We start from the raw sequence: 57,671 nt of genomic DNA on the forward strand, positions 1-57,671 counted from the left end.
TGCGGATCGGCCGCGAGCGCCTGCCGTGCGGCAGCGGCCGTTTGCATCAACACCGGGAGCAGCACACGCGCGTGGGTGCGCACAATCGCGCGCAACTCGGCGGGGAGCGTGAAGACCACATGGAAGTACGGCACCGGAAGGAGCTCCGTCTCCCGTGCGGTGAGCCAAGCGCGTGTACTGACGCCGTGACAGGAAGGGCAGCTGCGATGGCGACACGAGTGATACACGAAGTGCTCGTGGCCGCAGGCGTCACACGGCGTGACGTGTCCACCCATCGCGGCGGTCCGACACGCCGCGAGATCCTCGAGGACACGCCGGTGGCCCGCCGGCATCGTGGCGCCGAAGCGCGCCCCATACGCCGGCGCGAACTGTCGCACGGCCGCCGCGACGGTCATGGCTGCGCACCAGGCGCGTGACGACAACGCCGCCATCAGGGCATTCACCGTACGCTGCAGCACGTCGGTCACCTGCGGCGTGATGTGCGTGTAGATCGCCGTCGTCGCCGGGCTCTGATGTCCGAGCAGCTCTTGAATCGCCCGCAGATGCACGCCGCACGCCAAGAGATGCGTCGCAGACGAATGCCGCAGCGTATGAATGGACTCGTGCTTCGTGAGCGCACTCGCGCGCACCACGGCGGCGAAGGTCTTCTGCAGACTCGTCGCATGCAGCGCCCCCGTGGCCTCACGATTCGCAAACACCCACGGCCCGCGCGGGAGCCCACAGCGCGGTCGCGGCGCGGCCGTCCGCCAAGACACCCGCAGCAACTCGAGCGTCCGCTGTGGCAGCGGCACATAGCGATCCCGTCCGCCTTTCCCGGCGCGCGCGTGCACGACCATGCGCGCACTGTCGATATCACTGGTCAGGCGCTGGCAGCCTTCGGAGAGCCGAAGCCCGCACGAGTAGATCACGGTGAGGGCCATGCGGGCGCGCGGATCTTGTACCGATGCCAGCAACGTCCGCACTTCACCGGTCGACAGCACGACGGGCAAGACGTGCCGCTTCGCCGGTCGCACGAGATCAAAGACCGGCCACGCACGGTGCAACGTGACTTCGTACAAAAAGCGAATCCCGCTGCGGTACACGATCAGCGTGCTCCGCGAGACCTGGCGCGTCGTGACCAGCGCGAGGAAGAACGCCCTCAGCTCGTCTTCGGTGAGCGTGTCCAGCGTGTCGGGTAATCGCGCGAAATGCGTCGCCACGCGGACGACCGCGCCATGGTACGCCTGCTGCGTTTTCAGCGCGAATCCGCGCAACCGCATGTCGTCGCCCATCCGGTCGGTGAGCGTCTGCATCAGAACCTCCGTCTGCGGGAAAGAAGGACCTGCTCCCGCGACGTGACCGTCGCCCGCCGCACCGCAAAAGGACGGTCCCCCAAGGGGAACCGTCCTCAACAGCAACTACCGCGCAGCGGTTGAGTTCAACGCGCATTGCGGAGATACCGCCACGGCGCATAACGACGCCGCACGCGACATCCGTCCTACCCCGAATACTCTTCACGTAGCGACTGGCAACGCCTTGCGTGTCCGGACACCTGCCTCGGAGCCGGAGATGGCGCGGACGGCCGCATGGCTTCCTGCAGGGACACGCCTGACCGATCACCGCAGCATGGGCGTGTTGTCGCGCGATTCCCGTTGGAGACCGTGGTACAGGTGCCGTTCGATGCAGAGCGGTTGAGCCAGCGCGCGAGCGACCTGCCGGCGCACGTGATGATCTACACTACGCGCTCGCGCTCGCCTTGCATGCGGAGGTCACCACGCGTGTCGGTGCTGCGCGGTCTGCTCGAAGGCGTGCGCTGGCTCGGGGAGCCTGGCACCATCACCGCGCCGGCGGGACCGTCGGGGATCTCGCAGGCGCGGTCGTACCGTCCCTGACCCGCGACATGCTCTGCCTGGCGGATCGTGGCGGTGTTGGCTTCGATGCCGTGGCACCAGGCAGCGGCGACCTGGGCCGCGCTGGGTCCCCGGCCGCACGCACTCGACCCGGATACCCTCTCGTTTACCCCCGCGCGTCGCGCACCCGTCGCACGCCGCCGCATCTGGCTGCGCTCTCCCTCAGGACTTGGCGCGCCGACACCAGCGCTCCTGCACGAGCTCCGCGCGGAGCACGTCCGCTTCAGCTGCGGGCACATCGTGCCCTGTCGGGGCAAACACCCGAGAAGGAGCTACCCGCGCCGCCCCCGACGAAGACACCCAACTCGCCACGCCGCCGACCGCGTCTAGAGCCTTAAATGACGAGTATCGTGGCTACTTGCCACCGGCGGAGTTTGAAGCGCAGTATCACCTTTGCCATTCTGAGTTCGCCGAGCTGGTACTCAATGGTCCGCGCAGCTCGGCCTTGAGGAGAGGCGCGTTCACCGGGGCCGCTCATTGACGGCGGCAGCCGGCAGCCGGCCACCGACACACCGGTCAGAACCGCGCCGCGTCCAGCAGTTTCATGAAATTTCGCTTGGGCTTGTGGCGCACACGTACCGCCTCAAGGTAGGCTCGGAAACTGCCGTTGCTCGCCGACAGCGGCACCGCGCGCTTCATCACGCGCGCAATGACCTTGAGTTGTTTCACGGTGTCCTGGTACGCTTGGCTGTTTTTCTGCGCCAGCGTACGTTCTACCGAGGCCTGATACACCCGCACGGCATCCGCCGGGTGCGACGTTTCACGTAGCTCTGCCAGTCGCATCAGCATGTCATCGCGGCAACCGGAGGCCTCTGCTACCTGCCATGCCTCTTCTACATTTTCTTCCCACAGAAGAATCTCAATCAACAGGGTTCCGTCGCGCGGCAATGGCGCGTATCCCCGCGCCACGGCGCCGCTCCGCACACTGACATGCTTCCGCACTGCGGCAATTGCCCGGACCCGGAATGTGGACCACACGCCGGCGGCGTGTGCCACGGCATGGAGTGCGACATAATGCTCAAGACAGAGATGGTCGGTGAAATTGTGCCAGAGGAGCGCCAATGCCTCGTCGGCGCGCCCGTGCTGTTGATACTCTGCGGCCAGAAAGCTGCGAAGCCGGCGATCTGTCCGGTCAGGAAACGCGGCCATGCCTCGCTCGGCCCACATGATAGCGTCGCTGTGACGCTTGGCGCCGTGGTACAACTCCGCAATGCATAGGTAGCTGTACGCGTGCGACAGGTCGCGCGCTCTTATATCGGCAATGGCATCGATGTCTCCGGCTTGCGTTGCCAGCGCCTCCATGATGGCCGTGATCCGAGACCGATTGCCGGCAAAGCTCCGGTCATGGTGCCCGGCGTGCAGGGCGGGAGTCTTCGCCCACGCGGCGTCCGCCAAGGCGCGGTACACGCTCGACCCTTTCTTGCCAAACACGCGGGCATAGCGCGTGTGAGCACCAGAAAAAATGTCACACTCGCTCCGCATCTCCCATGCAAACAGACGTCGTGCCAGCGCTTCAGGATCCGGACGCGCTCGAATGCAGGCGGCCAGGTGCATGCGCTGCAGTCGTTCGAGAACCTCGCTGCCACCGCCATCGGAATCGTCAACGTGTTGGATGGCGCGCTCCATTAACTCCAGCGCATGTTCGACCAGTTCAATGACGGCATCGGGGTGTGCGATCGTGATCTCGGCGATCGCTGCGAGGACCTCTTCGATCTGTGAGAAATAGCCGCTGGCTTCTCGGTAGTGCACGTACTCGCCGGTTTCCATGGCCGCCGTTAGCGTGCGTCGCCAAGCATTGATGTTCACGCCGCCGGCAACAGACTTGGTGGTGCTGAGCAACAACTGCTGGTGCAATTGCTCGTCCTGCATCGCCCGCGTGATCAGCAAATTCACCAACGCGTCCAGTGGCAGGCTGGACAGATGCGCACGAATGTCCTTCATGGTTAACGGCCGGCCTGCGACCTTCTTGACCGCCGCGCGCTTACGGGGCGCACCGGCGCCTGTTGTGGCCGTCTCGCTCCCGTCGCCGATCGCTGAACGCTCCAGCCACGTCAGCCCCAGGGCTACGCAATGTTTGCAGCAGCTGCCGTCATCGCCCACTGGGCACGTGCACTCCCATGTCACGCGCGATCCGGCGAATCGCAAACCGGTGCGATAGCGCATGGTGCCATGCACCGTGGCAGAAATATGGCCGTCGTTGTCGGCAATATCGCCCACCCGACCATCGGCCGCGTAGCGCTGGCCGCGTTTGTAGGACTGGTCGTCGGCGAGTGCGCGCAGCTGCGGGCGGCTGAACGGCGCTTTAAACGAGCGGCGGGCTGGAGTCATGATGGCGTGGGTACGTGCAAGGTGAGCCAAGGCACACTGTCGGCGCGCCCACTCCGGTGGTCCATCACGGGCCTGTACCGGAATCAATGGGCTGCAAGCAGTGCACTGGACACTCCGCACGGTGCCGCGTTTGCGCAAGCACTCGCGCGTGTTGGTCGGAACTGATCACACAAAGCAAAAGAGAAAAGGAGAAAAGGAGAGAAGGAGAACACGTACCTCTGTGTTCTCCTTCTCTCTTTTTCTCTCTGTGATCAGTTCAGTGATACCGCCAATTCGGCGAATCACCCGCCGTAGTGCTTCCCAATCTTCCGCCCGTAATACCCGCCGACCGCGGTCAGCACGATGCTCCCCACGAACGCGGTGAATATGCCGAATGGTTCGCCGTCGGCCCAGCCCGCGTCAGCACGACGAGAAGCGATTTCGTCGAACGTCTCGGCGGCCGTCTTCGTATACTGCATAGTGCGTCCCGTTCGCACCGCACGGTGGCTGGCACTGTCGCACACGCGATGCAGCCTGCCGCTGAGCCTATGTCAGCAAGATTTCTTTGGAGGAAAGATGGTCCCTCGCTTCGTCGCGCCGCTCATGCTCGCGGCTTCACTGGTGCTCGGCCTCGCCGGCACTTCGGCCCTCCACGCGCAGGACACGGCTCCTGGCCGCGTCGTGGGTGTGGTATCCGACACTGCTTCCGGGCAGCCGCTCCAATCGGTGCAACTCTTCCTCTCGCGCGGGACCACGCGCCTCGAGGCGCGCACGAATCCTGATGGTCGCTTCACGTTTCCGACCGTACCGGCCGGTACGTATGGCCTCGAGGCGATCCGGCTCGGCTATCGCCGCATCGTGCGCGTCGGCATTGTGGTGACGGCAGGTGGCACGCTCACGTACGACGTGAAGATGAATGCGGCCGCGCTCAATCTGCAGGCGATGGTGACCACCGGCGTTGTGGACCCCACCGCGGGCACTCGCGTGCCGTTCTCCGTGGGTCGCGTGAGCGCAGAAGACGCGCCGGTGCCCGCGACGAACGCCCTTGAGACGATTCAGGGCAAGATCGCCGGCGTGAGTGTGATCCCGACCGGACAGGCCGGTAGCGGGACGAACATTCAGCTGCGGACGCCGACCTCGATCAGCAAGAGCACGTCACCACTGGTGGTGGTTGACGGTGTCATCCAGTCCGCATCGTTCGACGCGGCGAGCGCCGATCTCCAGTCAATGGACATCGAGAGCATCGAAGTCGTGAAGGGCGCGGCCGCGGCCTCACTGTACGGATCCCGCGCCGGGTCCGGTGTGATCCAGATTCGGACGCGCCGCGGTATCGGCCTGGCCGAAGGCACCACGAAGTTCACGCTGCGCACCGAATACGGCAACAACGAACTCGGTCGCAAGGTGAATTGGGCGCAGCAGCACTCGTTCCTGTCAAATGAGCAGGGCGACTTTCTGAACGTAGCGGGCCAGGTGGTTCCCCGCGAGCTGCGCGTGCCGGATCCCATTTACGCGCGCTTTCAGGACAACCCCTTCAAGGCGGGGACGTTCTACGATCAGGTGGATCGCTTCTTCAATCCAGGCGACTTCACGCGCAACTCGTTGAACATTGCGCAGAACGGTGGCAAGACCAACTGGTTCTTCTCGTACGTGAATCAGAAGGAAGACGGTGTAGTCCTCAATAGCGGCCGATACGATCAGAACGACTTCCGACTGAATCTCGATCATCGTCCGCGCAGTGATCTCAGCATTGGCGTTAGTGCGTACCATAGCCGCTCAACGCGCCTGAACCTGTACGACGATACGTTTTTCGACCTCATCAATCAGGCACCTGATGTAGACCTGCGTCAGCCTGATCCGGACGGCACGCCGTTCATCTTTCAGCCCGACTTCGAAGGACGCGAAGAGAACCCGCTGTACGTGCTGTCCACCGAAACCCGCAATCGGAATCGCGCCCGCACGCAGGGTGCCATGGAAGCGCGCTACGCGCCGCGGTCGTGGCTCACCGTGGACGGCAACCTCTCCTACGATCGCTCCGATCGCTCCACCGACTTCTTCCTCGATCAGGGTGTGAAGACGGAGGGCTTCGGCAATGGCGGCCCGGGTGAGATCTCGCGGTTCAATGGCGTGACCAACGCCTTGAACGCGTCGCTCTCCGCCAACCTGCTCAAGCGCGTTGGCAGCGTCACGCTGCGCAGCACGGTGCGCGGCCTGATGGAGCGCGAGACGAACGACCTCGTGAATGCGAGTGGCCAGATCTTCTCGACGCCAGGCGTGAACAGCCTGAATAACGCGACCGTCCGCTTCGTCAATTCGACGAGCGAGACGATCCGGACCAACTCGTTTTTCGTGAGTGCCGCCGCGGACTATCGCGGGAAGCTCATCGTAGACGGTCTCGCGCGCATGGACGGCAGTTCGCTATTCGGTCCCGAGGAGCAGGAGAACTGGTACTATCGCGGTTCCGCCGCGTACCGCCTTTCCGAAGAGACGTGGTTCCCGCTCAAGAACGTCTTCAACGAGTTCAAGCTGCGCGCGTCGCAGGGTACGGCCGGTGGCCGCCCCGACTTCAACGACCAGTACGAGACCTTCAACTTCATCGAAGGCGGCGGCCTGGTGAAGCAGAACCTCGGCAACAAGTTCCTGAAGCCCGAGTACTCGAAGGAGACCGAAATCGGCATCGACGCCATCGTGAAGAATCGCTACTCGATTCAGCTCTCGTATGCGCGGCAGGTGACCTCCGAGCAGCTCTTGCTGATTCCGTTGGCCGGCTACTTCGGCTACGCGAACCAGTGGCAGAACGCCGGCACCGTGACGGGCAATACGCTCGAAGGTACCATCGAAGCGCAGATCGTGCGCAAGCCGAATTTCACGTGGCGGGCCGGCCTCGTGGCCGATCGGTCGCGCAACAAGATCACGGAGTTCAATCGCCCCTGCTTCACCACCAACACGGTGGGTTTCCGGTGTGCGGGTGAGACGCTCGGCAACATGTACGGCTTCCGCTTTATCGGTGACGCCTCCGAGCTGCCGGCCGGCGCGCAGTCACGCGCGAGCGAATTCGCGCGCAACGACGAAGGCCTGCTCGTGTATGTCGGTGCCGGCAACGCGTACACCGATGGCGAGACCAAGCGCCTGTGGGGCACGCCGGCAGTGACGATCGGCAGCCAGTCATACCAGTGGGGAATGCCGGTCCGCGCCATCGACTCGACAGGCAACGCGGCCGTCACGCGTATCGGCGACGGCAATCCGGACTTGCGGTTCGGCGTGTCGAACACGATCGGCTGGCGCGGCGTGCAGTTGTTCATGTTGTGGGACGCCCAAGTTGGCGGCGACGTGTACAACCAGACCAATCAGCGCATGTACCAGTACCAGCGCAGTCGCGACGTGGACCAGGCGGGTAAGGCGCAAGAGCTCAAGAAGCCTATCGAGTACTATGTCTCGCTGTACGCCGCCAACGATCCCACGAGCTACTTCGTGGAAGACGCGAGCTTCGTGAAGCTGCGTGAGGTGTCGCTCAAGTACCGTCTGCCGAGCAGCTTCTCACGGGCCCTAGCACGTCTCGGCGCTGAACAGGCGTCGGTCTCGCTCATTGGTCGCAACCTGGTCACGCTCACCAGCTATAAGGGGTACGACCCCGAAGTCGGCAGTGTGCTCAGCCGCCTCGACAGCTTCTCGTATCCGCGCTATCGCACGGTCACGGGCAGCTTCGAAATCACCTTCTGATCGGCGAGCCTCAACTCATGAATTCGACTCTCAAGAAGATCGCTCTGCCGATTGGCCTCACCCTCCTCGCGGCGTCCTGTCAGGACCTCGATGTGGTGAACCCAAACCGGCCCGATGCCGAGCGCGCCACGGCGCAGCCGGTGACCACGGAATCCTTCGTTGCCACGTCGTTCCGCACGTGGTGGCCTGTTGCGGGCCACGATGACTATCCGTCGTGGGCGTTCAGCACGATGGCGCGCGAGATGACGTCCGGCTTCGCGGACTTCGGACAACTCGAGCTCTCTGCCGAGCCGCGTCAGTCGTGGAATAACAGTCCGGTGAACGCGCGTCGGCTGGTAAACGAGCAGCCGTGGTTTCAGTTGTACCGCACCATCTCCGCCGCGAACGACGTGGTGGGTGCTATCGATCGCGGACTGGTCATCGGGGATGCGCCGCGCACGGCACGGGCGAAGGCGATGGGCAAGTTCATGCAGGGTATCTCGTACGGCTATCTCGGTCTGTATTTCGACAAGGCCGCGTTGGTTGACGAGACCACCAAGCTGGATACGCTCACTGGTGTGGCGCCGACGTTCAGCGACTACAAGGTGGTCACGACCTTTGGCATCACGCAGCTCGACGTTGCGATCGCGACGGCGAACGCGCAACCCACGATGACGTTCCCGGTGGACGGGTGGCTGTATCAGGCGCTCACCAAGGACCAGTTCGTGCGACTCGCGAACGCGTTCGCCGCACGGCTGCTGGTGTACTCGGCCCGCACGCGTGAAGAGCGTGCCGCGGTGAACTGGGCGGAAGTGATTCGGCGCGTGGATGCGGGCATTCAGACGGACTTCGCTCCGTCGGCACAGCCCGATGTCTTCTTCGACGACTGGAAGCGTCTGCTGGCGCGCCTGCGCACGGCGGGACGTCCGTCGGACTTCGGCCGTCCGAGCTACTGGCTCGTGGGCCCGTCTGATTCGACGAACGGTTGGCGTAGCTGGGTGGCCACGCCAAACGACAGCCGGCAGCCGTTCCGCATCACCACGAAGGACCGCCGCATTCAGGGTCCGACGGGACCGACATCGGTAGGCAAGTACATGGGCTACAACCTGAACAACATCTTTCAGGCCGCCCGTGGGACGTACCGTTTCTCGCACTACTACTACAAGCGCAACGGTGTCGACCTCACGTACCAGTCCGGTCCGCAGGTCGCGATGACGGTGACGGAGATGGACCTGCTCAAGGCCGAGGCGCTCATTCGACTGGGTCGTGCGGCCGAAGCGGTGCCGCTGATCAACAAGTCGCGCATTGCGAGCGGCGAGTTGCCGGCTGTCACGATCGATGGTCCGCCGAACGAAGCCGGCTGTGTGCCGCGCAAGGAAAATGGCGACTGTGGCAGCTTGTGGGACGCCCTCCGCTACGAGAAGGGCATCGAAGGCGCTGGTGTGAGCGGTGTAGTGGCGTTTTTCGACGCCCGCGGCTGGCGCACGCTTCCGGAAGGCACGCCGATTCACTTCCCGATTCCGGGTCGTGAGTTGCAGACACTCCGATTACCGCTGTACACGTTCGGTGGCCCGGGCGGTTTGGCGAGTGCGCCGGCGCGTGATCCGGAGCGTTGCCCGGTCGCGTTGGCGCGGTGTGCGCCGTAAGGCGTGTGTGCCGTAAGGCGTGTGTGCCGTAGGCGGACGCCGCTGAACTGATCACACAGAGCAAAAGAGAAAAGGAGAACACAGAGGTACGTGTTCTCCTTTTCTCTTTTGCTCTTTTGCTCTGTGTGATCAGTTCAGCAGTGCCGCCAATGCAACGCCTCACCCGCCGTAGTGCTTCCCAATCTTCCGCCCGTAATACCCACCGACGGCGGTAAGCACGATGCTCACCACGAACGCGGTGAACATGCCGAACGGTTCGCCGCCGGCCCAGCCCGCGTAGCCACCGATCGTGGCGCCGATGAAGGCCAGCAAGCGTGTCACGAGATTATGCGCCGAGCAGCTGCGTGACAGTCGCTGTTACGTTGTCGGCGCTGATGCCGTACTTCTCGTACAGCGTGGGCGCCGGCGCACTGGCGCCAAAGGTGGAGATGCCGACAATCGCGCCCGTGTCGCCAACCCACTGGTACCACGACATCGGGTGCGCCGCTTCTACCGCCACGCGGGGCACACCGGCGGGCAGGACACTCGCGCGATACGACGCGTCTTGCTTGGCGAACAGTTCGAGGCTGGGACAGCTCACCACGCGCGCGTTCACACCCAGCGCGGACAGCTGCTCACGCGCCGCCAACGCGATTTCGACTTCCGAGCCGCTCGCCATCAGCACCACGTTCGGCACGCCATTCGTGTCGGCCACCACATAGGCCCCACGCGGCACGCCGGCACGTGCCCGAGCAGGCTGGCCAAAGTATGACAGCTTCTGACGTGAGAGCACGATCGCCGATGGGCCGGTGCGATGGGCGATCGCTACGCGCCACGCTTCACTCACTTCATCGGCATCGGCCGGACGCAGCACCATCAAGTTCGGAATGCAACGTAGCGCCGTGAGATGTTCAATGGGCTGGTGTGTGGGGCCATCTTCGCCGAGTCCGATGGAATCGTGCGTGAACACGTAGATCGCCTGCACGCCCATCAGGGCGGCCAGGCGAATGGCCGGACGCATGTAATCGCTGAACACGAGGAACGTGCCGCCGTACGGGATGATGCCGCCGTGCAGACCCATGCCGTTCATGATCGCGCCCATCGCGTGCTCGCGAATGCCGAAATGGAAGTTGCGACCGGCCGCTGCCGTGGGCGCGTAGTACGTCGCGCCCTTCACGTTGGTGAGGTTCGAGCCCGTGAGGTCGGCGCTGCCGCCAATCAACTCGGGCGCCGCCGCGGCGATGGCGTTGATGACGACACCACTCGCGGCGCGGCTGGCCACGTTGCCGCTCTTCGTATCAAACGCAGGGAACGCGGTGTCGAGCGCGTCGGTCAACCGACCGTCGTTGCGACGTAGCAGCTCGGCGGCGAGCTCGGGGTGCGCGGCCTGATACGCCGCCCACTTGGTTGTCCACTCCCGGTGCGACGCGGCACGCGTCGCGACACGCTCGGTCCAATGGGCGCGTGCCGCATCGGGCACGAAGAACGGCTCCGTACTCGGCCAGCCGTACGCGGCCTTGGTGAGCACGATCTCAGCGGCGCCCAACGGTTCACCGTGCGCCTTGGCGGTGTCCTGCTTGTGGGGCGAACCGAAACCGATGTGCGTTTTCGTGATGATCATCGTGGGACGCTGCGTGTCGGCCTTCGCGGCGGCGATGGCGGCGTCAATCGCCGCGAGATCGTTCACGTCATGCACCTGCAACACCTGCCAGCCGTACGCCGCGAAGCGCTGCTCGGCGTTGTCGCTGCACGAGAGATCGGTGCTGCCGTCGATCGTGATGCCGTTGTCGTCGAAGAAGCCGATCAGCTTGCCGAGCTTGAAGTGACCAGCATAGCTGGCCGCTTCGTGTGAGATGCCTTCCATGAGGCAGCCGTCGCCCGCCACGAAGTACGTGTAGTGATCGACGATATCATGACCGGGGCGGTTGAACGTGGCCGCGAGATGCGATTCGGCAATGGCGAAACCGACGGCGTTGGCGACGCCCTGGCCAAGCGGACCGGTGGTCGTTTCGATACCCGGCGTGTGGTGGACTTCGGGATGACCCGGCGTGAGGCTCTGCCACTGACGAAAGCGCTTGATCTCGGACAGCGGGAGGTCGTAGCCCGCCATGTGCAACGTGCCGTACAACAGCATAGATGCATGGCCCACCGACAGCACGAAGCGGTCGCGGTCGGCCCACAACGGTGCTGTTGGGTCGTGGCGCAGATGCCGCGTGTACAGCGCGTAGGCTAGCGGCGCGAGCGCCATTGGTGTGCCCGGGTGTCCGGACTCGGCGGCCTGCACCGCATCCATGGCGAGGGTGCGGATCGTATCGATCGCGAGACGCTCGGTCTCGGTTACGGCAGCAGCGGCGGGCAAATCGGACACGGACATGGCTCCGGAATTTCGGTCAAGTGAGGCGCTCCAGTGGAGTGGGCGCCACAGACCCGAAATCTAGCCGATTCCGGGGGCCGAAATCGGCCGGCGCAATCAGCGCACCAGATACCGTTCGCGGGTGAGATCGAGGTGGTGTGCGAAGTGTCCGGCCATCATCCAAGCCAACGCCCGCGCAGAGATTGGATGTCCGCTGGCGACACCGACTTGGCTCCACGCCTGGTCGTCGAGCGACTTCACCAGCGACAGCGTCGCGGCACGCACGGTCTGGATTTCGGTCAGAATGTCGTCAAGTGGACGGCCGGCGGTACGACTTTCCGGCACCCAGGCATCCTGATCGAACCCCGGGAGCGGCGTCATGTCGCCACGGGCAATGCGCATGAGGCGGTACGCGAACACCCGCTCGGTGTCGGACACGTGCACCAGCGACTCGCCCAGCGTCCACTTCCCCGGACCATAGGAATACTCGACCAGCGCGGGGTCGACGGCGTCGAGCAGCTCAACCAGGGTTATCGGCTGCGTCACCAGCAACGACCAGATATGATCTGTGCCCATCGCGGCGAGGGCGTTGGCCGTGGCGTCGATGTACGTGGAGGCGAACGGAGCGTGTTCCGTGGGCGCGGGTCGCGTGAGCTTCATGCGGAGGACTCCGGTGTGGTTGCGAGAAAACCAAGGGACTCGAGTACGACCTTCACCTGCGACGGATCAGGGACGGCGCCCTGCGCGAGGCGCGGCGAGCCACCACCACGACCACCAACTGCTTGCAGGGCAGTACGGAGTCGCTGTCCCGCGTCGATCCCCGTGTCTTCCGCGGTGGCCATTAGCACGCCACCAGTGACTCCATTGGATATCAACACCGCGCAGAACCCGAGGGCCACCAGTTGCTGCGCAAGTGGTTCAGATTCCTTCACCGCGCCGGTGGTGGACGCGACGATGCGTCGCACGCCGTCGCTGCCAGGGATGCACGCCGTCCACATCGCCGCCGCCTGATAGCGAGCCAGTTCGCCGGCCAGTCGTTTCCGCTCACGTTCGCCATCGGCGAGTCGTTGCAACTGCTGTTCCACAAGTCCCGGCAGATCGTGCGGTGCGGCCGACAGCGTGCGTGCCGACGTGCTGAGCAGCACGGCGTCGAGCCGCGCCCGGGATACGGCGCGATGGCCGCACACGAACTCGATGCGCGTGTTGCCCTTCGCCTTTTCGGCGCGACGCAGCAGCATCGCGCCGATCTCGCCGGTGAAGTCGACGTGCGTACCGCCGCAGGCACTGCGGTCGATGCCCTCGATCGTTACGATACGCAACTCGCCGTCGCGGTCGCTCGGCTTGCGGAGGTCCGAGGCCACGGCCGCGTCTTCGAAGGACACGCTGACGCGACGATTCTGCACGATCAGGGCATTGACGCGACGCTCGATAGTGGCGAGCAGCGTGGGGTCAAAGTCATCGCAGGCAACATCGACGGTGTTGGTGTCATCACCGAAGTGTACGCTCACCGTGGGCCAGCCGAATTCGTCGGTGAGTATGGCCGACAGGAGGTGTTGGCCGGTGTGCTGCTGCCGGTGGTCGAAGCGACGCGTGGTGTCGATTTGTCCCACCAGCATCGAGCCCACGGGGACGCCGATCGGGTCGACGAGGCAATGCACGATGCGCTCCTCATCGTCGATCACGTCGACCACCGCGATATCGCCCAAGATGCCCAGATCGTGCGGTTGCCCTCCCGAGGTGGGATAGAACGCGGTGCGGTCGAGGACCACGCGTTGTCCGTCGTGGGTGATCTCAAGCACGACGGCGGTAAAGCGGTCGAGGCGCGCATCGGTGTAATACAGGCGGTCGGTCATGCGGCGGCAGGTCCGTCGAGGGAAGCATCGTGCAACAAGAAGAGGCGTCGATGGTATCTTGCGCAATATGCTGATTCCGCCAACTCCCCGGATGTTCGGGCGTGTCGCCGCGACCGCGTCGCTGGCGATCCTCGCCGCGACGAGTACCGGCTGCAGCAGCAGCTTCTTCAAGGTGACGCCGGATTCAGGTATCGGGGCGCCGGTGGGCGGGGACACGCCACCGGCAACGCCCAAGACGGCACCGGAGGCGAAGGGACCGGTAGCGAAAGCAGCGCCGGCGAAGGGACCAGGGCTCACCAACGTGACAAGGGCCACCAAACCGGCACGGGGCGCGGCGACAACGCCGGCCGCAGTGGTGTCAGCTCCGGCGGTACCGGCGGTGGCCGACACGCAGCTCCCGGAGCCAGACCCCGCTCCCTCTGATTCTGCGGGCGTGGCCCGGCTGCATCAACTGATGCACGTGTGGCATCTGGTGTCCCTGTACCATCCCGCCGTGATCGAACGCGGCGCCCCGTGGGATTCGGCGTTCATCCGCGCGGCGACCGTCGTGCGCTCCGCGAACGACGCACAGCAGCTGGCTGCGGCGTATCGCCGCATGCTGTCGGTGCTGCAGGACCCGCTTACGCGCGTCGAGCTTGCAGGCGACGCTGGCGCCACGGGCACGGCGGAAAACGCGGCGATCGGCTACGTCATCGGCAGCGAGCGCACGCGTGACAGCGTGTTGATCGTGCGTGTGCCGTTGGGTGCTGCGCAACGCCGACTGTGGAGCGATAGTGCCGCCGCCGCGCTCAATCGGTTGCTGGCCGCTGCACCCAGACGTGTCGTGCTCGACGTGCGTGGCTCGCGGGACCGGCAAGACACGAACATTGGCCGCATCGACCGCATCGATGACGACCGAATAGATGCGGTCGTCGATCGGTTCGCGAGCAATGCGGGACTGGCGATGCAATTGAACAGCACGCTCACGGTAGCAAGTTCGGAACGGACACGCCGAGTTGGTGGCGCGCGCTATGCCGACGGGCAGTGGCAACCCGATGACGCATGGACGATGCGCACCGGACGCCCGGTGTTCGCCGGGGCGTCGTCGCCACGGCGCGTGATGGTGCTCGCGAATCGCGCCACGGTGCTTCCGCGCGCGCTGTTGTCACTGATCGCGAGTAGACGAGTCACGTTGCTTGCTGAAGAGGGTGTAGACGACACGCCGTTGGTCTCGAGCGTGGTGCTGCCGATGGGCGATCGCGTCGCGGTGCGCATTCGTACAGGTGAGCTGGTGCATGCCGACGGCAGTACCGGGCTTATCGCCGACTCCGTACTGCCACGTGCGGCTCAGCCGCTGGACAGCGCGCCGGTGTTACGCGCGGCGCTGTCGCTGCTGCGCACGAATGGCGCCGAGCGCGGTGGCGACCGCGCGTCGCGTACACCCGAGCGCCGTCTGCCAGCGGAGTTGCCGAGTTACTACGGTCGCGATCCGTATCCATTCATGGGCGCCCGACTGTTGGCTGCGGCGCAACTCTGGAGCGCTATTCGTGTGCGTCACGCACATCGCGACCTGTACGATGAGGATCTGGACGCGTTGCTTGAGCGCACGATTCCGAAGCTCGAGGCGGCGCGCGCGGCCACCGAGTACGCGGCAGCGCTGATGCCACTGGTCTCGGCACTCGACGACACGCCGTCGCATCTACAAGGCGCGTCGGCCGATTCCGTTCGCGGCATAGCGTCTGTTCCATTTCGCGTACGTTGGATCGAGGACCGCGCCATTATCACCGACGTGGTGCGCGACTCCGTCACGAAGGCCCTTGGCATCGAGACCGGCATGGAGGTCACGGCTGCCGATGGCTTTCCGATGCCGGCGTGGATCATTGACCATCGTACGGCGGTATCCGCGCCCAATCCGTGGTCTCGCCTTCGTGCACTTATGCCGCAGGTGGCACGTGGCCCGACTGGCGGCGCGTTGTTTCGTCTGCGCGATCTGACCAATCGCGAGCGGCAGTTGAACATTCCGCGCCGCACGGCGTACATGGCGCCGCTGGTGTTGCCAGAGCGGCCGAACATGAGTGTCGTGCGTACGTTCCCTAGCGACATCGTCTACCTCGATGTCGAGCGTCTGGCGCCTGATTCGATCGCGGCGATCCTCGCGCGCACGCGCGGTGCACGCGCCTGGCTGCTCGATCTGCGCGGTACGCTCGGCTCGGGCCATGCTGCCGCCATACTCGCGGCCGTGCGCAGCCTGCCCGAAGCGGTCACGGCGCGTGAAGTGCGGCGCTACGAGAGCGAGCCTTGTGCCATGACAACGCTTCGTGAGGCGCGACAATTGTGTTCGCAAACGCGTGAGACCCGTTCGCGGGTGAGTCGCGGGGACACGACCGGGCACTATGCCGGTCGAATTGTGGCCTTAATCGATGAACGGACCGACGGCAACATGGAGCGTTTGGCGCTCGCGCTCGATGCCGTAGCACGCGTGACGTTCATCGGCTCGTCCAGCGCGGGAGCTCCGGGCGAGGTGATGAACATTACGCTGCCGGGGCTGCTGCAGGTCGCGCTTCCCATCGTGGAGCTGCGCCGGTCAGATGACGGTCAGCTGCAGCGCGTGGGGATCACGCCAAGCGTGGAGGTGCGTCTTACGGTGCGCGGCGTTCGTAGCGGCTTCGATGATGTGATCGAGCGCGCGCAGCAGTGGCTGGTGCAGCAACTGGATCCATCGGCGCGTCGTCGCCGATGATCCGCGGTCGATAGCGCGTCGCCGTGCGTGACACCACGACACTCCCCATCGACGAGATCATCCCGTCGTTGCGCGCGGCGCTGGCGGCGCGCACGGTTGCGGTGCTCGAAGCGCCGCCAGGTGCCGGTAAGACCACGCGCGTGCCGATCGCGCTGGTGCACGAGCCATGGCTGGCGGGGGCGAAACTGGTGATGCTGGAGCCGCGGCGGCTCGCGGCCCGCGCGGCAGCAACGTACATGGCGTCGATCCTTGGCGAAGACGTGGGGCAGACGGTGGGCTATCGCGTGCGCGGTGAGACGCGCATCTCCAAGCGCACGAGAATTGAAGTCGTGACCGAGGGCGTGCTGGCGCGCATGCTGAGCAGCGATGCCGCACTCGAGGAGGTCGGTTTGGTGATCTTCGACGAGTTTCACGAACGGTCGCTGCACGCCGATCTGGGGTTGGCGCTGGTGCTCGAAACGCAGCGGCATCTGCGCGAGGAGCTGCGCGTCTTGGTGATGTCGGCGACGCTGGATGGTGTGGCGGTGTCGGCGCTGCTGGCCGACGAGGCCGGGCCAGCGCCGGTGTTGCGCAGCGAAGGCCGCCTGTTTCCCATCGAGACGCACTATCGTGCGCCGCGCCGAGACGAGCGGGTGGAGGCCACCACGGCACGCGTGATCCGCGAAGCACTCGAGGCCACGGCCGGTGATGTGCTGGTGTTCTTGCCGGGCGCCGGCGAACAGCGTCGTGTGGCGGAGCGTCTCACTGGCGACACAATGTCCGGTGTGCGGTTGCATACGCTCCATGGCAGCATGCCGCTGGGCGAACAGGATGCCGCCTTGGCGCCCGCGCCTCCTGGCACGAGAAAGGTGGTGCTGAGTACGAGTGTGGCCGAAACGAGTCTTACAGTGGCCGGCGTGCGTGTGGTGGTGGATTGCGGGTGGTCGCGCGTGCCGCGCTACGATGCCTCGGCGGGTCTGACACGACTCCACACAGTACGCGTGAGCCGTGCGTCGGCCGATCAGCGTCGCGGACGCGCCGGTCGCACGGCGCCCGGTGTGAGCTATCGGTTGTGGGATCAACATGAGGATCACATGCTGCTCCCCAGTACGCGTCCGGAAATCGTGGACGCCGATCTGTCGTCGCTGGCGCTCGAACTCGCCGACGCGGGGATCAGCGATCCGACCGCGTTGCGCTGGCTGGATCTGCCGCGGGCGGGTGCGTTTGCGCAGGCGCGCGCGTTGCTGGCGCAGCTTGGCGCGCTCGATGAAGCCGGTCGCATCACGTTGCACGGTCGTCGCATGGCGGCCTTGCCATCGCAGCCGCGATTGGCGCATCTGGCGCTTACGGCGGCCGAACGCAACGCCTTGCCGTTGGGGGCGGCGATCGCCGCGCTGCTGGAAGAGCGCGATATCGTACGCTACGACGGGTTGCCACCGCAATCGGACATGCGTCTGCGCACGGAACTGTTGCGGCGCGACGGGGCGCATGGGGCGCATGGGGCAGTGGGCGTGGCGGTGGATCGCGATGGCGTGCGCCGTGTGCGGCAAACGGCCGACGATCTCGCGCGTCGCGCCGCGGACGGTGGACACGGTGGCGCCCCTGTGCGCGCCTCCTGGGACGATGCCGATACGGGTTCGCTGCTGGCGCTGGCCTATCCCGATCGTGTCGCGCAGCGGCGCAGTGGTGCGGAGCCGCGCTACCTTTTGCGCAACGGGAGCGGGGCAGTTTTGGCGAAGCACGATGCGCTGCACGATGCACCGTATCTGGCGATCGCCGACCTCGAGGGCACGTCGCCCGAAGCGCGGATTATGCGGGCGGCGCCGATCACGCTCGAGGAGCTGCGTGAGGACTTCGGTGAGCAGTTCGTACGCGTGCGACTGGTGGAGTGGGATGAGCGCACGAAGGCGGTTCGCGCGCGCAAGCGCACGTTGTTGGGCGCGATCGTCATCGACGACGTGGTGTGGACCGACGCCGATGCCGCGGTCGTGCTGCACACGGTGCTGGACGCGATCCGTGCCCAGTTGCAGCGCAGCGGCATCGAGGCGCTACCTTTCTCGCCGACCGCTAAGCGATTGCAGGAGCGGATGGCGTTTATGCACGCGCACGACGCGAGCTGGCCGGATGTATCGGTCCCGGCGCTGTCGGCCTCGCTCGAGGACTGGGCAGGGCCATATTTGGACGGCGTGCGGACGTGGGCGCAGCTGGCATCGGTCGACTGGCTTGAGGCGCTGCAATCGCTGATGCCGTGGGCGCAGCGGTCGGCGCTGGAGCGCTTGGCGCCCACGCATGTCGAGGTGCCGAGTGGGTCGCGGATCGCGCTGGACTACAGCGACGCGATGGCGCCGGTGTTGGCAGTGAAGCTGCAGGAGGTATTCGGCTGGACGAGCACGCCCATGGTGATGGACGGCCGCGTGTCGCTCACCCTGCAGCTGTTGTCGCCGGCGCAGCGACCGGTGCAGGTCACCCGCGATCTCGCCGGATTCTGGCGCAGCTCGTACTTCGAGGTACGGAAGGAACTGCGCGGGCGCTATCCACGGCATCCTTGGCCGGAGGATCCGCTGACCGCGGAAGCGACCAAACGAGCAAAGCCGAGAGGGACGTGACCGACTGTTCGCATTTCCGAGACGAACAGCAAAAAGTGAGGGTTTGCCGCGGGTCGGCACCAATGATCGCTGATCAACAGCCACCAACAAATATTGGAGATAAAATCGAGCAGGCGAGGGCATTAGCGCTCGCGATCATCGGTGCATGGTTCGTGAAATCCGCGGCCGGGCTGTTCCACGACGACCAATGTACAATGGCCTTGCCGAGGATCGGCACCAATGATCGCTGATCAACGACAACCAACAATGCTTGCATGTGAAAGTATGCAGGCGAGGGCATTGGCTCGCGCGATCATCGGTGCATGGTTCGTGAAATCCGCGGCCGGGCTGTTCCACGACGACCAATGTACAATGGTCTTGCCGCGGATTGGCACCAATGATCGCTGATCAACGACAACCAGCAATGCTTGCATGTGAAAGTATGCAGGCGAGGGCACTGGCGCTCGCGATCATCCGTGCGTGGTTCGTGTAATCCGTGGTAGAGCTGTTTTCCAGCCACAAGCTCAACGTTCCGTCACGCGTGCAAGTGATCATGGCGGCGTAGAAATGGTGCGTACGCTCCGGTTTTGGTTCACCAAGTTGAACGGAACTCAACCCGGAGAACTCATGAGCGGATCGCAGAGTGGGACGCTGCTGCACCACGAACTCAGCAAGCAGATCATAGGCGCATTCTACGAGGTGTATAACCTCCTCGTGCGCGGACTATTGGAGGGGTGTTATCAGAACGCATTGTACATCGAACTGTGCGAGCGTGGGCTGCCGGTCGAACGGGAAGTGCCGTTCGACGTGCGCTACAAGGGGAGGGTCATCGGCGAGTATCGCGTCGATCTTCTTGTCGAGCGCAAGGTGATCGTAGAATGCAAGACGGCCGACACGCTCAAAGGTTATGACGAATCACAGCTGCTTCACTATCCAAGGGCGACCGGCACCGAGCTCGGGATGCTGATGTATTTCGGGTCTAAGCCGCTGTTCCGGAGGTTCGTGCACACCAACGGTCCGGCGGCTCCCCCCGAGGTGGACGAGGGGGACACCGCCAACTCCGGCCGTCTTACGCCAACGCCCCGGGAATCAGCTGGACAAACTGCTTCATTTCGTCCGGCGTTCCGATGCTGATGCGGCACCAATCGCCGTATGGCTGAAATGCCCGTCCCACGCGGTAGCCGCTGGCGAGGAAGTGCTTCTGCAGCTGCTCGACTGGGCGTCCGGCGTGGAAGAACACGAAGTTCGTCTGCGACGGCGCGATGCGCCGGCCGGCCTTGGTCAGCGCCGCGGTGAGCACGGCGCGGCCTTCCCGGTTCTTGGCCTTCACGAACTCCTGGTACTCCGTGTCCTCTACCGACGCCAGGGCCGCCCGCATGCCGAACGTGTTCGGGTTGCCGGTCGAGAACTGCGCCATCTTCTTGATGACGTCCGGATGCGCGATCGCGAATCCGATGCGGAGTCCGGCGAGGGAGTGAATCTTGGACGCCGTCCGCGACACGATGATGTTGTGGCCGGCCGTCACGAGATCCGTCATCGACCGATAGCTCGGATCGTCCACGAAGTCGTGATACGCTTCGTCGACCACCACGAGGCATTTCTTCGCGGTGCTGATCACGAAGTCGCGCATCGTCAGTTGATTGTCGAGCACTGCCGTTGGATTGTTCGGGTTGCACACGAACACCAGCTTCGTGTTGGCGCCGATCTTCGCGTTCATCGCGGCGAAGTCATGATGCAGGTCCGCGTTGAGCGGCACCTTGTGCACGGTGACACCCATCGACGTGGCGTAATCCGGGAGCTGCTCGAACGTGGGCCACGGCAGCACCATGTCACCACCGTGCATCCCCGTGGCCAAGGCGGCCAGTGAAAGCACTTCGCTCGACCCTTGGGTGACCAACACCTGCTCGGGCTTCACCCCCACGTGCGTCGCATACGCCTCCGTGAGCTCCTTCATGACCGGCGGATCGTAGTGCGGATGCTCGCCCCACCCACTCATGATGGCGTCTTTGGCCTTGGGCGACATGCCGAACGGATTCTCGTTGAAGCAGAGACGAATCGGGCCGGCGGCGCGACGCTGCGTCGTGATATCGCGTTCGAGCTGATTGAGGACCTCGCCGTATGACGCACCGCCGAGTGCGCGCGAGGCTTCGAGCGCGGGCAGGAGTCCGGGGAGCGCCACGCTGGCCCCGACACCGATACCGGTCTTGATGAGCCATTGACGACGGGACACGGTGTCGGACATACGAACCTCGCGTGGTGCTGGTGGTTGAAGCGTGCGGCGCGGCGCGGGTCGCTCGCGACGTGGGGTTACGATACGGCGTGAACTATGTTTCCGCGATGTCCGCTGTCCGATGGCTCGTTACTTCCCTGTCGTTCGCCGCCATGCTGGGGGTGTCGGCATGGGTGGTTTCCTCGCGTTGGCCGGCGGGCGGCATGCCCTGGCTGGCCTGGCCGGTGCACGCGGCGGCGCTGGCTACCGTGACGGCCGAAATTGTCACGCGGGCGCTCAAGATCCAGGTGTCGGCGCGCGCCTGTGGAATCCCGCTGCGATTCGGCACCGCCGTGCGGGTCTGTCTGGCCGGTGACTTCGCCGCCGCCATTACGCCGGCCCGCGCAGGGGCGGAGCCCTCGCGCTTTCTGGTGCTGGCTGAAAGTGGAACCGGCGCCGCCGCGCGTGTGCTGATCCTGTTCCTCGAGCTGTTTCTTGAGATGTGGTCGCTGGTGCTGGTCTGCAGCGTGCTGGCTGTGCTGTTCGTTGGGCGCGGGGCGTCTGTTGCGGGGCTCCTCGGTCTGGTTGGCGGCTACAGCAGCTTCGTGCTCGGGGTCGGTGCGGCCGGACTGGTGCTTTCGAAACGGAATGCCCACGGGCCGCCGCCGGCGTGGGCGCGTCGCGTGGGATTGCACGCCGGACGGTGGCGCGCGGTACAGCGTACGTTGCGAGCGCTCCGAGGATCGGTGCAGTCGCTGCGTCGCGCCAAGCCGGGTCTGATGCTGCTGGCCTTCGCGGGCTCGGTGCTGCACGTGCTGTTCAAAGTCGCCACCCTGCCGATCCTGGTGTTCCTGGGCGATCCGTCGTTCCCGCTCACAATGGACGCACTGGCACCTCTGATGCTCTGGCCGTTGGCGCTCTTTTACGGCGGGGTGGTGGTACCGGCACCCGGCGGCGGCGGTTTTGTCGAGGGTGCCTTTGCCGCCACGCTCAGTTCGGCGATCCCTGCCGGTATCTTTGCCGCATCGCTGCTCTGGTGGCGCTTTTACACCTTCTATCTCTATCTCCTCGTTGGCGGGGCGGCGGCGGGCGATGCAGCCCTGCGCGCCCTGCGGCGTCCGACTTGACGCGATGACCTCCACGAACCGCCCGATCTCCACGAATGACGCCGACGCCGCGGATGCCCCCAGGCGCGACGGATCCTCAGCCACCGCTACGGCCACCGCCACCAAATGGCAGCTGATCGCCGGATTTTTGGTGATCTACATCGTTTGGGGGTCGACCTACTTGGCAATCCACTGGGGAGTAGAAACGATCCCGCCGTTCGGTATGGGTGCGGTTCGGTTTTTAGTTGCTGGCTCTATGTTGTACGCATGGTGCCGCTTTCGTGGCGCTAAAAAGCCGTCGGCAAGGCACTGGAAAGCGTCGGCCATTGTTGGCGCGCTGTTGCTCTTTGTGGGCAACGGCGCCGTCGCGTGGGCCAGTCAGCGCGTACCGTCAGGACTGACTTCTGTCCTCGTGGCCACGGTGCCGCTGTGGCTCGTACTCAGTGAACTCTGGCAAGGCAAGCGCCCCGACGTCCTCAAAGTTGTCGGGGTCCTCATTGGCCTCGCCGGTGTCGCCCTGCTTGTCGTGCCCACCGGCGGCGCCACTGCCACCGTTGACCCTCTCGGCGCCGTCGTCCTCGCCCTCGGCTCCCTGTCCTGGACTATCGGCTCGCTCTACTCGCGCACCGCCCGGCAAACCGCCTCGCCGGCGCTCGCGATCGCCATGCAGATGCTCGTTGGCGGGTCGCTGCTGCTCCTGTTGTCGCTTGGGCTCGGAGAGTGGACCCCGGAACTGCATGTCACCGCGCGATCGGCGGCCTCGCTGCTCTATCTGATCGTGTTCGGGTCACTGATTGGCTTCAGCACCTACATGTGGCTCCTCAAGGTGGCGAGCCCAGCGGCAGTGGGGACGTATGCTTACGTCAATCCGGCAGTCGCGGTATTGCTGGGCGTCCTACTGGCCGGTGAGCGGCTTCCCGCGCGCGCGGTCGCCGCGATGGCGGTCATCCTCGGCGGCGTCGCGATGGTCAGCATCGCCGGGGGTGGCGCCCGACGTATGGTCACGGCAGTCTGGCGCGCGCGCGCCTGAATCCTGAACCAGCAGTGCCTCGTACGGCACAGCGTACCCTCTTCTCCGGAGCTGCCTGTGCGCACCCACATCAAAATCGTCGGCATCGTCAACCTGCTCTATAGCGCGATCGGCGTGCTGGCCGCGGCGGGCGTGCTGCTCGGCGGCGTCTTCAGCTCGCTGGCCACGCTCAATCCCATCGTGCTGATCGTCGGTACGGTCACCAGTGCAATGATTGCCATCGTGATCGGCGCCATCAGTGTTTTCGGACTCATTGCGGGCTTTGCGCTGCTGAATCACCAGCAGTGGGCCCGCTACGTCATCCTGGTCGTTTCCGCGTTACGCCTGTTCCGCTGGCCGTGGGGGACGTTGTTCGGCGGCTACTCGATCTGGGTATTGATGCACGATGACACGCGTCAGCTGTTCGCAATGCGGTCGTAGGTCGCGGGTGTGGAGCACGGCCGACGCTCAGCAGTAGCAGGGGTCGGTAGAACTCCGCTGGCGAGATGGTGGGAAGCGCGGTAGCGTGCGGGAGTGAACGATGTCGCGGTGCCTATGCACCACATCGGCAGTGCAGCAGGACTGCGAGCCTCCCGCCCGCCCGCTTGAATCGCATGACCCTCGCGACCGCCGTTCTCTCAGCAATCCGTACGCCGCCCCGCGTGGTGCTGCCGCACCTGTCACGGGCGCAGCGCGCGTCACTGGCGGCGCTTGCCCGGTGCGTCCTGCGAGGGGCGCCGCCTAGCACCGAGACGGCAGACGAGTTCGTAGCGCGATGTGATGCGCGACTCGAGCTGCTCCCCGCGCATCGCCGTGCGCAGATGGGGTTGGCCCTCGATGTACTCGCGGCGCGCACGTCCGCGCTTTTGGCAATCGGCAAACCGACGCGCTTTGCCGCCCAGACCGCCGCCGATCAGACACGCTGCTTCGAGCGCTGGCTCAACTCACCGCTCGCCCCGCTGCGTTCGGCATCGCATTCGGTGCGTCGACTGCTCTTGGCGGTGCATTACGCGCGTCCGGAGGTCAGCCAGGCGATCGGCTATGCCGGGCCGATGCATCTGCGAGCGCCGCGCGTGTCGTGGGAAGGTTCCATGTCTGGCGTCAGTCGAGTCGACGAACCGGTGGCGCGCGGCCAGGTACATCTGCCCTCGCGTATCGCGCCCGCCCCGCTGCCACGGGGGGTTATTCCCGCTGTCGCCATGCGCGCCGACGGGCATCGCACCGCAGACGTGGTGGTGATCGGCACCGGTGCCGGCGGTGCCGTGACCGCCGCCCGATTGGCCGAAGCCGGCTTCGACGTGATCATGCTGGAGTCGGGCGCCTATCGTACGCGGGCCGATTTCGATGAACGCGAGGCCGAGCTGACGGAGCAGCTGTATGCCGACGGCGCGCTGCGGACCACCGATGATGCATCGGTGGCGTTGGTGCAGGGCAACACGGTGGGCGGATCGACCACGGTGAACTGGATGATCATGCTGCGCACTCCGGAATTTGTGCTCGATCAATGGGCGACGGAGTCGGGCGTGTATGGCATGACGCCGCGGGAGATGGGCGCCGTATTCGAGCGCGTGGAGCGCGAGGTGCACGCCAGCGCTGTCCCGGCAGACGCGCATTCGGCCAACAATCGCATTCTGCTGGACGGTGCGCGGTCATTGGGATGGAAGGTGTCCACGGCGCAAATCAATGCCGTCAACTGCGTGCGCTGCGGCTTCTGCGGCGTGGGCTGTCGGCATGACGCCAAGCAATCCACACTGGTGACGTACGTGCCGCGCGCGCTCGTTGCTGGTGCGACGCTATACGCCGATACGCACGTCGATCGCCTCGAGGTGCGCGAGCGAGACACCGGGGCGGGCACGCCGCCGCTCAAGCGCGTGCATGCCACGGTGCGCGATCCGTACTCCGGGCGTCCGGCACGTGCGCTCACTATCGATGCCCCAATCGTCGTCGTGGCCGGTGGGGCCATCGGCACCCCGGCGCTGCTGCAGCGCTCGGGACTTGGTGGTGGCGGGGTCGGTCAGTGGTTGCGCCTGCACCCCACGACGGCGGTCTGGGGGCGCTACGACCGCGAGATCGTGGCCAGTACCGGCATTTCGCTCAGCACCATGTGCGACGAGCATCTGCGTTGGCGCGGCACCGACTTCGGCTTCTGGATCGAGACGCCGCCGATGCACCCGTCGTTCACGGCGGCGGCGATGCCCGGGTTTGGCCAGTCGCACGGCGCGTTGATGTCGTCGTTCAATCAACTCGGCGTCCTGATTGGCCTCACCCGCGACGGGGCCGAGCGCACGCGATCGAGCGGTCGCGTGCGGGTCAATCGTCGCGGTGAGACGTCGATCGAGTATGCCTTGACACCGGAAGACCAGCGTCGGGTGCGGGCGTCACTGTCGGCCACGGCGGAGCTGCATTTTGCGGCCGGCGCCCAGGAGGTGGGCACCATGCACTCCACGCCAATTGTGGTGCGTTCGGCGGCCGACGTGGGCCGGTTGGAGGAGGGGTCCGTCGGTCCGAATCGTATCGGGCTCTTCTCGGCCCACGTGAATGGCACCTGTCGTATGGGGACCGATCCGACCACGTCGGGGGCAACGCCGGAGGGCGAGCGGCACGGCGTGCGAGGGCTGTACATTTCCGATGGGTCGCTGCTTCCCACGTCCCTCGGCGTGAACCCGCAGGAAACGATCATGGCGATCGCGACTGTGCTCGCCGAGCGCATGGCGATGCGACACGCGAGTGTGACCCGCACTTAGTCGTGCGGGTGAACGCTCCACCGCCGTCTCCGTCCTCCGACAACCAACGCCCGCATGAGTAAGGGAGAGAAGAAACGCCGCCGCGCCCTCGATGCCTATTCGACGCTGCAGCGCGCTGCCTCGATGGCGGCCGCGCAGGTCGAGCAAGCGGTGCATCCATTCGGGCTTTCAGCGTCGCAGTTCGGTGTGTTGGAAACACTGCAGTCGCGTGGGCCCGTACACCAGCAGGAGCTGGCCGAGGCACTGGGGCGCAGCAAGGCGCAGATGACCGCGATCATCGACGCGCTCGAAGCGCGCGGCTGGGTGCGTCGTGAGCGGCACGCGACCGACCGGCGTTTCATCTCGGTGTATCTCACGGACGACGGGCGCGAGGTGCTGGTGAGCACCGCGCCCGCCCGCAGTGATGCGATTGTGGGGATCATGCGCGAACTGAGCGGTGAGCAGCGGGCGCGACTGGCGCGGCTATGCCGGCGATTACTGCGGGTGCTCGATCCCGATCAGGCGAATGAGCCACCCGACGATGCACACGTGGACGCGCCGGCGGATGCACGCCAGGATGCGCCGGACGACGAACCCGATGATGATTCCGACGACGAGCTGGATACCCCGGCCGTCGATACCACGTTTCCCTCTCCGACGTAATCGATGGCCGGACGCCACTTCCTTCAGATCCCGGGACCCACACCGGTTCCCGACCGACTACTCCGCGTCATGCACCGAGCGATGGAAGATCATCGCTCGTCGGCATTTCCGGCGCTCACGCGATCGATCCTTTCGCGACTGCCGCAGGTTGTGCATCAGACGAAGGGCGAGCCATTTGTCTTCCCCGCCACGGGCACGGCGATGTGGGAAGCGGCACTTGTGAACACGGTGAATCCTGGCGGGCGACTGCTGGCAGTGCGTTTCGGACAGTTTTCGCACCTGTTCATCCAGACCGCGCGCGCCCTGGGCTATCAGGTGGATGTGATCGAAGAGCCATGGGGCGACGTGGCCGATCCGGCGCGGATTGAAGCGGCGTTGGCCGCCGATACGGCGCACGAGATTCAGGGCGTGCTGCTGGTGCACAATGAAACGGCCACTGGTGTTACGAGCGACGTGGCGGCGGTGCGCGCGGCGATTGATCGTGCGAAACATCCGGCGCTGTTGTTGGTGGACGGCGTGAGTTCGATCGCCAGTCTCGACTTCCAGTTCGATGCGTGGGGAGTGGACTGTGCAATTACCGGCACGCAGAAGGGTTTCATGCTTCCCGCGGGACTTGGCATTCTCTACCTGAGCGAGAAGGCGCTGGCGCGCGTCGAGGCTTGCCTGATGCCGCGCGCCTATTTCGATTTGCGACCGATGCGTACGAATAACGCGCAAGGCTTCTTCCCGAGCACGCCGGCGTTGTCGTTGCTGTTCGGTCTCGACGAAGCGCTCACGATGTTGCTTGAGGAAGGGATGGACGCCGTGGCCGAGCGGCACCGGTTCCTGGCCAACGGGGTGCGGGCTGCGGTCAACGCCTGGGGACTGCGTCAGTGTGCGAAGCGCCCGGAGATTGCGTCGAACTCGCTCACCGCGGTGATGGTACCCGACGGGCATGATGCACGTCGCGTCATCGAGCTCGCGTTCACGCGCTACGACATTTCGCTGGGTTCGGGATTGAACGAGGTGGCCGGTAAGGTGTTTCGCATCGGTCACCTCGGTGACACGAACAGCCTCACGCTGGCGGGGGCGTTGTCGGGCGTCGAGATGGCGCTGTGCGATGCCGGGATTCCGATCACGCTCGGCAGCGGCGTGGGTGCTGCCCTGCAGCAGTGGCGCGTGTCCGCGTGAGCGCGCTCTCGACGGATACGAAAAGCATCCGCGTGGTGGTCACGCGCAAAATGCCGGCCGCGGTGGAAGCGGAGATTGCGGCACGCTACGATGCCCTGTTCAACAAGACGGACGTGGCGCTGGCGCCGGATCAGCTCAAGCAGGTACTGCAGCAGGCGGACATCGTGATGACTACGGTCACCGACCGTTGGAGCGAAGAATTCTTCAACACGCCAGGGATCCGCACGCGTCTCCTCTGCAACGTAGGTGTGGGCGTGAATCACATCAACGTCGCGGCCGCGAAGCGAGCGGGGATCACAATCAGCAATACCCCCGATGTTGTGACCGATGACACGGCGGACATTGCGATCGCGCTGATCCTGATGACGATGCGCCGTCTGGGTGAGGGCGAGCGTCACGTCCGCAGCGGCGCGTGGGGCGGACTGCGTCCGACGTTCATGCTGGGGCGCACGTTGCGTGGAAAGACGCTGGGGATCGTGGGCTACGGGCGCATCGGCCGCGCGGTGGCGCGTCAGGCAGCGGCCGCGTTCGACATGAAGATCATCTATCATGCGCCGCGTGATCCGCGCATCGATGATCCGGCCACGGCCGGACCGGCTGGTGCTGAGCGCATGGAGTCGCTGGACGCGCTGCTGGCACGGGCCGATGTGGTCTCGCTGCATTGCCCGGCCACCCCGGAAACGCGCCATCTCATGAACGCCCGCACGCTCGCGCTGATGCCCGCGCACGCGTATCTCGTGAACACCGCGCGCGGTGATGTGGTCGACGAAGCCGCGCTTACCGCGGTCTTGAAAGAGCGGAAAATCGCCGGCGCCGGTCTCGACGTGTACGAATTCGAGCCCAGCGTGACCCCCGAACTCAAGGAACTCGAGAACGTCGTACTGATACCGCATCTCGGTAGCGCGACGATCGAGACGCGCACCAACATGGGCATGCGCGCCCTCCGCAATCTCGACCAGTTCGTCTCCACCGAAACCGTAACCGACCTCGTGTAGCCTGCGCAGGCAGGAATACGCGTCACCCTTCCCAGCTTAGCTTGCCACCACACCAGTCCTGAGGCCCCGGTACTTCCGGTCGCCCGAGCACGTTCCTGACTAAACGGCTTCCCGGCCCCTCACACGTTCGCCACCGTGGTTCATGCTGGGCTCTCCGACGAGCTACACCCCACACCGCCGGTTCCTCGGGTGGTGGGTTCACTGTTGCACTTCACGGAGATTCGTTCTCGGTTCCTACCGCATCCGCACGATGTGATCGTCTGTCTGCCGCCGGAATACGAGCTGAACAGCGACCGTCGGTACCCGGTGCTGTATCTGCACGACGGGCAGAATGTGTTCGACGATCTCGCGATGTCGCCCTTTGGTGTGCAGTGGGGCATCGACACGACGGCGCGCGCGCTCATGCACGCGCAGGTCATCGAGCCGATGATCATCGTCGCGATCGGCAATGCGGGGCGCGATCGGATCGACGAGTACACCCCCACGCGCGACAACGCACACGACGCTGGCGGCTTGGCCGATCGGTATGGACAGATGCTGGTGTACGAGCTCAAGCCGTGGGTGGATCACAACTGGCGAACGCGTCGCGGCGCGCGCGACACCGGACTGGCGGGCAGCTCACTGGGCGGATTGCTCACGCTGCATCTCGGGCTGACGCACTCGGCGGTGTTCGGAAAGCTCGGATTACTGTCGCCGAGTGTGTGGTGGGATGACCGGTGGATCGTGCGTCAATTGGTGGCCAACAATGGCCTGCGTCCCGAGCTCAAGATCTGGCTCGACGTGGGAACGGGGGAGTCGCGTATGCTGAAAGGAACGCGATTGCTGTATCGCATGTTGTTGCGAAAGGGGTGGCAGCCCGGGCACGACCTGCTGTACATGGAAGCGGATGGCGCGCTACATGATGAGCGGGCGTGGGGCGAGCGCTCCGGTCTCTTCCTGCGCTTTCTTTTTCCGGCGACATCGACGTCGATCGACGCGATCGCAATGTCGATGTCCTCGGGGATGTCATGAGTACGGTAATCGGCGACAACTTCACGCGGTTCACGCCAAAGGCGTTCACGTTCCTGCGTGGTATCGCGAAGAACAATCGCAAGGAATGGTTCGAGGAGCATCGCCCTGACTTCGAACGCGACATCAAGCGGCCGCTGGCGCTGCTGGTGGAAGAGGTCGACGTGCATCTTGCCACGATTGCGCCGGAAATCGTGGGGTCGCCGAAGAAGTCGGTGTTCCGCATTCACCGCGATGTGCGTTTTTCGAAGAACAAAGCACCGTACAAAACGCACGCCGCCTGCTGGTTCTTTCATCGCGATGCGGGGCGCGGCGTGGGCACCGAAGCGGTGCACGGCGGTGCGGGATTCTACTTTCACATCGAGCCCGGCAAGTCGTTCTGCGGGGGCGGCATTTGGATGCCACCGCGGTCGGCGGTGAACAAGATCCGCCAAGCCCTTACCGACGACCTCGAAGGATTTGAGGAGATCGTGAAGGGGCGCACCTTTCGCCGCCGCTTCGGCGATCTGGACACTGACGGCATGCTGACGCGCTTGCCACGGGGATTCGCTGCCGACCATCCCGCGGAGCCTTGGCTGCGGTATCAGTCGTACACGGCGTGGACGGAGCTCACCCCCGATGACGTGACGAGCCCGAAGCTGCCGCAGACGCTGGCGAAGCATTTTGCGGTGATGACGCCGTTCATCCGGTGGGTGAATGGGGCGTTGGGGCTGGGGCAGGCGACGAGTCGATAGTTCGCAGGTTTCTCCCCGCCGGTACCGCCCAGCCCCGGCAATCGTGAGATTCCCTGTCCATGTCGAAAACCCTCAAGCTCGCCCTGGATATCCTGATCGGCGCCGTCGCGCCGGTGGTAATCCTGAAGTACGGCACCGCCCCGCTCGGGACGCTCAACGCGTACTTGCTGTCGGCGTTCGTACCGGTGGTGTGGGTGATGCTCGACCTGTTCGTGATCACGCGTCGGTTCAACTTCATCACCACCTTCGTCGGTTTGTCGGCGGTGATGCGTGGGGCCTTGGCGTTCTGGTACGTGGATGGCGCGCTGTTCGCGTTCAAGGACAGCACCAGCTATTTGCTGTCGTTCGTCGTGTTCGGCGTGACGGCGTTCGTGGGCATTCCCGTCACGCGCTCGATCGCGCTGCAGGGGCTGGGGCCCGATTCGCCCGAGCGCGAGCTGCAGCTGGATCGGCTGCTCGACGAACCGACTGTACGGAAAGTGATGAAGCGCGCCGGGTTGCTGATCGGTGTGACCAATCTCGGCGCCGGCGCAGTGAACTATGTGATCAACTTCCGTATGGTGGTCGCCCCGTTCAATACGCCGGCGTTCAATGATCAGGTCGCGAACGTGAACGCGATCACGCGGCTCGTGCTGGTGCTCCCCGACATGATTGCGATCTTCTTCGCCTTCTCGATGATGTACAAGGCGATGTACGCGCTGCTGCCGGCCGACGAAGGGGCCGGTCCCGATGCCGGCGAGTTCTGGACGCTGCTGGCGCGCCGGGAAGACGCGCTGGCGCTGGTGAGCGGTGAGTCCAGCGGTAACGCGCTCAGAGCCGCGCTCAGTGCCGACGATGCCCAGCACCGGGCGGCGCGTCAGGCGCGGGAAGAGTTCGGCCTGAGCTGAGGCGAGCTGCGGCGGCGGTAGAACGCGGCGTCGTCGCCGAGACACAGATTTATTCACCCGTTCGGATGGCACGCCTTTCGCCGTTTTGCGACCGCTCGGTGACCGTTCGGTGACACAAGCGTGAGGGAATTGTCGCCTCGCCCCCCGTATGTCCGGCGTCCGATACGATCACGATGTCGATCGTTTCATTCGCTACGCATTACACACATCGAGGACGCAGGACGCATGCGCATTCCTTCCAACTTCGCTTCCCGGACGCTCGCCGCGTCGTGCAGCCTGTTCGTGGCGGCGTGCCGTGACGACGCCGGTACCGACATCAAGCCCCTTGCGCCCATCGCGCTCAAGAATCAGTCGGTCACACCGGTGTTGGCGCAGTCACTGATCTCCGGCGTCGAGATCTACAGCCTGATCGGCAGTGATGATCAGCTCCCCGGTTCGCCAAGCTACGTGTTCGGCGGGTCGGCCGATGGGGCTGGATTCACGCGCAACACTGACGGCAGCTTCACGGTGCTGGTGAATCACGAAGACAACTTCGCGGTATCACGCGTGAAGTTCGATGCCACCCTCAAGCCGATCTCCGGTGACTACATCGTGAACTCGACGGCGGGTCGCTATCGACTCTGCTCGGCCACGTTGGCGACGCCGGAAACGCACGGCTTCGGCCCGCTCTTCCTCACCAACGGCGAAAGCAACGAAGAGTCGGAGATTCTCGCGGTCGATCCGTCGGCTCCGGCCAACACACCCCGCTACCTCGCCGGCCTCGGTCGATGGAACTCGGAGCAGTCGCTCCCACTGCCCACGATTGCCTATCCGAATCGCACGGTCATTCTGATCGGCGACGACGATTCCAGCGCCGAAGGCGGTCAACTTGCCATGTACGTATCGAATACCGTCGGCGATCTCGACAACGGCAATTTGTATGTGCTGGCGCGTACCGACAACAATACGCGTGAGCGCGACATGGTCGTCGGCCAAAGCTATCCCGTCCAGTTCCGGCAGATCGCGAACCAAAAGACATTGACCGGCCGACAGATCAATCTGGCCACCGTCACGGTCAACGCGATGCGCTTCGCTCGCGTGGAAGATGTCGACTATCGGAAGGGTTCCGCGGCCAACAGCCGCGAGATCTACTTCACGGTCACGGGTCAGAACAACGCCGGCGTGAACGCCGACTACAGCCGCAGCAAGTACGGTCGCGTGTACCGCGTGAAGCTCGACGAGCGCAGCCCGCTCAGCGGCACGCTCGAACTGGTTCTGGACGGTGACGATCGCAACGGTCCCGCCAAGCTGTTCCAGAACCCCGACAACATTTACGTTGGCACGAACTATGTGTATGCGCAGGAAGATGACAACGGCTACGGCGACGAGACGCACGACGGCTACATCTACCAGTACAACATCGCGACCAAGGAAGTTCGTCCGGTGATCGAACTCGATCATCGTCGCACGGCGACCGATGCGGCCATCTACAATGCCGTCGGTGGACGTCCAGCGGGTAAGGCCGGCTGGGAGTACGGTGCCATGGTCGATGTCTCGACTGAGTTGGGTCAGGAGAACACGTTCATGCTATCGTTGCAGCCGCACTCGTGGCGTGCCGCAAAGTATCAGGGTGTGGATGGTGGTACCGTGCGCCCCACTGAGAATCAGGCCAGCCAGTTGGTGCTCGTGAAGGGGCTGCCGCGCTAATGCTCACTGCTGCTCTCGAGTAGCGTACGGCGTATGCGAATTCAGATGGTGATCGCGGCGAGCCTTCTCTCGCTCGCCGCGTGTCGCAACCCAACGCCCGCCGCCGACACGAGCGGCGGAACCACGAGCGGCGGAACCACGAACGGCGGAACCACGAACGGCGGAACCACGAACGGCGATCCGCGTGCTATGCAAACGGCGGCTATCTGGCGGGCCGAGATGGATACGCTGGTTGCGCGCGTCGACACGCTCGACCGCATTGTGCTCGCTCTCGACACCGATGCCGATGTCGAACGTGCGCGGGCGGCATTCATCTCCGCGCGCATGGCATTCAAGCGCGTTGAGCTCGCCTTGGAGTACTACGCCCCAACGACGTCACGCGATCTCAATGGCGCGGCGCTGCCACACGTGGAGGAGGAGGAAGGGCCCGACATCGTGACGCCGCCAACCGGATTTCAGGTGGTGGAGGAGATCCTGTTCGGTGAGGCGCCGATGCTGGAGCGTGCGGAGTTGCGACAGGAAGTACGTGCCCTGCAGCAGATTCTTACGCGCGCGCGCACCATGATCGGCGCACAACGTGTGACTGACGATCGCGTGTGGGATGCGACCAAACTCGAAGTGGCCCGCATCACTACGCTCGGCATTACCGGGTTCGATTCACCGGTTGCCGGACAGTCCTTGGCTGAAGCCGAGGCCACACTCGAGGGGATTGCGCAGACGCTGCGCCCGTACCGCAACACCGTAGGGCGTTGGGATACCGTGGACTCGCTGCTGACCGGCGCCCGGGGGGTGCTGCTGGCAGGGACCGATCGCGATTCCTTCGATCATCTCGCGTTCATCGTTCGCTTCGCCAATCCGCTCGCGCGTGCGCTGCACGCGCAGCGCGCGGCCCTCGGCATTGGCGTGCCCGACGAGCGCCGCGCGTTCCGCAAAGACGCGGCCACCCTGTTCGATGCCGAGGCGTTCGACCCGCTCGCGTTCGCACCACTCGATGTCCGAGCGGAGTCCGAGGTCCGCCTCGCCCTGGGTCGAACGCTCTTTCGGGATGCGCGCCTCTCGGGTGACCGTTCGCTCGCCTGCAGTAGCTGCCACATCCCCGAGCGGGCGTTCACGGATGGATTGAAGGCCAGCCCAGGCCGTCGGGGGCAGCCGCTTCCACGCAACACGCCGACAGTGATCAACATCGGCCTGCAGGTCGGCTCGTTCAGCGACCTGCGCACGACCTACCTCGAGGATCAGGTCACCGAGGTCGTGCAGAGCCCCAATGAGATGCATGCGCGTCTCGCCGACGTCGCGGCGCTGCTGCGAGCGGACACGGCAATGGCCACGCGGTTTCGTGTGGCCTTCCCGAGCCCGCCCGGCGGTCGCGACTCACTCGTAACGGCGGCGCGCATCCGGCGCGCGTTGGCGGCCTATCTCCGCGGTCTGAACGCGATGGCGTCGCCGGTGGATCGCGCCCTCCGTGGTGACACCGCCGCCTTGAGCGCCGATGAGCGCGCGGGCTTCAACGTGTTCGTGGGCAAGGGAAAGTGCGCGACCTGTCACTTCCTACCGCTGACGAATGGGACCGTGCCACCGATGTTCCAAAAGACGGAGGTGGAGGTGCTCGGTGTGCCGATACGCGCCGTGACGTCCGGCGGTCGTGTCGATCCCGATGTGGGTCGCTATCGGATCGCGATTGCCGCTCCCAACAAGTATGCCTTCCGAACGCCGACGCTGCGGAACGTCAGCCTGACGGCGCCATACATGCACAATGGCGCATACCCCACGCTGGAGTCGGTGCTCGACTTTTACGATCGCGGTGGAGGAGCAGGGATCGGCGTCGAGCTGGATCATCAGACGCTCCCCTCGACGCCACTCAAGCTCACCGCGCCGGAGAAGCGGTCGCTGGTCCGGTTCCTCCGAGCACTGACCGACACCACGGGGACGCAGCGGCGATAGCAGCGGTCGTCGGTCTCAACCATACGGCAAACGGTGAAGCCGACACTGGCGCACGGACCGCCGAGAACCCAGACTCCACAGGTCGACATTCTCATGCCGGGTCTCGTATGGCTACGCTGATCGCCCCCGAAACCGCCGCGGCCAGTACGCGCGCCTTTCCTGCTCAGACCGGTCGCCCTTGGGGACGGCCGCGTCGTGCGCGTCATGATATTGGTCACCATGAGCTGACCGGTCAGTTCCGTATCGATCTGCGCGATCAGGCCCCCGACCTGTTCAACGACGTCAGCGCGATGGATTGGTCGAGGCTGACGTGGCGCGATGTGGGCCGACCGTATCGCACCGAGAAGTGGTCGAGTGCGTGGAAGAGCTACGAGCAGGAGCACCAGCACCCGCTGCCCATCAGCGACGGCTGGCGTCTGTTCAATACGGCGTTTCATCAGTTCTTCCTGACCGACGTGCCCGAAGCGCAGCAACAGGCCAAGGCGCAGTTCGGTGAAGCGCTGTCGCGTATGGAACTGCATGACGCGAAGGAGGCGCTGCAGGACATCACCTACCTTGCCGTCTGGAACAAGATCATGCGCGTGGAAGACGCGGTGTGGGATCCCCGCGGCAAGCGTGCGCTGTTCGCCGGACTCGACGTGAAGAAGCCGCGCATTCTGTTTCTTGGGGCCGCCGATGGCTACGAGGCGATGCAGCTGGCGGCGATGTATCCGGGCGGCGAGATCGTGCTGGTGGACTACGATGCCTTCTGCGCCACCGAGCGCTTCGGCAAGTTTCCCCTCGACTATCCGTTTCTGGGCGTCGACCCGACCACTGGACATCAGCGCGTGTGGTATCGCGACGAGATGCCGATCCATTTTGAGGTCGCCGACATTCGCGATCTACAATACGGACGGGAGTTCGATGTTGTGGTGTCGATTGGGCTGCTGGAACACTTCCCGGATTCACACAAGGCCGAGTGCCTCGAGATGCACCGGCGATTCCTCAAGCCGGGCGGCAAGGTGGTCATGACCACGCCGCGCAATCAGTTCAAGTCGCGAGTGTTCTACCATCTCATGGCCGACTGGATGAATCACGGCTATCGCGAACTGATGGACGTGCGGCAGATGGGGTTGTATTGCCACGAGAACGGCTTTGACATTCAGCGGGCCGGCGTGATCAAGGCGCACAATGGGTTAGTGATGACGCTCCGGTAGCGGAGATCGCTCATGCAGTTTGCAGGTCCACTCTGATCATCGGGAAACGTGTGACTTTTTTCTCTCGCTCGCGGCGTCACGTCGCATCACATCACGTTGCCTCGCGTCGCCTGCCGCCATTCGCGGTACTCGTGCTGCTGGCGCCGTCCATCGCGCCTCGTACGGTGCAGGCGCAGTACCGGCAGCCGCCGCCACCGATCGCACAAATTCTCGATCAGCCGGCGACACCGCTGGTGCAGATGAGTCCCGATCGTCAGCGGCTCTTGCTTCTGGAACGTCCGGCCCTGCCACCGATCAGTGAAGTCGCCGCGTTCGAGTATCGATTGGCGGGTTTGCGCTTCGATCCGAAGACCAGTGGCCCCACGCGTGGCCAGAGTTATACGGGACTGTCGCTGCAGTCGGTCACGGGCGGCGCGGCGCGCAAGATTCAGGCGTCGATTCCTGCCGGTAGCAGCATCGAAAACGTGTCGTGGTCTGCCGACGGACAAAAGATTGCGTTCACCGTGACCAACGACGATGCGATTACGCTGTGGATCGCCGATGTCGCGACGGCCCAGGCAAAACCGCTCACGTCGCAACGTCTCACGGCCATTCTCGGTAGTCCCTGTTCGTGGGTGTCGACGGTGTCACTCGCCTGCACGTTCGTGCCAGCACTTCGTGGCGCGGCCCCGGCCATGACAGCCGCGCCGGAAGGCCCGATCGTTCAAGAGGCGCTCACCGGTCGGAGCGATCGCGCCGCCACGTATCAGGATCTGCTCAAGAGTCCGTTCGACGAGGCGATCTTTGCGCACTACGGCACGGCGCAGCTCGCACTCGTGTCGCTCGATGGCACGATCAAGACACTCGGTGCGCCCGGCCTACGCACCGATGTGAGCGCGTCGCCGGATGGCCGCTTCCTGCTGGTGAGCACGCTGTCGCGACCTTTCTCGTATACGGTACCACTCAACTACTTCCCGACGCGCACCGAAGTGTGGTCGATGGACGGTGCCGTCGTGAAGTCGATCGTGAGCCGTCCGCTCATCGAGCGCGTGCCGTGGGGCGGCAACGGCGCACTGGCCGGTATTCGCAATGTGCAGTGGCGTCGCGATGTGAATGCGACGTTGGCGTGGATCGAAGCGCTCGATGGCGGCGACAGCGATTCGAAGGCGGACAAGCGCGACCGCATCGCGCTGTTGGAGGCGCCGTTCACCGGTACGCCGAGAACGCTGCTCGAAACCAGCTGGCGCGCCGGCGCCATCACATGGAGTACGCCCGGACTCGCCATCGCGCGCGAAAACGAAGGCAAGACGCGCCAGTCGCGCGCGTGGATCATCGATCCGTCGGGGGCCAAGGCGCCGCGGTTGCTTTGGGAACGCTCCAGCGAGGATCGCTACGCCGATCCTGGTGATTTCCTGACCATGCGCGACGCGCGCGGACAGACGGTGCTGCTGACGACGCCCGACAAGAACGTCGCGTTCCTCAGCGGTTTGGGCGCCGGTTCAGCAGGCGATCGTCCGTTCGTGGACCGCTTCGACCTTATCACGGCACGGAAAACGCGGCTGTTCCAGAGCGCCGCGCCGTACTACGAGCAGCCCATTGGTATGCTTGATGCCAACGGCACCGTTGCGCTGACCCGCCGCGAGTCGAAGGCCGACGCACCCAACTACTTCGTGCGCGATCTCGTGCGCACGATCGCACCGCGTCCGCTCACGCAGTTCACCGATCCGGCTCCGGTGTTCGCTGGTGTCACCAGTCAGCTGATCACCTACACGCGTCCCGATGGTGTGAAGCTATCGGCCACGATCTATCTGCCGGCCGGTTACGACAGGGCAAAGGATGGCCCGTTGCCTTTCTTCCTGTGGGCGTATCCGCTGGAGTTCCGCTCGCGTGAAGCGGCGTCGCAGGTGGTGGGCTCGCCGTATCGCTTCGTGCGGCCGAGCGGCGCGTCGCATCTCTTCATGCTGACGCAGGGCTACGGCGTGATGGACAACCCGACCATGCCGATCGTCGGCGTGGACGGCAAGGAGCCGAACGACACGTACGTGGAGCAGCTCACGGCCAGTGCGAAGGCCGCCGTCGATACGATTGTGGCGATGGGCGTCGCGGACCGCGATCGCATCGGTGTTGGCGGGCACTCGTATGGCGCGTTCATGACGGCGAACCTACTGGCACATACGCGACTGTTCCGCGCTGGCGTTGCGGAAAGCGGCGCCTACAATCGCACGCTCACGCCGTTCGGCTTCCAAGGGGAGGAGCGCACCTACTGGGATGCGCCGGAGCTGTACGGTGCGATGTCACCGTTTACCTACGCGAACAAGATCAAGGATCCGATCCTGCTGGTGCACGGCATGGCCGACAACAACACCGGCACGTATCCCATCCAAAGTGAACGGATGTATCACGCGCTCAAGGGCAACGGGGCAACCACGCGATACGTGCAGCTTCCCGGTGAAGCACACGGCTATCGCGCGCGCGAAAGCGTGGGACAGGCGCTCGCCGAGATGACAGCGTGGCTCGACCAGTATGTGAAGACGAAGAAGCGCACGACGATGTGATGATGGGCGACACGCAGATTCGTGAATTGCGCGCGCAATCCAATCAGGCGATTGCCGCGCATGACGCCGACCGTACGGTAGCGTTCATGGCGCCGGACATCGTGGTCGGCGTAGCCGGCGGCCCCACACTCCATGGGCGTGCGGCTTCGCGCGCGGCCTTCGCTGAACAGTTTGCCGATCGTGCGTTCGTGACCTACGTGCGCACGATCGAGCGGGTCACGCAGACGGAGCCGCTGCGCGCCACTGAACGCGGTCGCTGGGTCGGCCGGTGGCGCCTCACATCAGGCATGCACGAGCAGGGTGGCAGTTACACCGCCCAGTGGCACTTCAGCGAAATGGGCTGGTTGATTTACTCGGAGACATTCGTTGAAGCGTAGGGTGCGCTGAGTCGGCCTTATTGCTTCATGGCTGGTTTGGCGGTGGCGATCCCGCCGCTCTTGAGATAGTCCACCGCAAGATTGGCCATGGCGCGCACACCGGTGGGCAACGCGGCTTCGTCGGCGAAGAACAACGGCGAATGATTCGCCGCCTGCGATTTCTGATCCATGCCCATGGGGGCCACCCCGAGGAAGTAGAACAATCCCGGAATGTCTTTGGTGAAGGCGGGGAAGTCTTCGGAGCCCGTGACCGGGTTGATAGTCTTGAAACCGCCGTCGCCCGCCGTACGCTGCAGCGTGGGCGTCATCTTCTCCAGCAGTGACGCGTCGTTCTGCGTGATGAGTCCACCGATGGAAAGACTCACCCGTGCCGTCGCGCCGCCGGAGTGTGCGATGTCTTCCACCGTGCGCTTCACGCGCGTGTGAATGTCCTTCCGCATATCGGGGTCGAAGGTGCGGATCGTGCCGATCATCACCACGCTGTCGGGAATGATGTTGCCGCGATTGCCGCCCTGAATCATGCCGATGGTGATCACGGCCGGGGCTGACGTGACGTCGATCTGCCGGCTCGCAACGGTTTGCAGGCCCATCACGATCTGCGCCGCAATCACGATTGGATCGACGCCCGACCAGGGTGCGGAGCCATGCGTCTGTCTCCCCTTCACGACGATGTCGATCTGGTCGGCGGCCGCCATGAAACCACCGGCGCGCGTGCTGAGCGATCCGAGCGCTGAGGGCCATACGTGCAGGCCAAAGATTGCCGACGGACGCGGGTTCTCGAGTGCCCCGTCGTTCACCATCGCCTGTGCACCGCCCAATCCTTCCTCAGCCGGTTGGAAGATGAACTTCACCGTGCCGGGAATGCGGTCCTTCATCCCGGCGAGCACTTCGGCCGTGCCCATCATGATCGCGACGTGATTGTCGTGCCCACAGGCGTGCATCACGCCGACCTCTTGGCCGTTGTACATCGTGCGAACTTTGCTTTTGAACGGCAGGTCCACGAGCTCCGTGACCGGAAGCGCATCCATGTCGGCGCGCAGCGCGACCACCGGTCCCGGCTTGCCCCCGCGCAGCACGCCGACCACGCCTGTCTTGCCGACATTCGCTGTCACCTCGAGGCCAAGCGCGCGCAGGTGCCTCTCAACGAGGGCTGCGGTGCGCACTTCCTGATTCGACAGCTCGGGATGCTCGTGGATGTCGCGACGCCACGATACTACTTTGGGCATCACGGCCGTCAGGCGCGTTTCGATCTCGGCTGTGAGCGGATCGGCCGCTTTGCCTTGCGCAAAAACCGGTGAAGCGGCAGCCGACAACACGAGCGCGGCAGCGGCAAGCGAATGGCAGTGGGTGCGGAGCGTCATAGAGGCAAGTCCGGAGTGAAGGATGTTCAGGATTCAGTGACGATAGCGTCGGCTTCGATTTCCACTAGATATTCGGCGCCCACAAGCCGTGCCTCGACCAAAGTGTTCGCCGGCAAAATGTGGCCGAAGCGCTCACCGTGGGCGCGGGCGACCGCCTCCCAGTGCGCCACATTGGACACAAACACGCGAGTGCGTACCACGTCTTCGAGCGTGCCGCCAAGCGACTGGATAGCGCCGGTGATCTTGTCGATGGCGAAGTGCGCTTGCGCGGCTGCATCGGTGCCGCCGATCAGGCGATCGCCATGCGTGGAAGTCGTGCCCGACACGGTGATCTGAGAGCCTTTGCGCACGGCGCGACTGTACCCCGCCATAGGCTCCCACACCGTTCCGCTGAGTGCGAGCGTACGTCCATTCACCCCAGGGCGCGTGGCGAATGGCGCCGGGAACTGCGACACATGATGGCTGAGGTCTCCGCTGGCCGTGAGATAGGGCGGGTAGCGGTATTCGTGACCACAGTCGCCGGGGATCGCGGTGAGCGCCGACTGTGCCTCGGCGAGCGCACGATGATCGTCGTGGTCCATCGTGAAGGAGAACAGCTTCGCCGTATCGGCCACATGCGTCGACTGCCCTAAACGCGCGCCGATGATCACGCCCGCCACGCCGGGCTGATCAAGCACCCAGCGACTGGCCACGCCGGCAATCGATATGCCGTGTTTGGCGGCGATACCCTGCGCCGCACGCAACAATTCCTGGAATGGCGCCCAGCCACCGGCCGCGCGAATGAACCGGCCATACTTGAGCAGCGACCAAGTGCTCAGCGACTCCCAGTCGGGCTCTGTTGCGCCGAGCCATCGCTCGCTCAGAAATCCACCCAACAATGTGCCATAACACAACAGCCCCACACCGTTCGCCAGCGCATACGGCGCGAGCGTGGCGGTGAAGCGCGTGTCGAGCAGCGATCCACTGACCTGATTCGTCGCAATGCGAATGCCGCTGGCGATGGCCACCCGCAAGTGTGCGGTGTCCACGTTGGTGAGACCGATTGCGCCGATACGTCCGGCGTCGCGTTCGGCCTCCAGATACCACAAGGCATCGAGCCATCGCGGATCGGCGAAGGTCCAGGCGTGAAACTGGAGTACATCGATACGGTCGGTGCGTAGTCGTGCGCACGCCCGGTCGATGGCGGCGCGCACATCGCGTTCGATGACGGGTCCGGGCTCCGGCACCCACTTGGTGAGGCACTGTACTGCGACATCACCCTGTATCTGCTGCCGGAAAATGCCGGCCACCTCTTCGGCCGATCCGTAGTGATCGGCCATATCGAATGTGGTAAACCCGCGCTCGACGTACTCGCTCATCGCGTGTGCAGCCGCATCGCGATCAAACACGCGGCCGTCGCGTTCCATGTCGGCCAATTGCCACAGGCCGGTCAGGACGCGGGATATCTCGAGACCGGGTGCCAGCGTATAGCGGGGAATCGTCGTCATCGGGGTGCTCAGTCGCCGTTTCAGCGAGTGGATTATTCGGGAGGAAGCTCGGCGGTGATCGCGCGCAGGTCGCCACCGCGGCGGGCGAGGGCACGGGTTTCGCGCCAATAGATCGCGCTGCCGATCACCATCACGATGACCCATACCGGCGTAGAGCGTGCATACCACACGGACACCGTGGCATGGAGATCGCGCCACGTGTGGACCACCAGCAGCACGGACAGCAGCACCACGGCGGTGCTTGCCACTACGACCTGGAGCGGGCGCGACGGCAGCACACGCATGGCCATGGCGAGCGATGGATTGCGGGCCGGCAGTCGCAGGACCGAGAGCGCCATGAAGATGAAGTTCACCAGCATGGCGGTCACCAGGATGTCCACGCCCAGAAAGAAATCACCAGCGAGGTGGCTCCCGAAGATGCCGACGGTGGCGAGAATCGCCGAGACGAACAACGCCACGTGCGGCGTGCCGTAACGCGTGTGCACCGCAGCGAGCTCCTGCGGAAACACGCCGTCCTCCGCCCAGGCGAAGCACAAGCGTGACACGCCGAGCAGCATGCCCGGCAAGTCGTTAATGAGCGACACGGCCGCGCCCGACACCATGATGATGGCCACGACGGGGGACGTGAGTGCGGATAGCAATCCGGGCGCCGTGACATCGCGCACGCGACTCTCTGCCGCGACGTGCCACCAAGGGACCGCATGATATACGGCGGCCGTGAAGAGGAAGTAGAACGTGCCCACCATCGCGATCGTGAGGCCGATCGCAAGCGGAATGGAACGCGACGGGTTCTTCGCTTCACCGCCGGCCTGGGCGATAGCGTCGAAGCCGATGAAGCTGGAAAAGAGAATGGCGGCGGCCGGTGGCACGACGGCCCAGAACGACGCGCGCGCCGGTTCCGGCGGCAGCGCGCGCTGCTGTGCCTCGAGCAACGCTACGTATTCGCTGGCCGAGTGCGAGAATCCCGTGACGATAACGAGACCACCGCACACGAACATTAGCAGCATGAGCGGGAGCAGCGTGTTCGCTACCGCGCGAACACCGCGCAGGTTGACGAACACGAACGTCCACAAGAACAGCAGTGCGAGCCCCAGTCGTAGCGGGCGTTGGTCGAGCATGGCGGCCACCCCCGTCCACTGTGCGGCGGCAGCGATATCGCGCAGAAACGGTGGGATCACGTACGACACCACGCCGATCGCGATGCAGAGTCCGAACCACTGCGAGAAGCTGGCGAGGAAGCCGGCGTACGGCCCGATCGCGCGACTGGCGTAGACATACGAACCACCGGCGCGAGGCATCGCGCTGCCTAGCATGGCGTAGCAAAGCGCCGCCAGCACGGCGGGAATGGCCGCAAGGGCGTACGCCACCAACACCCAGTCGCCGATGCCCGGAACGGTGCGTTGCAAGGCGAACGGCACGATGTTGATACCGGCACCGACCATCGAGCAGATGCCGGTGGAGGCGAGGGCGAGTACGCCGAGCTCGCGACGAAGCCCGGTCGACCGAGGCGTCCCGGGGACCATCACCGAGGGGACGTCAGTGCGCGACCGCCACGGAAGGCGCGTACGCCGACCTCGGTGTCGTTGAGCAGGAGCAAGGCGTCCGGTCGTCCGTACTGTCGCATAAGGTCGTGCATGAGAGGGGCGTCGTCATCCCACGGATAGCCGAACACCACGTCGAAATCGTCGAGGGCGCGGCCAAGCTGCAGGTAGCCCGAGGGTCCGTTGCCGATGGTGTTGGAGTCGTGGCCGCCACCGAGCCGCTTGTAGCCGGTGGGGAGAAAGCTACCGGTCACGAACTGCGCTCGTGAGTCGAAGCGCGCCGCGAGCGCGCGTGCGGTCGTGACCAGCGCGGTATCAAGTTCGATGCCGTACGACTCGAAACCCATCAGGTCGGCCATAACGGTAATGACGCCAGTCGCCGAACCCCATTCGAGGAAGCGTGCTCCAGGGACGCGGTGGGCCAATAAGGCCGCCCGGACCGCATCGTAGTCGGCGGCCACGAATGAATGGAAGTCACGGTCGCGCCCGTGGTGCTCGAAGTGCTCCCAGAGGCTCCACCCTTCGGCGCAGATGGCGTCGAGATGCGCGTGCAGCGCACTATCGTCGTGCGAGTGCAGCGTGGTGGCCGGCTAGGTCGATCGCGCGGGCGTGTCGCCGTTCACGGCGTGGGTCCGCACGGTTTGCATGATGCGGACCATGTCGGCCTCGCAGCGGTTGCGTTCTTCTGGCGTCCACAGGTCGACATTGGCCGCGGCACGGATGGAAGCGAGCATCTCGTCCACCAACTCGCGTAACCGCGGGTTGTGGCGACGCTCCGGTCCATCCCGATGGGAACTTGTCTGGGCATTACTCATCGCGGTAATGTTGCGTGAAATCGCGGCGTTCGTAAGACCGGGCCACGGGTGCGCACGTGCGATATCCGCGCGGAAGCTGTATGGGGGCGAACGGGTGGGCCACTTTGGGAAGCGGCGCTCCGATACCGGCAGGGGTAAAGGCCCAGTTCGCTTCACCATCCGGAGCACCGCTTCCGGCAGCCCATACCCGTTTGCCCCAGAAGCTTCCCTGTAGCCCCCCACGTTTGCACCCGCGGCCGGTCAGTCGTGGAGCACCCGCACGGCCGGCGTCTCCAGATCGTCGTACTGCCCAGTTTTGGCGCTCCATACGAACGCCCACACCGCGCCTCCGACAATGATCAGGGCCAGCGGCAATACGATATAGATGACGCTCATGAGACCGACTCCGTGGTGGTGGATCGAGCAAAGGTGGTGCTGTACCAAGAGCCCAGCACGACGGTGATCGAACTCGTGGGCATGAGGATCGCGGCGAGAAGCGGGGTGAGCAGACCGAACACGGCCAGGCTGGCGCCGACGAGATTGTATCCGATGGAGAGGGCGATATTGCGGCGAATCACACGCAACGTGCGCCGCGACCCCTCGGTGAGTTCCACCAGCGCGCCGAGTCCTGGGCGCGTGAGATAGATGTCGGCGGTGGCGAGACACGCTTCCGCGCCGCCGTGCACGCCGATGCCTACGTGGGCGGCGGCGATGGCCGCGGCATCGTTCACGCCGTCGCCCACCATGACCACCGTGCGTCCTGAGGTGGCCTTCAGTTGTTCAACAAACGCCAGCTTCCCTTCGGGCGAGACTGCGCCGATGGAGTCTTGCACTTCAAAGGCAAGCGCCCGGCCCACCGACGCAACCACGTCCTGGGTATCACCGCTCAGCATCACGGTCCGCCATCCGCGTCCACGCAACTGCTGAAGCGAGTCGAGCGCGTCATCGCGTACCCGGTCGCCAAGACCAGCTATAGCAACGACCACGCCATCAATCGCGATGTGGACCGGGGTCAGTGTGCGATCGAGGTCATTTATCACACGATGCAGTGATTCATCGATGTCGATGGTCGATTCGCGTACGAATCGCGGCGACCCGATGCGCACCTCGTGGCCATGGACAGTGCCTTGAAGACCGCCACCCGCGATATGGCGTGATGAGGACACTGCCGCCAATGGCAGGTCAGGCCAGGCACGACGAAAGCCATCGGCCAGCGGATGCGATGATCCGTCTTCCAGCGCGAGGACCAACGGCTTCACCCAATCCGGACCATGCCAGACGGTGAGTGCCGTGCGTCCCTCGGTGATGGTGCCCGTTTTATCGAGTACGAGAATGCCCGGGGTTGCCAGCAGCTCGAGCGCGTCGCCGCCCTTGATGAGCATGCCGCGACGAGCTGCACGCGCGACGGCTACGGTGATCGCGAGCGGTGTGGCCAACGCGAGCGCACAGGGGCAGGTGACGATCAGCAGCGCGATCGCGTCATCGAGCGCATGCGCCGCCGATCGCTGCGACTTGACGACGAACGTCGTCACCGCCATCACGAGCACGATCGCGGTGAAGCGCCCGGCCATACGATTCGCCAGCTGTACGACGGGCGCGCGTCGCTTCGCACTCTCCTCCACCTGTCGCATCAGCGTCGCGATCCGGCTCGCTTCGCCGGCCTGCTCTACGTGCACGCGTAGCGGCGATTCCATGTTCAACGTACCGGCGTACACCATCTGACCCACCGTCACTGATGCCGGACGTGATTCACCGGTGAGCAACGCCGCATTCACGCTCGAGTGCCCACCCATCACCACGCCGTCGGCGGGGAAGGACTCGCCCGCGCGCACATCCAGCAACATACCCGGCAGCAGCGCTTCACTCGGGATGTCGCGCACCGCATCGTTTTCGATGATGCGCGCTGTGGTCGGCGCGATGGCATGCAGCTCTTCGGCGGCGTCGATGGCCATGCGCTGTCCGCGCTGCTGCAGAAAACGCCCCACGAGCAGGGCAAAAATCAGCAACGCCAGTCCGTCGAAGTAAATCGGTCCGGAATCGGAGATCGTATTCATCGCGCCACGAATGAACCCGGCGGCGAGCGCGATCGCGATCGGCAGATCCATGTGCAACGCGCGCGCGCGCACCGACACCCAGGCGCCGGTGAAGAATACGCGACCCGGCCAGACGAACGCCGGTATTGTGATCGCAAAACTCACCCACCGGAAGAAGCGCGTGAGTCCGGCGTCCATCGGGTCGAGTTCGCCGGCATACAGCGCGAGCGCAGCCAGCATCACGTTGATCGCAATGGCGCCGGCAATGCCGATGCGTACGAGCATGGCGCGATCTTCGCGTTTGCGCATTGCAGCGCGCGCGACGCCGCGAAACGGGTGCGGCGGATAGCCCAACGCGTCGAGCGACTGCGCAATGCGAGACAGCGACACCGAGGTGATGTCCCATTCGATCACCGCCAAGGACCGTCTCACATCGAGCTCGGCTCGCAACACTCCGGGCACCAGCAGCGGCACGCGCTCCACCAGCCACACACAGGAGGCGCAATGCACACCCTCGAGATAGAGCTCGGTGCGAGAGAGGCCGTTGGGAAGCGCGGTCACGTAGAGATTTGCGAAAGCCGGATGATCGAACTCGTCGAAGCTGCGCCCAGATGCCCGTACGGGCGCTTCGCGCCGTTCAGCGAAGCCGTAGTAGGAATCGAGACCGTGCGCGTGCAGCATGCCGAACGCTGTCTGGCAGCCGTGGCAGCAGAACTGTCGCGCAGCATCGTCTTCCCGCAAACCCTCGGGCACCGGCAGACCACAGTGCGTGCACCGCAGATCGGTGGCACCGGGTGCCGGACGGGCAGCGGTACTCACGGCGGTACTCACGGCGGTACTCACGGCAATACTCACGGTAGCGCTCCGTGGTGGGCGTCGGCCGCCTGAGCCGACGGCGCGTCGGCGCCGATGGTGGCCGCTCCGGCGTGGTGCATCGAAAAGCGTCCGGAGATCGAGAGCAGTCCCATCACGAGCACCAACGCGGCGCTGAGCAGCGGGAGCCGTTGGCGGAGGGGACCGAACAACCGTTGGGCACCGAGTCCAACGGCCAGCAAAGCGGGGACGGTACCGAGCCAGAAAAGTGCCATGGTGAGCACGCCGGCGCGGACGCTCCCCGAGCCCCCGGCAGTCGCCACAAAGACATAGAGCCAGCCGCAGGGGAGCATCGTGGTCAACAGCCCCGTGAGCCACGCGCGCGTGGCCATCGGCTGCTCGCGCACTGCGTGCAGCACCTGACCCATGGCACGCTGCCACGCCTCCGGCGCGCGCCGGACGCCCAGCCGCCGGACGCCCAGCCGCCGGACGCCCATACGCCGGACGCCCAGCCGCACGCCCCGCTGGGCCGCCATGGCGCTGAGCGCCCATCCAATCATCAGAACACCGGCCACGACCGCTGCCGCGTGCTGCAGGCCGGCCATGGCGCCCAACGAGGACACACCGGCACCGATCGCGCCGGCAATCGCACCAAGGGTGAGGTACGACGTGAGACGTCCCACGTTGTACATCGCATGCGCACGCAGTGCCGCGGCGTCGGTGCCACTGGCGGAGCCGGTGTAGAAGCACACAAAGCCCCCGCACATGCCGGCGCAGTGTACGCTCCCCACCAGGCTCGCCAGTAGAATGCCCGATGCCGTGCCGATCATCACTCGGGTCCGCTTCTCGCAGTCGGGGCGGCGCGCACGATAGCGCGCACGGCGGTTATGCGTAGGCTCGACGTGAAGTGCGACGTGTCACGCGTGGCGTTCACGCGCACTTCCCATTCGCCGGGCGTGTTGATCGGCAGCGTGGCCGTGTACACGCCGGCGCCTTCGTCGGTGAGCGTGGCCGTGGTCAGGTCGTTGGCACGCGCGTTGAACAGCACGGTCGCTTCGACTGTAGCGCCGAGCAACGGCAACGCCTGCTCGTCACGCAGCACCAGGCGCAGCCGCGTGGGTTTCCCTTGCACGATCGAGTCCGCGAACGCGTGCACACCCCAGCCGAGATCGAGATTGCGGTGGCTCTGCGCCATCGTGGAGTCGTAGAACACCGCCTTCCTGTAGTAGTCTGGCTCGACCGAGAATGAGGGATCGTTGTTCGCAATCCGCATCATCACGAGGTTCGCGGCAACCGTTGCCCCGAGAATCGCGGTAATGCCGATGGGCCAGCCCATGCCCGCTTTCATGGAAATTTACCGGTTGAAGCGTTGCCGACCGGGCCGAGGAGTCGATAGTCCACCGACTCCTGATAGCGACCGCCATCGGTGACACTGAGTGTGATCATACGCTCACCGTTGGCGAAGGCACGGCGCGGGAGGAGCACGAACAGACTCGTCGTGCGCGTGGCGCCGGCGTCGACGCGGAGCGGATTCTCCGGCGCCACGACGGTGATCTCGTCGGAGCGCATGCCCGCTGGAGTGAGTCCGTCGAGTGTGATGGTGTACGCCGTGGCCGCCCCGCGACGATTGGTGATCTTGATACGAATCTGGTTCGAAACACGTCCGTCGGCCTCTTCGGTGAACGGGCCGTCGAGTCCGCCGCGCAGCACGGTGAGATCGGCCGACTCCTTCAACAACAGGGCGGCAATGAGTGTACCGATCAGGAGGCTGAGTACCACAGGATAGAGAATCGTACGCATGCGCCACAACTGCCGCGGCATGCCGGCGATGGCGTCCTGTGACGAGAAGCGAATCAGTCCGGTGGGCTTGCCGACTCTCGTCATGATGTCGTCGCAGGCATCGATGCACTGCGTGCAGTGCACGCACTCCATCTGCAGGCCGTGACGAATGTCGATGCCGGTGGGGCACGTCTGCACGCACGCCCCACAATCGATGCAATCGCCCGCGTGCGGATCACGGGTTTTGCCGGCGTGCTCACGTGGTTCGCCACGGATGAAGTCGTACGCCACGATCACCGATTGGCGATCGATCAGCGCCGCCTGCCAGCGGCCGTACGGGCACACGATGAGACAGGTCTGTTCACGGAAGTACGTGAAGTTGAACCACACCAATCCGGTGAACAGCACGACAAAGAAGAATGCCGTCGGATGCGCCGACGGAGGGCTGGACATCCAGCCATACAGCTGATCAGTGCCGACAAAGAAGGCGAGCAGCGTATGCGACACGAACAGCGCCATCGCGAAGAAGGTGAGGTACTTCGCGATGCGCCGTGGCGTGAACCACGAGCCCCGTTTGTCGAGATGGCGCGAGCCCGTGTAGCCGCCGTCGAACCAGCGTCCGATCGGACGGAACAGGAACTCGAGATACACGGTCTGTGGACAGGCCCAGCCACACCACGCGCGCCCGAAGAGCGCCGTAACGAGAAAAATGCCGATCACCCCGCTGCCCATCACGAGCATGAACAGCAATGTATCGGTCGGCAGGAAGGTGTAGCCCATTAACGTGAACTGACGGCGCGGCAGGTCCATCAGGAACACGGGCTTGCCGAATACGCGCAGGTGCGGTGCGGCGAAGAACGCGGCCATCAGCAGATAAGCGACAACCTGTCGCTTCTTCCACCACGCGCCATGCGAGGGCTTCGGGCGGATCCAACGACGCGAACCGTCTTCGTTGAGCGTGGGGAGCACGCGTCCAGAGGGGGTGTTCGCCCGAGTAGAACTGCCAATGCCCGATGGTGCGGTTGGGCTCACGGAGTAACCGGTATTCCTTGTGGTGCCTTCGGGTTTGCCGGATTCGATCCCTGCAGCGACGCGACATAAGCCACGACCTGTTCGAGCTGCTTCGGCTTCAACAGCTTGCTCCACGCGGGCATGCCTTTCTCGAGTACACCGTTGGTGATGGTCTTGTAGATGTCGGTGATCTGTCCACCGTGCATCCACGCATTGTCGGCGAGATTGGGGCCGATGAGCCCGCCGCCATCCATGCGATGACACGAGGCGCAGTACGTGGTGAACGTCTCGCCGCCTTCGTGCACCTCCTCCTTGTCGTTCACCATCGCCAGCAGTTTGTCGGCGGACACGTCACTGGTGGGTGCGGGGTGCGCCGCTGCGAACGCCTTCATGTCGTCTTCGTAGTCCGCGATACGACCCTTGCCGTTACCCACGGGACCGATGTTGAAGAGGTAGATCACCGAGAAGATGATCGTGCCGGCAAAGGTCATCAGCCACCAGCGCGGCATCGGATTGTCGTACTCCTGGATGCCGTCGTACGAGTGTTCGATGAGCCGGTCATTCGTCGACTTGAAGTCTTTGTTCTCCTTGTCGTCCTTCTTCTCCGTGCTGTCGTCGGTCGACATCGGTCAGCCCTCCTTCGTGCGGGGCGTGATCACACAGTCGTCTTCGAGCGGTAGCAGCGAGGCTTCATACAGCTCGCGGCTCCGTGACGGAAGAAACGTGCGGATGGTGATGGCGATGAACACGCCGAGGAAGAGGACCAGCGCGATCTCGGCGTAGTTTGAGAGATCGGCGTAGCTCATGATGTCGGAGAGTTTCATGGCGCCCCCTTGGCGGCAGTGTGCTGCACCTTGATATCACGACCGAGGCGCTGCATGTAGGCGACGATCGCCACGATCTGCTTGTCCTCGAGTCCCCGCGGTCCGCCCTGTTCCACGATCGCCGCCGCCATCGTCTTCGCCTGCTCACGGGCCATCGCGGGCGCCCTGTTCAGCGCGTCGCCGTAAGGCACGCCGACCATCGCCATCGCATCGACCCGCGATTGGATCTGCTCGAAGTCGATCGTCTTGGTCAGGAAGTGCGCGTAGGCTGGCATGATCGATTTCGCCGTGACCGCTCGTGGATTCTCAAAGTGGCGCACGTGCCAGAGGTCGGGATACTTCCCGCCCTCACGGGCCAGATCGGGACCGATGCGGCGCGATCCCCACAGGAACGGATGCTCGTACACCGACTCGCCCGGCTTCGAGTACTCACCGAAACGCTCGGTCTCGTAGCGAAAGGGACGTATCATCTGCGAGTGGCAGTTGAAACAGCCCTCGGCGATGTACATGTCGCGACCGGCCAGTTCGAGCGGCGTGTACGGCTTCACCGACGCGATCGTGGGTACGTTCGACTTGATCAGGAAGGTAGGAAGAATCTCGAACAGCGAAGCGACCACCACGGCCAGAATGGTGAGCGCGGTGAAGAGCATCGGCGCGCGTTCCCACGCGCGGTGCCACTGCACCTGGTTGAAGCGCGCCCAGCGACCCGTGGCGGGCACGGCCGGGTTGTCGTCCACGTACGTCGGCGACAGTGGCGCCGCCTCGATCACGGGCACGTCGTAGCGCGCCGGACGGCGCATCCACGTCATGATGATGTTCCACGCGAAGATGAACATGCCGACGATGAAGAACGAACCGCCGACCACACGCAGCCAATACATCGGGAGCAGCTTGATCACGGTCTCCACGAAATCGGGATACGCGAGGCGTCCCGTTTCGTCGAACGCGCGCCACATGAGGCCTTGGGTCACGCCGGCGCTATAAATCGCGACGACGTAGAGTACGATGCCCACGGAGCCGATCCAGAAATGCAGCTCCATCCCCTTCTTGCTGTAGATCTCCGTTTGGAACAGACGCGGCAGCAGCCAGTACACCATGCCGAACGTCATGAAACCGTTCCAGCCCAGCGCGCCCGTGTGCACGTGGGCGATGATCCAGTCGGTATAATGGGCCAGCGCGCTGACGCTCTTGATCGAGAGCATCGGGCCCTCGAAGGTCGACATCCCGTACGCGGTGATGCCGACCACGAAGAACTTGAGGATCGGATCCGTGGCGACCTTGTGCCAAGCACCGCGCAACGTGAGCAGGCCGTTGATCATGCCGCCCCACGACGGAGCCCAGAGCATGACGGAGAAGAGCATGCCGACGGTGCTCGCCCACTCGGGGAGCGCCGTGTAGTGCAGATGGTGCGGACCGGCCCAGATGTACATGAACACCAGCGACCAGAAGTGCAGGATGGACAGCTTGTAGCTGAACACCGGCCCTTCGGCGGCCTTGGGCATGAAGTAGTACATCAGGCCGAGAAACGGTGTGGTCAGAAAAAAGGCCACGGCGTTGTGTCCGTACCACCATTGCATGAAGGCGTCCTGCACACCGGCGTAGATGCTGTAGCTCTTGAACAGCCCGGCCGGCATGGACAGGTTGTTGAAGATGTGGAGAATGGCGACCGTGACAATTGACGCGATGTAGAACCACAACGCGACGTAGAGGTGCCGCTCACGACGCCGGATCAGCGTGCCGAAGAAGTTCACCGCGAACGCAACCCAGACAACCGCGATCGCGATGTCGATCGGCCACTCGAGTTCGGCGTATTCCTTCGCCTGCGTGAAGCCCAGCGGCAGCGTGATCGCCGCGCTCACGATGATGGCCTGCCACCCCCAGAAGTGGAACTTGCTGAGCCCATCGGAGAACATGCGCGCCTTCAGTAGCCGCTGCGTGGAGTAGTAGCAGCCTGTGAAGAACGCGTTGCCGGCGAAGGCAAAAATCACCGCATTCGTGTGCAACGGACGCAAGCGCCCGAACGACAGCCACTCGACGTTGAAATTGAACATGGGACTGGCGAGCTGCAGCGCGATCAGGAGGCCGACAAGCATGCCCACCACGCCCCAAATAAGCGTGGCGAACAAAAACTTGCGTACGATGTCGTCATCGTACGAGAACCGGTCGAGCGTCGCGGCCGACACGCGCGGCGTAGCCGGCAGGGCGACTACGCTGGGTGCGGAAGTCATCGAGTTTCTCTGGCGATACGTGGAAGGGGGGGCATGAGAGGAGAGTCTAGGCCGTGGCACACCCCGCGCCCGTCAGGCGCATCACCGGATCACGTCGGGGATTCCCCGATGGTGGGCAACGCCATAGGCGGGCGAGACCGGATGGTCTCGCCCGCCTATGGTATCTCCCTCGCGCTCCGGCCTGCTCACGCCACTCGACTTACGCCACTCGGCGGACCGACGGTCGACCCGACCGGCGCGCCGACGCGCCATCAACCACGAACCGCTCGCTCTGGGCCCGCTGAGCCCGCGCCTGCGCGCTCAATTCCTGCGCCGCGCTGGCCGACTCCTCGGCGTTGGCCGCCGCATGCTGTACCGTGCCATTGAGTGCTGTCACGGCATCGCGGATCTGGCGGATGCCCTCTTGCTGCGAGCTCGTCGCCTGCCCGATCGACTCCATAATCGCGTTCACGCTGCTGATGCGCGTCGAAACCTCGCGCAGCTGGGTGTCCACCTGAGTCGAAATCGACACACCGCCTTCCACCCGCTGCACCGCCTGATCGATCAGTGCGGCCGTAGTGCGCGCGGCGTCGGCACAGCGCAGGGCGAGCGCCCGAACCTCGTCGGCTACCACCGCGAAGCCCCGACCGGCGTCACCGGCGCGCGCCGCTTCCACCGACGCGTTCAATGCCAACAGGTTCGTTTGGAAAGCGATTTCATCGATCGTCTTCACGATCTTGGCTGTTTCGCGCGCCGCCGTACGAGTTTCGTCCATCGCCGTCATGAGGCGCTGCACTTCAGTCACACCGGCACCGGCCGCCGTGCTGGCGTCGGCGGTGGCCGAGCGGGCCTGTCCGACATCCGCCGCGTTCGACTGGCTGAGCGAAGCCAATTCGGTCAGACTGGTGCTGACCTCTTCCAACGAAGCAGCCTGCGCCGACGTCAGCTGGGCCAGATTGTCGGAACCATTCGCGATCTCGCCCGACGCTCCGTCGATCTGCTCCGACGCCGATCGAAGCTCCCCGATTGCATCCCGTAACTGCTCGAGAGCGCCGTCCATCGCCGCCGCCGTCACGTCGTACGTCTTGCCGAATCCGCCCCCGACCACGCTTGTCAGGTCGCCGTCACGCATGGCGACGATGGCCGGCGTGAGCGTGTCGAGGAAGCGCTGGGTGTTCGCCTGATCCTGCTCGTTGAGCACGCGGAGCGCTTCCACGGTCCGTGACGCGTCGACCATACGGGTCGCCATCGACTGGAACGCCCCGTGAAGCTGCACCTGCTCGTCGAAGCGCATCGCCCGACGTTCTTGCACGGCCAACCCAAGTTCGGCGGCCCCATGATCGAGCGACCGGACGGCCGCGATCACCGTACGCACCGCCGCGGCCACACCATCTCCAACCGGCTCGCGGTCCACGCGCCCTTCGCCCAACGACTCGAGCGACTCGAACACGTCTTGCGTGGTCGATGCCTCGCGATGCAACTGCAGCGACATCCACACCAGGATCGCACTTTCGAACACTACGAACAGTGCATGCACGACCACGATGGCATGACCGCCGACGGTGTGATTTAGCAGAAAGACGCCCGCCCCCATCGTCTGGAGTACGTGAACGCCGACGTGGTGCACGGCAATCGTGACCGCCGCCGCCACCACGACGCGCCAGTCGCGGTACACCAACAGGAACGCGAGTGAGGCGAACACGTGGAAGTGCGCCTCGATCATTCCGTGGGCCTGATGGATGAAGACCGCGGAGTAGGCCATGAAGCCCACTCCAATAGCCATGCGCGTGAGCGCCGAGCCCGCGGCCGATCGCGACAGCCAGAAGGCGCCGAGCGAGATCGGCAGGGCGAAGGCGAAGGATGTGGTCCAGGTGCCGTGAATCGTCGCCAGGAACAGCGAGATCGGAAAATGGGCGAGGAGGACCAAACCCAGCAGGCGGTCGGCGGCGACACGGCTGCGGCCGAGCACGGTATCAGCAAGAGAGGACGACATCGCAACGAGTCGATGGAGCCAAGGCTCCGATCAGGGGTACCGGCGAGACGGTGACATCGTCGTCGAACCGCTTCATCGCGTGGATATCCCGTTCGGCACGCCACTTCAAGTGGGCGCAACCGTTCCCTGTCCAGTATCGACGGGGACGCGCGATTCTTCATCGCTCCATCTGGTAAATGTCTCCGTTGCGTCAGTCGCCGTCGCCTGCCAGTCGCCTGCCACCCAATTCGCTATACTTCTCCATATATGAGCCAACAAGCGGACGTTTCTCTCCCGCCAAACCGGCGCGCCTTCCTTCTCGCTGCCGCCCAGCTCGGCGTCGCGTCGCTCGCCACCGTACTCGGCGCTCGGGTGCTCGAGGCCGAGCCAGCGCCCAAGCGAGTGGTGACCGGCACCGCCCTGCCGCCGATGACGGTCTATAAAGACCCGAACTGCGGCTGTTGCACCGAATGGGTGAACCATGCGCGGAAGGCCGGGTTCGTGGTCACCGTGCGTGACACCGCCGACATGGATAGCGTGAAGGCGTCCTTTGGAGTGCCCTCGGCCCTGCAATCCTGCCATACGGCGCGAGTCGGGGCCTACGCGATCGAAGGACACGTGCCCGCCGACGTCATCCAGAAGCTGCTGCGCGAGCAGCCGGTCGCGCGCGGACTGGCGGTACCGGGGATGCCGATGGGTTCGCCGGGTATGGAGCAGGGATCACAGAAGGACGCCTACGACGTGGTGCTGTTCGACAAGGCCGGCAAGACGCGGGTATACGCGTCGCGTTGATGGACACTGCCGCCGTGGAACGCTCGGCGTGGCCCCTGCGGGTCATGCACGCGCACGACGATGACGTGGCCGAGATTGTGGCCCTCAACAACATGTTTGCCCCCGACGGTCTCACGCTTCATCGGAGCGAAGCGTTTGTGGTGAGCCACCTGCAGGACTATCAGGTGGTCCGGGGCGCCGACGGCAAGCTGCTGGGTCAGGTCGCGCTCGACGAGTATTCGCCGTCGCTCGTCGAAATCGTGTCGCTCGCGGTGGCCCCCGATGCGCAGGGTCACGGCCTCGGTCAGCGGCTGATTACGGCGGCAGAAAAGCTGGCGAGAGAACGTGGCTACCCCGAAGTGTTCGCCATTTCGCTGGCCGAGCCGCTCTTTCTGCGCATGGGATTCGACGAGTCCACGATTCTGCGCTACCCCGAAAAAATTGCGCGTTACCGGGCAATCTCGCGGTCCGAGCTCTCCATCGGTCGGAAGTTCTGCTTCGCGAAAGCGCTGACCCCGTTTCCCACCGCCGACTGACCCACTTTTAGACGACGGGCGGTCACGATGATCGCTCGAGCGTCTGCGCTTTGCACTTTTCGAGTCGGTCCTGCGGGCAACGGCGTGAGAACGCGTATCTCAAACGTGGCCTGTCGCAGTGCACGCAGGCGCGGCAGATGCGCCAGCAGCGTCTCGTCGCCAAACCAGCAGAGCGTCTCACCTCGCCCATCGGCGGCGTGCGCGGACAAGGCGACGGGGACCACGGGCACGCCAGCGATCACCGCCGCTTCCACCAGCGATGAGCGAAAGGGCAGCAGCTGACGACCGTTGGTGGTGGTGCCTTCCGGGAAGAGCACCACCCGGGTGCCTTGCTCCAACGACGCCCTGAGCACGGCGACGGCGCGCCGCAGGTCGCGTTTGTGACGCCGATCAATCCAGATCACGCCGAGTGCCTCGCCCAGAACACCCACCACTGGCCATTCGCGCACGTCGTCCTTCGCTACGAAGGTGCAGTCGTAGTGCGCCACCATGGCTACGATGTCGATCCACGAGAGGTGATTCGCCACCAGCAACGCCGGTCCGGGCGGCAGGACACCGAATGTACGCACGTCGATGCGTAGCAGGTGCAGCACGATTCGACAGAGCCAACGGACGCTGACACGCACGCCCAAGCGGACGATGGCGTGCACCGCACGCGTGCTCCGAGCGCGCATCACCCGCAACCGCATCACCCGCGACCGCATCACCCGCAACCGCATCACCCGAACAGTGACGCGTAGCTCCGCGCATCCATGTCGTGGACGTCCAGCAAGACGAGGAAGTCCGTCGTTCCGAAGGCGTAATCCAGCGCTGGCGCGCCGCAGACTTTGGCACCGAGCGACAGATAGCCTTCAAATAGCGGAGGAAGGGCGGCCGTGAGTGCGGTCGCGTCGACAAGAGGTCGGACCCGGCCGTCATCGGCGAGCGCCCGCGCGGCGGGACGCGGCCGCACGAGAACCCGGTCATGGAAGGCGCACCGTGCGTGGAGCGCCTTCCATGCCACGACGGCCGGTTCCGAGGCAACGCCCGGCAGCGAGCAGCAGCCGAAGAGATAGCGCTTGTCGTTCCACTGCAGATAGCGCGCGATGCCTTTCCACAGCATTCGGAGCACGCGTCCCGAGCGATGCGCGGGATCGACGCAGGCCCGGCCGATTTCAACGGCACCCGCCAACACCAAGCCCGGCACGGCGCCCAGTTCGAACAGCGTGGCGCTGTAGAAGCCATGCCGTGTGGCGGCCATAACGGCCGTTTGCAGGCGATACGTGCCGACGATCGCGCCCGTACTGCGCTCGCAAATC

General features: G+C 64.7%; 47 protein-coding genes (1 of these 47 running past the window's edge). 23 read left to right on the forward strand and 24 right to left on the reverse strand.

Features of this window, described 5'->3' with window-relative positions:
• Window positions 1–1,292 (reverse strand): transposase zinc-binding domain-containing protein (locus tag ACLL97_RS04650; RefSeq protein WP_411279312.1); only part of this gene is annotated, 1,292 nt, incomplete at its 3' end.
• 447 nt (window positions 1,293–1,739) lie between these two features.
• Here ACLL97_RS04650 and ACLL97_RS04655 point away from each other — a divergent pair.
• Window positions 1,740–1,871, forward strand: a complete 132-nt coding sequence (locus ACLL97_RS04655; protein WP_411279313.1) for a hypothetical protein — start codon at window positions 1,740–1,742, stop codon at window positions 1,869–1,871.
• 534 nt (window positions 1,872–2,405) lie between these two features.
• Here the strand turns inward: ACLL97_RS04655 and ACLL97_RS04660 are convergent.
• Window positions 2,406–4,217 carry an SWIM zinc finger domain-containing protein gene (locus ACLL97_RS04660; RefSeq protein ID WP_411279314.1) on the reverse strand — a complete coding sequence of 604 codons (1,812 nt, stop codon included), beginning with the start codon at window positions 4,215–4,217 and terminating at the stop codon, window positions 2,406–2,408.
• Between the two features lie 281 nt (window positions 4,218–4,498).
• Window positions 4,499–4,675 (reverse strand): hypothetical protein, encoded by a 177-nt coding sequence (locus ACLL97_RS04665; protein ID WP_411279315.1) that lies wholly within the window; start codon window positions 4,673–4,675, stop codon window positions 4,499–4,501.
• Window positions 4,676–4,799: 124 nt separating this feature from the next.
• On the opposite strand from ACLL97_RS04665, the gene ACLL97_RS04670 reads away from it, so the two are divergent.
• Together ACLL97_RS04670 and ACLL97_RS04675 are read left to right on the forward strand one after the other, a co-directional pair.
• Complete coding sequence (locus ACLL97_RS04670) at window positions 4,800–7,913, forward strand: SusC/RagA family TonB-linked outer membrane protein (protein WP_411279316.1); 3,114 nt, start codon at window positions 4,800–4,802, stop codon at window positions 7,911–7,913.
• Between the two features lie 17 nt (window positions 7,914–7,930).
• Window positions 7,931–9,538 carry a hypothetical protein gene (locus tag ACLL97_RS04675; protein ID WP_411279317.1) on the forward strand — a complete coding sequence of 536 codons (1,608 nt, stop codon included), beginning with the start codon at window positions 7,931–7,933 and terminating at the stop codon, window positions 9,536–9,538.
• A gap of 159 nt (window positions 9,539–9,697) precedes the next feature.
• Here ACLL97_RS04675 and ACLL97_RS04680 read toward each other — a convergent pair whose 3' ends face one another.
• The 4 genes from ACLL97_RS04680 to ACLL97_RS04695 form a co-directional block, all read right to left on the reverse strand.
• Window positions 9,698–9,859: a hypothetical protein gene (locus tag ACLL97_RS04680; RefSeq protein WP_411279318.1), complete on the reverse strand. Its 162-nt coding sequence runs from the start codon at window positions 9,857–9,859 to the stop codon at window positions 9,698–9,700.
• Between the two features lie 4 nt (window positions 9,860–9,863).
• Entirely contained in the window at window positions 9,864–11,891 is a 2,028-nt protein-coding gene (tkt, locus tag ACLL97_RS04685) for a transketolase (protein WP_411279319.1), read from the reverse strand.
• Between the two features lie 96 nt (window positions 11,892–11,987).
• A complete protein-coding gene (locus ACLL97_RS04690) occupies window positions 11,988–12,530 on the reverse strand; it encodes a DinB family protein (protein WP_411279320.1) in 543 nt (180 codons plus the stop codon).
• Complete coding sequence (locus ACLL97_RS04695) at window positions 12,527–13,723, reverse strand: alanyl-tRNA editing protein (RefSeq protein WP_411279321.1); 1,197 nt, start codon at window positions 13,721–13,723, stop codon at window positions 12,527–12,529. Before ACLL97_RS04695 ends, ACLL97_RS04690 begins: the two co-directional genes overlap by 4 nt.
• 91 nt (window positions 13,724–13,814) lie before the next feature.
• On the opposite strand from ACLL97_RS04695, the gene ACLL97_RS04700 reads away from it, so the two are divergent.
• From ACLL97_RS04700 to ACLL97_RS04710, 3 genes are all read left to right on the forward strand, one after another.
• On the forward strand, window positions 13,815–16,442 hold the full coding sequence (locus tag ACLL97_RS04700) for a S41 family peptidase (protein WP_411279322.1): 2,628 nt from the start codon (window positions 13,815–13,817) through the stop codon (window positions 16,440–16,442).
• 23 nt (window positions 16,443–16,465) lie between these two features.
• Window positions 16,466–19,027: an ATP-dependent helicase HrpB gene (gene hrpB, locus ACLL97_RS04705; RefSeq protein WP_411279323.1), complete on the forward strand. Its 2,562-nt coding sequence runs from the start codon at window positions 16,466–16,468 to the stop codon at window positions 19,025–19,027.
• A gap of 606 nt (window positions 19,028–19,633) precedes the next feature.
• Window positions 19,634–20,140: a GxxExxY protein gene (locus ACLL97_RS04710; protein WP_411279324.1), complete on the forward strand. Its 507-nt coding sequence runs from the start codon at window positions 19,634–19,636 to the stop codon at window positions 20,138–20,140.
• Here ACLL97_RS04710 and ACLL97_RS04715 read toward each other — a convergent pair.
• On the reverse strand, window positions 20,076–21,248 hold the full coding sequence (locus ACLL97_RS04715) for a pyridoxal phosphate-dependent aminotransferase (RefSeq protein WP_411279325.1): 1,173 nt from the start codon (window positions 21,246–21,248) through the stop codon (window positions 20,076–20,078). The genes ACLL97_RS04710 and ACLL97_RS04715 overlap by 65 nt on opposite strands.
• A 95-nt stretch (window positions 21,249–21,343) precedes the next feature.
• On the opposite strand from ACLL97_RS04715, the gene ACLL97_RS04720 reads away from it, so the two are divergent.
• The 15 genes from ACLL97_RS04720 to ACLL97_RS04790 all read left to right on the forward strand — a co-directional run bounded on the left by ACLL97_RS04720 (window position 21,344) and on the right by ACLL97_RS04790 (window position 39,244).
• On the forward strand, window positions 21,344–22,342 hold the full coding sequence (locus ACLL97_RS04720) for a lysylphosphatidylglycerol synthase transmembrane domain-containing protein (protein WP_411279326.1): 999 nt from the start codon (window positions 21,344–21,346) through the stop codon (window positions 22,340–22,342).
• Window positions 22,343–22,346: 4 nt separating this feature from the next.
• The gene (gene yedA / locus ACLL97_RS04725; RefSeq protein WP_411279327.1) at window positions 22,347–23,351 is read left to right on the forward strand and encodes a drug/metabolite exporter YedA; all 1,005 of its coding nucleotides are present in this window, start codon (window positions 22,347–22,349) and stop codon (window positions 23,349–23,351) included.
• 57 nt (window positions 23,352–23,408) lie between these two features.
• On the forward strand, window positions 23,409–23,771 hold the full coding sequence (locus ACLL97_RS04730; protein ID WP_411279328.1) for a hypothetical protein: 363 nt from the start codon (window positions 23,409–23,411) through the stop codon (window positions 23,769–23,771).
• A gap of 173 nt (window positions 23,772–23,944) precedes the next feature.
• Window positions 23,945–26,074 (forward strand): GMC family oxidoreductase N-terminal domain-containing protein, encoded by a 2,130-nt coding sequence (locus ACLL97_RS04735; RefSeq protein ID WP_411279329.1) that lies wholly within the window; start codon window positions 23,945–23,947, stop codon window positions 26,072–26,074.
• Window positions 26,075–26,128: 54 nt separating this feature from the next.
• Window positions 26,129–26,716 (forward strand): MarR family winged helix-turn-helix transcriptional regulator, encoded by a 588-nt coding sequence (locus tag ACLL97_RS04740; RefSeq protein WP_411279330.1) that lies wholly within the window; start codon window positions 26,129–26,131, stop codon window positions 26,714–26,716.
• A gap of 69 nt (window positions 26,717–26,785) precedes the next feature.
• Window positions 26,786–27,886 (forward strand): pyridoxal-phosphate-dependent aminotransferase family protein, encoded by a 1,101-nt coding sequence (locus ACLL97_RS04745; RefSeq protein WP_411279331.1) that lies wholly within the window; start codon window positions 26,786–26,788, stop codon window positions 27,884–27,886.
• Between the two features lie 50 nt (window positions 27,887–27,936).
• Window positions 27,937–28,881, forward strand: coding sequence for a 2-hydroxyacid dehydrogenase (locus ACLL97_RS04750; protein WP_411279375.1), 945 nt, complete (start codon window positions 27,937–27,939; stop codon window positions 28,879–28,881).
• A 135-nt stretch (window positions 28,882–29,016) separates the two neighbouring features.
• Entirely contained in the window at window positions 29,017–29,892 is an 876-nt protein-coding gene (locus ACLL97_RS04755) for an alpha/beta hydrolase (protein WP_411279332.1), read from the forward strand.
• Window positions 29,889–30,623 (forward strand): DUF2461 domain-containing protein, encoded by a 735-nt coding sequence (locus tag ACLL97_RS04760; protein ID WP_411279333.1) that lies wholly within the window; start codon window positions 29,889–29,891, stop codon window positions 30,621–30,623. The genes ACLL97_RS04755 and ACLL97_RS04760 overlap by 4 nt, the downstream gene beginning before the upstream one ends.
• A 59-nt stretch (window positions 30,624–30,682) precedes the next feature.
• Complete coding sequence (locus ACLL97_RS04765; protein WP_411279334.1) at window positions 30,683–31,510, forward strand: VC0807 family protein; 828 nt, start codon at window positions 30,683–30,685, stop codon at window positions 31,508–31,510.
• Window positions 31,511–31,735: 225 nt separating this feature from the next.
• Entirely contained in the window at window positions 31,736–33,196 is a 1,461-nt protein-coding gene (locus ACLL97_RS04770; RefSeq protein WP_411279335.1) for an alkaline phosphatase PhoX, read from the forward strand.
• A 33-nt stretch (window positions 33,197–33,229) separates the two neighbouring features.
• Entirely contained in the window at window positions 33,230–35,137 is a 1,908-nt protein-coding gene (locus tag ACLL97_RS04775) for a cytochrome c peroxidase (protein WP_411279336.1), read from the forward strand.
• Window positions 35,138–35,244: 107 nt separating this feature from the next.
• The gene (locus ACLL97_RS04780) at window positions 35,245–36,333 is read left to right on the forward strand and encodes a methyltransferase domain-containing protein (RefSeq protein ID WP_411279337.1); all 1,089 of its coding nucleotides are present in this window, start codon (window positions 35,245–35,247) and stop codon (window positions 36,331–36,333) included.
• A gap of 50 nt (window positions 36,334–36,383) precedes the next feature.
• Window positions 36,384–38,867, forward strand: a complete 2,484-nt coding sequence (locus ACLL97_RS04785) for a prolyl oligopeptidase family serine peptidase (RefSeq protein WP_411279338.1) — start codon at window positions 36,384–36,386, stop codon at window positions 38,865–38,867.
• Window positions 38,822–39,244: a YybH family protein gene (locus ACLL97_RS04790; RefSeq protein WP_411279339.1), complete on the forward strand. Its 423-nt coding sequence runs from the start codon at window positions 38,822–38,824 to the stop codon at window positions 39,242–39,244. Before ACLL97_RS04785 ends, ACLL97_RS04790 begins: the two co-directional genes overlap by 46 nt.
• 17 nt (window positions 39,245–39,261) lie before the next feature.
• Here ACLL97_RS04790 and ACLL97_RS04795 read toward each other — a convergent pair whose 3' ends face one another.
• From ACLL97_RS04795 to ACLL97_RS04860, 14 genes are all read right to left on the reverse strand, one after another.
• Window positions 39,262–40,605 carry an amidohydrolase gene (locus ACLL97_RS04795; protein ID WP_411279340.1) on the reverse strand — a complete coding sequence of 448 codons (1,344 nt, stop codon included), beginning with the start codon at window positions 40,603–40,605 and terminating at the stop codon, window positions 39,262–39,264.
• Window positions 40,606–40,631: 26 nt separating this feature from the next.
• The gene (locus ACLL97_RS04800) at window positions 40,632–42,092 is read right to left on the reverse strand and encodes an aldo/keto reductase (protein ID WP_411279341.1); all 1,461 of its coding nucleotides are present in this window, start codon (window positions 42,090–42,092) and stop codon (window positions 40,632–40,634) included.
• Window positions 42,093–42,124: 32 nt separating this feature from the next.
• Window positions 42,125–43,615, reverse strand: a complete 1,491-nt coding sequence (locus ACLL97_RS04805) for an APC family permease (RefSeq protein ID WP_411279376.1) — start codon at window positions 43,613–43,615, stop codon at window positions 42,125–42,127.
• Window positions 43,615–44,094 (reverse strand): hypothetical protein, encoded by a 480-nt coding sequence (locus ACLL97_RS04810; protein ID WP_411279342.1) that lies wholly within the window; start codon window positions 44,092–44,094, stop codon window positions 43,615–43,617. The genes ACLL97_RS04805 and ACLL97_RS04810 overlap by 1 nt, the downstream gene beginning before the upstream one ends.
• 129 nt (window positions 44,095–44,223) lie before the next feature.
• On the reverse strand, window positions 44,224–44,376 hold the full coding sequence (locus ACLL97_RS04815) for a hypothetical protein (protein ID WP_411279343.1): 153 nt from the start codon (window positions 44,374–44,376) through the stop codon (window positions 44,224–44,226).
• Window positions 44,377–44,688: 312 nt separating this feature from the next.
• Window positions 44,689–44,823, reverse strand: coding sequence for a cbb3-type cytochrome oxidase assembly protein CcoS (ccoS, locus tag ACLL97_RS04820; protein ID WP_411279344.1), 135 nt, complete (start codon window positions 44,821–44,823; stop codon window positions 44,689–44,691).
• Window positions 44,820–47,315: a heavy metal translocating P-type ATPase gene (locus ACLL97_RS04825; RefSeq protein ID WP_411279345.1), complete on the reverse strand. Its 2,496-nt coding sequence runs from the start codon at window positions 47,313–47,315 to the stop codon at window positions 44,820–44,822. The genes ccoS and ACLL97_RS04825 overlap by 4 nt, the downstream gene beginning before the upstream one ends.
• Window positions 47,312–48,103 (reverse strand): sulfite exporter TauE/SafE family protein, encoded by a 792-nt coding sequence (locus ACLL97_RS04830; protein WP_411279346.1) that lies wholly within the window; start codon window positions 48,101–48,103, stop codon window positions 47,312–47,314. Before ACLL97_RS04830 ends, ACLL97_RS04825 begins: the two co-directional genes overlap by 4 nt.
• On the reverse strand, window positions 48,103–48,621 hold the full coding sequence (locus ACLL97_RS04835) for a FixH family protein (RefSeq protein ID WP_411279347.1): 519 nt from the start codon (window positions 48,619–48,621) through the stop codon (window positions 48,103–48,105). Before ACLL97_RS04835 ends, ACLL97_RS04830 begins: the two co-directional genes overlap by 1 nt.
• A complete protein-coding gene (gene ccoG / locus ACLL97_RS04840; protein WP_411279348.1) occupies window positions 48,618–50,084 on the reverse strand; it encodes a cytochrome c oxidase accessory protein CcoG in 1,467 nt (488 codons plus the stop codon). The genes ACLL97_RS04835 and ccoG overlap by 4 nt, the downstream gene beginning before the upstream one ends.
• Window positions 50,081–50,689, reverse strand: coding sequence for a cbb3-type cytochrome c oxidase N-terminal domain-containing protein (locus ACLL97_RS04845; RefSeq protein WP_411279349.1), 609 nt, complete (start codon window positions 50,687–50,689; stop codon window positions 50,081–50,083). The genes ccoG and ACLL97_RS04845 overlap by 4 nt, the downstream gene beginning before the upstream one ends.
• A gap of 3 nt (window positions 50,690–50,692) precedes the next feature.
• Window positions 50,693–50,887 carry a cbb3-type cytochrome oxidase subunit 3 gene (locus ACLL97_RS04850; protein WP_411279350.1) on the reverse strand — a complete coding sequence of 65 codons (195 nt, stop codon included), beginning with the start codon at window positions 50,885–50,887 and terminating at the stop codon, window positions 50,693–50,695.
• Window positions 50,884–53,115: a cytochrome-c oxidase, cbb3-type subunit I gene (ccoN, locus tag ACLL97_RS04855; protein ID WP_411279351.1), complete on the reverse strand. Its 2,232-nt coding sequence runs from the start codon at window positions 53,113–53,115 to the stop codon at window positions 50,884–50,886. Before ccoN ends, ACLL97_RS04850 begins: the two co-directional genes overlap by 4 nt.
• A 199-nt stretch (window positions 53,116–53,314) precedes the next feature.
• The gene (locus ACLL97_RS04860) at window positions 53,315–55,087 is read right to left on the reverse strand and encodes a methyl-accepting chemotaxis protein (protein WP_411279352.1); all 1,773 of its coding nucleotides are present in this window, start codon (window positions 55,085–55,087) and stop codon (window positions 53,315–53,317) included.
• Window positions 55,088–55,333: 246 nt separating this feature from the next.
• Here ACLL97_RS04860 and ACLL97_RS04865 point away from each other — a divergent pair, with 246 nt between their 5' ends.
• Together ACLL97_RS04865 and ACLL97_RS04870 are read left to right on the forward strand one after the other, a co-directional pair.
• Window positions 55,334–55,858 (forward strand): DUF411 domain-containing protein, encoded by a 525-nt coding sequence (locus ACLL97_RS04865; RefSeq protein ID WP_411279353.1) that lies wholly within the window; start codon window positions 55,334–55,336, stop codon window positions 55,856–55,858.
• A complete protein-coding gene (locus ACLL97_RS04870; protein WP_411279354.1) occupies window positions 55,858–56,373 on the forward strand; it encodes a GNAT family N-acetyltransferase in 516 nt (171 codons plus the stop codon). Before ACLL97_RS04865 ends, ACLL97_RS04870 begins: the two co-directional genes overlap by 1 nt.
• Here the strand turns inward: ACLL97_RS04870 and ACLL97_RS04875 are convergent.
• Both ACLL97_RS04875 and ACLL97_RS04880 read right to left on the reverse strand, forming a co-directional pair.
• The gene (locus ACLL97_RS04875; protein WP_411279355.1) at window positions 56,286–57,023 is read right to left on the reverse strand and encodes a lysophospholipid acyltransferase family protein; all 738 of its coding nucleotides are present in this window, start codon (window positions 57,021–57,023) and stop codon (window positions 56,286–56,288) included. The genes ACLL97_RS04870 and ACLL97_RS04875 overlap by 88 nt on opposite strands.
• A gap of 68 nt (window positions 57,024–57,091) precedes the next feature.
• Window positions 57,092–57,671, reverse strand: partial view of a GNAT family N-acetyltransferase gene (locus tag ACLL97_RS04880; RefSeq protein ID WP_411279356.1) — the 3' portion only. Its footprint extends 323 nt past the window's final position; 580 of the gene's 903 nt are visible here — the last part of the coding sequence; its start codon lies off the right edge, out of view; it ends in the stop codon at window positions 57,092–57,094.

The organism is Gemmatimonas sp., from assembly GCF_046594945.1.
Lineage (GTDB): Bacteria > Gemmatimonadota > Gemmatimonadetes > Gemmatimonadales > Gemmatimonadaceae > Gemmatimonas.

Excerpts from the sequence above, each read along its gene's own strand:
- ACLL97_RS04655 (WP_411279313.1), top strand. The coding sequence starts at position 1,740 with ATGCGGAGGTCACCACGCGTGTCGGTGCTGCGCGGTCTGCTCGAAGGC.
- ACLL97_RS04660 (WP_411279314.1), bottom strand. The coding sequence starts at position 4,217 with ATGACTCCAGCCCGCCGCTCGTTTAAAGCGCCGTTCAGCCGCCCGCAG.
- ACLL97_RS04665 (WP_411279315.1), bottom strand. The coding sequence starts at position 4,675 with ATGCAGTATACGAAGACGGCCGCCGAGACGTTCGACGAAATCGCTTCT.
- ACLL97_RS04670 (WP_411279316.1), top strand. The coding sequence starts at position 4,800 with ATGCTCGCGGCTTCACTGGTGCTCGGCCTCGCCGGCACTTCGGCCCTC.
- ACLL97_RS04675 (WP_411279317.1), top strand. The coding sequence starts at position 7,931 with ATGAATTCGACTCTCAAGAAGATCGCTCTGCCGATTGGCCTCACCCTC.
- tkt (WP_411279319.1), bottom strand. The coding sequence starts at position 11,891 with ATGTCCGTGTCCGATTTGCCCGCCGCTGCTGCCGTAACCGAGACCGAG.
- ACLL97_RS04690 (WP_411279320.1), bottom strand. The coding sequence starts at position 12,530 with ATGAAGCTCACGCGACCCGCGCCCACGGAACACGCTCCGTTCGCCTCC.
- ACLL97_RS04695 (WP_411279321.1), bottom strand. The coding sequence starts at position 13,723 with ATGACCGACCGCCTGTATTACACCGATGCGCGCCTCGACCGCTTTACC.
- ACLL97_RS04700 (WP_411279322.1), top strand. The coding sequence starts at position 13,815 with ATGTTCGGGCGTGTCGCCGCGACCGCGTCGCTGGCGATCCTCGCCGCG.
- ACLL97_RS04710 (WP_411279324.1), top strand. The coding sequence starts at position 19,634 with ATGAGCGGATCGCAGAGTGGGACGCTGCTGCACCACGAACTCAGCAAG.
- ACLL97_RS04715 (WP_411279325.1), bottom strand. The coding sequence starts at position 21,248 with ATGTCCGACACCGTGTCCCGTCGTCAATGGCTCATCAAGACCGGTATC.
- ACLL97_RS04720 (WP_411279326.1), top strand. The coding sequence starts at position 21,344 with ATGTCCGCTGTCCGATGGCTCGTTACTTCCCTGTCGTTCGCCGCCATG.
- yedA (WP_411279327.1), top strand. The coding sequence starts at position 22,347 with ATGACCTCCACGAACCGCCCGATCTCCACGAATGACGCCGACGCCGCG.
- ACLL97_RS04735 (WP_411279329.1), top strand. The coding sequence starts at position 23,945 with ATGACCCTCGCGACCGCCGTTCTCTCAGCAATCCGTACGCCGCCCCGC.
- ACLL97_RS04740 (WP_411279330.1), top strand. The coding sequence starts at position 26,129 with ATGAGTAAGGGAGAGAAGAAACGCCGCCGCGCCCTCGATGCCTATTCG.
- ACLL97_RS04745 (WP_411279331.1), top strand. The coding sequence starts at position 26,786 with ATGCACCGAGCGATGGAAGATCATCGCTCGTCGGCATTTCCGGCGCTC.
- ACLL97_RS04750 (WP_411279375.1), top strand. The coding sequence starts at position 27,937 with ATGCCGGCCGCGGTGGAAGCGGAGATTGCGGCACGCTACGATGCCCTG.
- ACLL97_RS04760 (WP_411279333.1), top strand. The coding sequence starts at position 29,889 with ATGAGTACGGTAATCGGCGACAACTTCACGCGGTTCACGCCAAAGGCG.
- ACLL97_RS04765 (WP_411279334.1), top strand. The coding sequence starts at position 30,683 with ATGTCGAAAACCCTCAAGCTCGCCCTGGATATCCTGATCGGCGCCGTC.
- ACLL97_RS04770 (WP_411279335.1), top strand. The coding sequence starts at position 31,736 with ATGCGCATTCCTTCCAACTTCGCTTCCCGGACGCTCGCCGCGTCGTGC.
- ACLL97_RS04775 (WP_411279336.1), top strand. The coding sequence starts at position 33,230 with ATGCGAATTCAGATGGTGATCGCGGCGAGCCTTCTCTCGCTCGCCGCG.
- ACLL97_RS04780 (WP_411279337.1), top strand. The coding sequence starts at position 35,245 with ATGGCTACGCTGATCGCCCCCGAAACCGCCGCGGCCAGTACGCGCGCC.
- ACLL97_RS04795 (WP_411279340.1), bottom strand. The coding sequence starts at position 40,605 with ATGACGCTCCGCACCCACTGCCATTCGCTTGCCGCTGCCGCGCTCGTG.
- ACLL97_RS04800 (WP_411279341.1), bottom strand. The coding sequence starts at position 42,092 with ATGACGACGATTCCCCGCTATACGCTGGCACCCGGTCTCGAGATATCC.
- ACLL97_RS04805 (WP_411279376.1), bottom strand. The coding sequence starts at position 43,615 with ATGGTCCCCGGGACGCCTCGGTCGACCGGGCTTCGTCGCGAGCTCGGC.
- ccoS (WP_411279344.1), bottom strand. The coding sequence starts at position 44,823 with ATGAGCGTCATCTATATCGTATTGCCGCTGGCCCTGATCATTGTCGGA.
- ACLL97_RS04830 (WP_411279346.1), bottom strand. The coding sequence starts at position 48,103 with ATGATCGGCACGGCATCGGGCATTCTACTGGCGAGCCTGGTGGGGAGC.
- ACLL97_RS04835 (WP_411279347.1), bottom strand. The coding sequence starts at position 48,621 with ATGAAAGCGGGCATGGGCTGGCCCATCGGCATTACCGCGATTCTCGGG.
- ACLL97_RS04845 (WP_411279349.1), bottom strand. The coding sequence starts at position 50,689 with ATGTCGACCGACGACAGCACGGAGAAGAAGGACGACAAGGAGAACAAA.
- ACLL97_RS04850 (WP_411279350.1), bottom strand. The coding sequence starts at position 50,887 with ATGAAACTCTCCGACATCATGAGCTACGCCGATCTCTCAAACTACGCC.
- ccoN (WP_411279351.1), bottom strand. The coding sequence starts at position 53,115 with ATGACTTCCGCACCCAGCGTAGTCGCCCTGCCGGCTACGCCGCGCGTG.
- ACLL97_RS04860 (WP_411279352.1), bottom strand. The coding sequence starts at position 55,087 with ATGTCGTCCTCTCTTGCTGATACCGTGCTCGGCCGCAGCCGTGTCGCC.
- ACLL97_RS04865 (WP_411279353.1), top strand. The coding sequence starts at position 55,334 with ATGAGCCAACAAGCGGACGTTTCTCTCCCGCCAAACCGGCGCGCCTTC.
- ACLL97_RS04870 (WP_411279354.1), top strand. The coding sequence starts at position 55,858 with ATGGACACTGCCGCCGTGGAACGCTCGGCGTGGCCCCTGCGGGTCATG.